52 protein-coding genes and 3 pseudogenes (2 of these 55 cut by a window edge) are annotated in these 57,527 nt (G+C 66.7%); 33 read left to right on the top strand and 22 right to left on the bottom strand.

Going from position 1 to position 57,527, the window contains the following annotated elements; genetic code table 11:
• Positions 1-422, bottom strand: the beginning of a protein-coding gene (gene dnaN, locus BIV04_RS15640) for a DNA polymerase III subunit beta (RefSeq protein WP_071257479.1). It extends 727 nt beyond the left edge of the window; only the first 422 of its 1,149 coding nucleotides appear in the window; it begins with the start codon at positions 420-422; its stop codon lies beyond the left edge, outside the window.
• A gap of 497 nt (positions 423-919) precedes the next feature.
• On the bottom strand, positions 920-2,335 hold the full coding sequence (gene dnaA, locus BIV04_RS15645) for a chromosomal replication initiator protein DnaA (RefSeq protein ID WP_043595301.1): 1,416 nt from the start codon (positions 2,333-2,335) through the stop codon (positions 920-922).
• A gap of 389 nt (positions 2,336-2,724) precedes the next feature.
• On the opposite strand from dnaA, the gene rpmH reads away from it, so the two are divergent.
• The 8 genes from rpmH to BIV04_RS15685 all read left to right on the top strand — a co-directional run bounded on the left by rpmH (position 2,725) and on the right by BIV04_RS15685 (position 7,833).
• On the top strand, positions 2,725-2,862 hold the full coding sequence (rpmH, locus tag BIV04_RS15650; protein ID WP_043595303.1) for a 50S ribosomal protein L34: 138 nt from the start codon (positions 2,725-2,727) through the stop codon (positions 2,860-2,862).
• Between the two features lie 8 nt (positions 2,863-2,870).
• Positions 2,871-3,206 (top strand): ribonuclease P protein component, encoded by a 336-nt coding sequence (rnpA, locus tag BIV04_RS15655; RefSeq protein ID WP_043595305.1) that lies wholly within the window; start codon positions 2,871-2,873, stop codon positions 3,204-3,206.
• Positions 3,203-3,565: a membrane protein insertion efficiency factor YidD gene (gene yidD / locus BIV04_RS15660; protein ID WP_071257481.1), complete on the top strand. Its 363-nt coding sequence runs from the start codon at positions 3,203-3,205 to the stop codon at positions 3,563-3,565. The genes rnpA and yidD overlap by 4 nt, the downstream gene beginning before the upstream one ends.
• Positions 3,566-3,575: 10 nt before the next feature.
• Complete coding sequence (yidC, locus tag BIV04_RS15665) at positions 3,576-4,532, top strand: membrane protein insertase YidC (RefSeq protein ID WP_043595308.1); 957 nt, start codon at positions 3,576-3,578, stop codon at positions 4,530-4,532.
• Positions 4,529-5,092 carry a R3H domain-containing nucleic acid-binding protein gene (locus BIV04_RS15670; RefSeq protein ID WP_083396529.1) on the top strand — a complete coding sequence of 188 codons (564 nt, stop codon included), beginning with the start codon at positions 4,529-4,531 and terminating at the stop codon, positions 5,090-5,092. The genes yidC and BIV04_RS15670 overlap by 4 nt, the downstream gene beginning before the upstream one ends.
• A gap of 10 nt (positions 5,093-5,102) precedes the next feature.
• Positions 5,103-5,738, top strand: coding sequence for a 16S rRNA (guanine(527)-N(7))-methyltransferase RsmG (gene rsmG, locus BIV04_RS15675; protein ID WP_071257484.1), 636 nt, complete (start codon positions 5,103-5,105; stop codon positions 5,736-5,738).
• A gap of 215 nt (positions 5,739-5,953) precedes the next feature.
• Positions 5,954-6,886, top strand: a complete 933-nt coding sequence (locus tag BIV04_RS15680) for a ParA family protein (protein ID WP_054145722.1) — start codon at positions 5,954-5,956, stop codon at positions 6,884-6,886.
• Positions 6,886-7,833 carry a ParB/RepB/Spo0J family partition protein gene (locus BIV04_RS15685; protein ID WP_071257486.1) on the top strand — a complete coding sequence of 316 codons (948 nt, stop codon included), beginning with the start codon at positions 6,886-6,888 and terminating at the stop codon, positions 7,831-7,833. Before BIV04_RS15680 ends, BIV04_RS15685 begins: the two co-directional genes overlap by 1 nt.
• Before the next feature lie 737 nt (positions 7,834-8,570).
• Here BIV04_RS15685 and BIV04_RS15690 read toward each other — a convergent pair.
• From BIV04_RS15690 to BIV04_RS17235, 6 genes are all read right to left on the bottom strand, one after another.
• Positions 8,571-9,533 (bottom strand): D-alanine--D-alanine ligase, encoded by a 963-nt coding sequence (locus BIV04_RS15690; protein WP_071257488.1) that lies wholly within the window; start codon positions 9,531-9,533, stop codon positions 8,571-8,573.
• Positions 9,534-9,606: 73 nt separating this feature from the next.
• On the bottom strand, positions 9,607-10,911 hold the full coding sequence (locus tag BIV04_RS15695) for a PLP-dependent aminotransferase family protein (RefSeq protein ID WP_071257490.1): 1,305 nt from the start codon (positions 10,909-10,911) through the stop codon (positions 9,607-9,609).
• Between the two features lie 117 nt (positions 10,912-11,028).
• Complete coding sequence (gene trxA, locus BIV04_RS15700; protein WP_043595317.1) at positions 11,029-11,355, bottom strand: thioredoxin; 327 nt, start codon at positions 11,353-11,355, stop codon at positions 11,029-11,031.
• Between the two features lie 48 nt (positions 11,356-11,403).
• A complete protein-coding gene (gene trxB, locus BIV04_RS15705) occupies positions 11,404-12,396 on the bottom strand; it encodes a thioredoxin-disulfide reductase (protein ID WP_071257492.1) in 993 nt (330 codons plus the stop codon).
• Between the two features lie 222 nt (positions 12,397-12,618).
• Positions 12,619-14,283, bottom strand: a complete 1,665-nt coding sequence (murJ, locus tag BIV04_RS15710; protein WP_071257494.1) for a murein biosynthesis integral membrane protein MurJ — start codon at positions 14,281-14,283, stop codon at positions 12,619-12,621.
• A complete protein-coding gene (locus BIV04_RS17235; RefSeq protein WP_071257495.1) occupies positions 14,280-16,538 on the bottom strand; it encodes a DUF6049 family protein in 2,259 nt (752 codons plus the stop codon). The genes murJ and BIV04_RS17235 overlap by 4 nt, the downstream gene beginning before the upstream one ends.
• 164 nt (positions 16,539-16,702) lie before the next feature.
• On the opposite strand from BIV04_RS17235, the gene BIV04_RS15720 reads away from it, so the two are divergent.
• From BIV04_RS15720 to dnaB, 12 genes are all read left to right on the top strand, one after another.
• Complete coding sequence (locus BIV04_RS15720) at positions 16,703-18,142, top strand: CCA tRNA nucleotidyltransferase (RefSeq protein WP_071257497.1); 1,440 nt, start codon at positions 16,703-16,705, stop codon at positions 18,140-18,142.
• Between the two features lie 192 nt (positions 18,143-18,334).
• A complete protein-coding gene (rpsF, locus tag BIV04_RS15725; RefSeq protein ID WP_071257498.1) occupies positions 18,335-18,766 on the top strand; it encodes a 30S ribosomal protein S6 in 432 nt (143 codons plus the stop codon).
• 4 nt (positions 18,767-18,770) lie between these two features.
• Positions 18,771-19,346 (top strand): single-stranded DNA-binding protein, encoded by a 576-nt coding sequence (locus BIV04_RS15730; RefSeq protein ID WP_043595325.1) that lies wholly within the window; start codon positions 18,771-18,773, stop codon positions 19,344-19,346.
• A 50-nt stretch (positions 19,347-19,396) separates the two neighbouring features.
• Entirely contained in the window at positions 19,397-19,657 is a 261-nt protein-coding gene (gene rpsR, locus BIV04_RS15735) for a 30S ribosomal protein S18 (RefSeq protein WP_043595327.1), read from the top strand.
• A 14-nt stretch (positions 19,658-19,671) separates the two neighbouring features.
• Positions 19,672-20,124, top strand: coding sequence for a 50S ribosomal protein L9 (gene rplI, locus BIV04_RS15740; RefSeq protein WP_056058172.1), 453 nt, complete (start codon positions 19,672-19,674; stop codon positions 20,122-20,124).
• 704 nt (positions 20,125-20,828) lie between these two features.
• On the top strand, positions 20,829-21,986 hold the full coding sequence (locus tag BIV04_RS15745; RefSeq protein ID WP_071257500.1) for a LacI family DNA-binding transcriptional regulator: 1,158 nt from the start codon (positions 20,829-20,831) through the stop codon (positions 21,984-21,986).
• A gap of 3 nt (positions 21,987-21,989) precedes the next feature.
• Positions 21,990-23,507 carry a sugar ABC transporter ATP-binding protein gene (locus tag BIV04_RS15750; protein ID WP_071257502.1) on the top strand — a complete coding sequence of 506 codons (1,518 nt, stop codon included), beginning with the start codon at positions 21,990-21,992 and terminating at the stop codon, positions 23,505-23,507.
• A gap of 31 nt (positions 23,508-23,538) precedes the next feature.
• Positions 23,539-24,510 (top strand): ABC transporter permease, encoded by a 972-nt coding sequence (locus BIV04_RS15755; protein ID WP_043595333.1) that lies wholly within the window; start codon positions 23,539-23,541, stop codon positions 24,508-24,510.
• Positions 24,511-24,544: 34 nt separating this feature from the next.
• Positions 24,545-25,495 carry a substrate-binding domain-containing protein gene (locus BIV04_RS15760; protein ID WP_071257505.1) on the top strand — a complete coding sequence of 317 codons (951 nt, stop codon included), beginning with the start codon at positions 24,545-24,547 and terminating at the stop codon, positions 25,493-25,495.
• On the top strand, positions 25,492-26,526 hold the full coding sequence (locus BIV04_RS15765; RefSeq protein ID WP_071257508.1) for a ribokinase: 1,035 nt from the start codon (positions 25,492-25,494) through the stop codon (positions 26,524-26,526). Before BIV04_RS15760 ends, BIV04_RS15765 begins: the two co-directional genes overlap by 4 nt.
• On the top strand, positions 26,523-26,906 hold the full coding sequence (gene rbsD / locus BIV04_RS15770; protein ID WP_071257511.1) for a D-ribose pyranase: 384 nt from the start codon (positions 26,523-26,525) through the stop codon (positions 26,904-26,906). The genes BIV04_RS15765 and rbsD overlap by 4 nt, the downstream gene beginning before the upstream one ends.
• A gap of 694 nt (positions 26,907-27,600) precedes the next feature.
• Positions 27,601-28,989: a replicative DNA helicase gene (gene dnaB / locus BIV04_RS15775; protein ID WP_054145742.1), complete on the top strand. Its 1,389-nt coding sequence runs from the start codon at positions 27,601-27,603 to the stop codon at positions 28,987-28,989.
• A gap of 251 nt (positions 28,990-29,240) precedes the next feature.
• Here dnaB and BIV04_RS15780 read toward each other — a convergent pair.
• The 5 genes and pseudogenes from BIV04_RS15780 to BIV04_RS15795 all read right to left on the bottom strand — a co-directional run.
• Positions 29,241-29,543 (bottom strand): annotated as a pseudogene (locus tag BIV04_RS15780) (Lsr2 family protein); the annotation flags it as partial.
• 1,464 nt (positions 29,544-31,007) lie between these two features.
• The gene (locus BIV04_RS15785) at positions 31,008-32,327 is read right to left on the bottom strand and encodes a hypothetical protein (RefSeq protein ID WP_143048745.1); all 1,320 of its coding nucleotides are present in this window, start codon (positions 32,325-32,327) and stop codon (positions 31,008-31,010) included.
• Entirely contained in the window at positions 32,324-33,484 is a 1,161-nt protein-coding gene (locus BIV04_RS16600; RefSeq protein ID WP_083396530.1) for a DUF262 domain-containing protein, read from the bottom strand. The genes BIV04_RS15785 and BIV04_RS16600 overlap by 4 nt, the downstream gene beginning before the upstream one ends.
• A 123-nt stretch (positions 33,485-33,607) precedes the next feature.
• Entirely contained in the window at positions 33,608-34,621 is a 1,014-nt protein-coding gene (locus BIV04_RS15790) for a hypothetical protein (protein WP_071257517.1), read from the bottom strand.
• A complete protein-coding gene (locus BIV04_RS15795; protein WP_143048746.1) occupies positions 34,611-36,269 on the bottom strand; it encodes an N-6 DNA methylase in 1,659 nt (552 codons plus the stop codon). The genes BIV04_RS15790 and BIV04_RS15795 overlap by 11 nt, the downstream gene beginning before the upstream one ends.
• 109 nt (positions 36,270-36,378) lie before the next feature.
• Between BIV04_RS15795 and BIV04_RS15800 the strand changes: the two genes are divergently transcribed.
• Entirely contained in the window at positions 36,379-37,293 is a 915-nt protein-coding gene (locus tag BIV04_RS15800) for a GIY-YIG nuclease family protein (RefSeq protein ID WP_218141862.1), read from the top strand.
• Between the two features lie 905 nt (positions 37,294-38,198).
• Complete coding sequence (locus BIV04_RS15805; protein ID WP_071257525.1) at positions 38,199-38,807, top strand: RNA-binding domain-containing protein; 609 nt, start codon at positions 38,199-38,201, stop codon at positions 38,805-38,807.
• Between the two features lie 54 nt (positions 38,808-38,861).
• Here BIV04_RS15805 and BIV04_RS17465 read toward each other — a convergent pair whose 3' ends face one another.
• Positions 38,862-38,984, bottom strand: coding sequence for a hypothetical protein (locus BIV04_RS17465; protein ID WP_255364327.1), 123 nt, complete (start codon positions 38,982-38,984; stop codon positions 38,862-38,864).
• A 24-nt stretch (positions 38,985-39,008) separates the two neighbouring features.
• Between BIV04_RS17465 and BIV04_RS15810 the strand changes: the two genes are divergently transcribed.
• From BIV04_RS15810 to BIV04_RS16915, 3 genes are all read left to right on the top strand, one after another.
• Complete coding sequence (locus BIV04_RS15810; RefSeq protein WP_143048747.1) at positions 39,009-39,539, top strand: hypothetical protein; 531 nt, start codon at positions 39,009-39,011, stop codon at positions 39,537-39,539.
• Between the two features lie 145 nt (positions 39,540-39,684).
• Complete coding sequence (locus BIV04_RS15815; RefSeq protein WP_071257530.1) at positions 39,685-41,448, top strand: hypothetical protein; 1,764 nt, start codon at positions 39,685-39,687, stop codon at positions 41,446-41,448.
• Between the two features lie 733 nt (positions 41,449-42,181).
• Entirely contained in the window at positions 42,182-43,030 is an 849-nt protein-coding gene (locus BIV04_RS16915; protein ID WP_143048748.1) for a hypothetical protein, read from the top strand.
• On the opposite strand, the gene BIV04_RS17550 is transcribed toward BIV04_RS16915, so the two are convergent.
• Both BIV04_RS17550 and BIV04_RS15830 read right to left on the bottom strand, forming a co-directional pair.
• Positions 42,986-43,456 carry a hypothetical protein gene (locus BIV04_RS17550; RefSeq protein ID WP_071257532.1) on the bottom strand — a complete coding sequence of 157 codons (471 nt, stop codon included), beginning with the start codon at positions 43,454-43,456 and terminating at the stop codon, positions 42,986-42,988. The two genes, BIV04_RS16915 and BIV04_RS17550, sit on opposite strands and share 45 nt — an antisense overlap.
• Positions 43,457-43,483: 27 nt before the next feature.
• Positions 43,484-44,194, bottom strand: coding sequence for a hypothetical protein (locus BIV04_RS15830; RefSeq protein ID WP_083396531.1), 711 nt, complete (start codon positions 44,192-44,194; stop codon positions 43,484-43,486).
• Positions 44,195-44,589: 395 nt separating this feature from the next.
• On the opposite strand from BIV04_RS15830, the gene BIV04_RS15840 reads away from it, so the two are divergent.
• Entirely contained in the window at positions 44,590-45,645 is a 1,056-nt protein-coding gene (locus tag BIV04_RS15840) for a zinc-binding dehydrogenase (protein ID WP_071257540.1), read from the top strand.
• A gap of 62 nt (positions 45,646-45,707) precedes the next feature.
• Here BIV04_RS15840 and BIV04_RS15845 read toward each other — a convergent pair whose 3' ends face one another.
• Positions 45,708-46,139, bottom strand: coding sequence for a hypothetical protein (locus BIV04_RS15845; protein WP_071257542.1), 432 nt, complete (start codon positions 46,137-46,139; stop codon positions 45,708-45,710).
• A 294-nt stretch (positions 46,140-46,433) separates the two neighbouring features.
• On the opposite strand from BIV04_RS15845, the pseudogene BIV04_RS17555 reads away from it, so the two are divergent.
• Both BIV04_RS17555 and BIV04_RS15850 read left to right on the top strand, forming a co-directional pair.
• Positions 46,434-46,514 (top strand): annotated as a pseudogene (locus tag BIV04_RS17555) (DUF2510 domain-containing protein); the annotation flags it as partial.
• Positions 46,515-46,529: 15 nt separating this feature from the next.
• Positions 46,530-47,444 carry a hypothetical protein gene (locus BIV04_RS15850; protein ID WP_071257544.1) on the top strand — a complete coding sequence of 305 codons (915 nt, stop codon included), beginning with the start codon at positions 46,530-46,532 and terminating at the stop codon, positions 47,442-47,444.
• A 60-nt stretch (positions 47,445-47,504) separates the two neighbouring features.
• On the opposite strand, the gene BIV04_RS15855 is transcribed toward BIV04_RS15850, so the two are convergent.
• Positions 47,505-47,816 carry a Dabb family protein gene (locus BIV04_RS15855; protein WP_071257546.1) on the bottom strand — a complete coding sequence of 104 codons (312 nt, stop codon included), beginning with the start codon at positions 47,814-47,816 and terminating at the stop codon, positions 47,505-47,507.
• 298 nt (positions 47,817-48,114) lie between these two features.
• Between BIV04_RS15855 and BIV04_RS15860 the strand changes: the two genes are divergently transcribed.
• Positions 48,115-49,146, top strand: coding sequence for an HPP family protein (locus BIV04_RS15860; protein WP_218141863.1), 1,032 nt, complete (start codon positions 48,115-48,117; stop codon positions 49,144-49,146).
• A 136-nt stretch (positions 49,147-49,282) separates the two neighbouring features.
• On the opposite strand, the gene aqpZ is transcribed toward BIV04_RS15860, so the two are convergent.
• The 4 genes and pseudogenes from aqpZ to BIV04_RS17240 all read right to left on the bottom strand — a co-directional run bounded on the left by aqpZ (position 49,283) and on the right by BIV04_RS17240 (position 53,427).
• The gene (gene aqpZ, locus BIV04_RS15865) at positions 49,283-50,065 is read right to left on the bottom strand and encodes an aquaporin Z (protein ID WP_083396533.1); all 783 of its coding nucleotides are present in this window, start codon (positions 50,063-50,065) and stop codon (positions 49,283-49,285) included.
• A gap of 79 nt (positions 50,066-50,144) precedes the next feature.
• A complete protein-coding gene (locus BIV04_RS15870; RefSeq protein ID WP_177174840.1) occupies positions 50,145-50,543 on the bottom strand; it encodes a phage holin family protein in 399 nt (132 codons plus the stop codon).
• 332 nt (positions 50,544-50,875) lie between these two features.
• Positions 50,876-52,738 (bottom strand): annotated as a pseudogene (locus BIV04_RS15875) (cation:proton antiporter).
• 5 nt (positions 52,739-52,743) lie between these two features.
• Entirely contained in the window at positions 52,744-53,427 is a 684-nt protein-coding gene (locus BIV04_RS17240; protein ID WP_071257550.1) for a hypothetical protein, read from the bottom strand.
• 194 nt (positions 53,428-53,621) lie between these two features.
• Between BIV04_RS17240 and BIV04_RS15885 the strand changes: the two genes are divergently transcribed.
• The 4 genes in view from BIV04_RS15885 to BIV04_RS15900 are tightly spaced (at most 40 nt apart) and all read left to right on the top strand, a layout consistent with a single transcriptional unit that may run on beyond the window.
• Entirely contained in the window at positions 53,622-55,070 is a 1,449-nt protein-coding gene (locus BIV04_RS15885) for a sugar porter family MFS transporter (RefSeq protein WP_255351268.1), read from the top strand.
• 40 nt (positions 55,071-55,110) lie between these two features.
• Positions 55,111-56,079: a 5-dehydro-2-deoxygluconokinase gene (gene iolC / locus BIV04_RS15890; protein WP_071257552.1), complete on the top strand. Its 969-nt coding sequence runs from the start codon at positions 55,111-55,113 to the stop codon at positions 56,077-56,079.
• Positions 56,072-56,995: a deoxyribose-phosphate aldolase gene (locus BIV04_RS15895; protein WP_071257554.1), complete on the top strand. Its 924-nt coding sequence runs from the start codon at positions 56,072-56,074 to the stop codon at positions 56,993-56,995. Before iolC ends, BIV04_RS15895 begins: the two co-directional genes overlap by 8 nt.
• Positions 56,992-57,527, top strand: the 5' end (the start) of a protein-coding gene (locus BIV04_RS15900; RefSeq protein WP_071257556.1) for a CoA-acylating methylmalonate-semialdehyde dehydrogenase. It continues 997 nt past the right edge of the window; 536 of the gene's 1,533 nt are visible here — the first part of the coding sequence; its start codon is at positions 56,992-56,994; the stop codon falls past the right edge of the window. Before BIV04_RS15895 ends, BIV04_RS15900 begins: the two co-directional genes overlap by 4 nt.

Raw genomic sequence — 57,527 nt, forward strand, 5'->3', positions numbered from 1 at the left:
ACCGCGACCTGGGAGACCGCGAGGGCGAAGGAGTCGCCGGGGACGACACCCGAGCGGTCACCGACGGTGGGCAGGGTCGGGTACTCCTCGACCGGCATGCTCAGCAGGGAGAAGTTCGCGGATCCGCAGCTGACGGCGATGCGGTTCTCTTCTGTGGAGAAGGTGACCGGTGCGTTCGGCAGACGGCTGGCGATGTCGGCGAGGAGTCGGCCCGAGACCAGGATCGTCCCCGGTTCGTCGATCTCGGCGGGGATGCTCGTCTGGGCCGAGACCTCGTAGTCGAAGGAGGACAGGGTCAGTCCGTCGGCGTCGGCCTCGATCAGCACACCGCTGAGGATCGGCAAGGTGGTGCGCTGGGGCAGCAGCTTGACGGCGAAGGAGACCGCATCGCTGAAGACGTCACGGTTGACCTGGAACTTCACGCGGGGACCCCTATCGACTTCGCTCTCGTGGATGGCCGGTTAATAGTGGCACAGCATCGGGGTCCGCCCTTCCGGTGGGCGAAAGCCGAGGGCCAGGGCCCGGATCGATCCACAAGGTTGTCTCTCCATCAATTTCTTGTAACCAGGATTAACAGTCTTAACCGTTGTGCACAGTGTGGATAACCTGTTTAAAACCCCGTGGCTCCACGGAACTACACGCGTGTGACTTGTGGACGGGGTGTGGAACGGAATGACAAGAATCCTGGTGGTCGGTCGTGGGCGTCGAGTGGGATCCCACAGGTCCCCCGGATCCGTGAACAACGTCGTCGAGGTTATCCACGAGTTTCCACAAGTTATCCACACTGTGTGGAACGTGCCTCCACAGTGCCCGTCGAGACGCGTCCGGTGCCCCCTGGAACGACGAACGGGCGCCGACACGTGGTCGGCGCCCGGACGGGACGGTCGTGGCGGACGAGCCGGCCTGGCCCGTCGACCCGTCACTTGTAGCGGGTGTCCTGTTTGATGCGGCTGGTCAGCTCGGTCACCTGGTTGTAGATCGACCGGCGTTCCTTCATCAGCTCGCTGATCTTCTTGTTGGCGTACATGACCGTCGTGTGGTCGCGGTTGCCGAACAGCTGACCGATCTTGGGCAGCGACAGGCTCGTGAGTTCGCGGCACAGGTACATGGCGATCTGTCGGGCGGTGGCGATCGCCTGCGAGCGGGACGACCCGTACAGGTCGTCGACCGTGAGCTTGAAGTAGTCCGCCGTGTGGTTGATGATGTCGACCGGCGCGATGATGTTGTCCTCGTCGAGCGTGATGAGGTCCTTCAGGACGGTCTGCACGAGGGCGAGGTCGACGGCGGTCCGGTTGAGGCTGGCGAAGGCCGTGACCCTGATGAGGGTGCCTTCGAGTTCGCGGATGTTGCTCGACACCTTGGTCGCGATGAACTCGAGGACCTCGTCGCGGATCTGCAGCTTCTCGCTCTGGGCCTTCTTGCGCAGGATGGCGATGCGGGTCTCGAGGTCGGGAGCCTGCACGTCGGTGATCAGGCCCCACTCGAAGCGTGACCGCATGCGGTCCTCGAAGCCGGTGAGGTGCTTGGGCGGCAGGTCGCTGGTGATCACCAGCTGCTTGTCGTGGTCGTGCAGGGTGTTGAAGGTGTGGAAGAACGCCTCTTGGGTGCTGTCCTTGCCCTGCAGGAACTGGATGTCGTCGATCAGCAGGATGTCGATCTCGCGGTACCTCTGCTGGAAGAGGCTCGACCGGTTGTTGGCGATCGAGTTGATGAAGTCGTTCGTGAACTCTTCGCTGCTGACGTACCGGACGCGGATCCCCGGGTACATCGTCTCGGCGTAGTGGCCGATGGCGTGCAGCAGGTGGGTCTTGCCCAGCCCCGACTCGCCGTAGACGAAGAGCGGGTTGTAGGCCTTCGCCGGAGCCTCGGCGACGGCGACGGCCGCGGCGTGGGCGAACCGGTTCGACGCGCCGATGACGAAGTTGTCGAAGCTGTACTTCGGGTTCAGTCGGGAGTCGTTGCGCTTGCCGCTCGCGCTCGTCTCGACCGGCGCCGGCACGAAGGGCGCCTCGATGTAGTGGACCGGCTCCGACTGCTCGACCTGCTGGGTGAGGGTGTCGGGGGTGATGTCGGGGTTGACGGTGATGGCGAAGCTCGAGACCGTGGTGTCGCCCAGCCCCGCGATGGACTCGAGCAGCGGCTCACGGATCCGTTGTTCGAGCATGCCCCGGGTCAGGTCGTTGGGCACTTCGAGGTAGAGGGTGCCGCCCAGCACGCCCTTGGGCTCCACGAGGCTGATGAAGCCGTGCAGCTGCGGCGTGATGCGGTCGTCGGTCGTCAGCGTCGCGAGGACGGAACGCCACAGGTCCTGGACCGGGTCGACGGTGTGCGCCACTGGGAGTCTCTTTCTCGCGGTTCGGCAGCGGACGGATCCGGCCGCCTCCGCGTGCGGGTCGCGTTCACCCGCCGGTGTTCGAAGGGTACGAGTGCGGGACAAGTTATGCACAGCTTTCTCCACCGATCGGTTGGCGCCGTTCGGGCCGGGATCGCTGCGTGTTCCCCGTCGTCACGCGGAAGTACCGCGAGAAGTACCCACCTTAGTTCGACCGGGTGTGGAGTCCGCAACCGGAGTTTTCAACACTGTGGACAAGCGCCTCCAGAAGACGCCGTTTGACCACGGCTCCGATCACGCGTACTTTTAATCAGTTGATTTCAGCCGCGTTGGCTGTACAAGACTTCTCGGATCGTGGCAACAGGCCTGGTCCGCTTTCCTGGAGGACCACCATGAGCAAGAGAACGTTCCAGCCGAACAACCGTCGTCGCGCCAAGAAGCACGGTTTCCGTGCCCGCATGCGCACCCGCGCCGGTCGCGCCATCCTCGCCGCCCGTCGTGGCAAGGGCCGCACCGAGCTCTCGGCGTAGCCACCTCCGTGTTGGCCCGGGCCAACCGGATCGTCCGCGCAGACGACTACCGAACCACCGTGCGCCGTGGCCGCAAGTCGGGCACGGCGCATTCGGTCGTCTACGTCCGTCGTCGTGACGACGACCTGGTCCGGTTCGGCTTCATCGTGGCCAAGACCGTGGGCAACGCGGTCGTCCGCAACACGGTCCGTCGCCGGCTCAAGGGTGTCTGTCACGAGATGCTGCCGACACTCCCCCGGGGGCTCGACGTCGTGATCAGAGCCTTGCCAGGCAGCCCCGACGTTGCGTGGTCTACCCTGCTGTCGGACATCTCCGAGGTCGTCGACAGGGGCGTGAAAGCGTGACAAGAGCGGTGCAGTTCGTCGCGTTGCTTCCCCGCAACGCATGCGTCCTCGTGCTCCGCGTTTACCGTGCCGTCGTCTCCCCGCTCTACGGCGACGTCTGCCGCTACTACCCGTCGTGTTCCAGATACGCCCTCGAGGCCATCCAGCTGCACGGCGTGGTGCGGGGCGTGGCCATGGGCAGCTGGCGCATCGCCCGGTGTCACCCCTGGGCAGCCGGAGGCGTCGACGACGTCCCCGAGCCCCGTACACAGAAGTACCGCGTCACGAAGTCCGGCTTCGTGACACCGCGATCCGGCACCACCACCCCCGACCTCGTCGGGGCGGGCCGCATCGTCGCACAGAGCCACGGAAAGGGCTGACCCGAACACCATGGACTTCATCGGCACCATCCTCTGGCCCCTGAGATGGGTCGTCGAGGCGATCCTCGTCGGCTTCCACAACGTCCTCACGGCGTTCGGCATGGACACCGCGGCCGGCAGCACGTGGGTGCTCTCGATCGTCGGTCTGGTCCTCGTGGTGCGGGCCTGCCTCATCCCGATCTTCGTCCGGCAGATCAAGAGCCAGCGACGCATGATGGAGATCGCGCCCCGGCTCAAGAAGATCCAGGACAAGTACAAGGGCAAGCGCGACCAGTTCAGCCGCGAGGCGATGTCGCGCGAGACCATGGCGCTCTACAAGGACACCGGTACCAACCCGCTCAGCTCGTGCCTGCCGCTGCTGATCCAGATGCCGATCTTCTTCAGCCTCTACACCGTGCTGCACAACGCCCAGCAAGAGAAGGTGGGCATCGGCCTGCTGAACTCGGCGCTGTCGAACTCGTTCGGTGAGTCGGCGCTCTTCGGTGCTCCCCTGAAAGAGACCTTCCTCGGCGCCACCACCTGGGAGGTCCGCCTGATGGCCGGCGCCATGGTGGTCATCATGACGGCGTCCCAGTTCATCACCCAGCTGCAGATCGTCTCGAAGAACATGTCGCCCGAGACCAAGGCGAGCCCCATGTTCAAGCAGCAGCGCATGCTCTTGTACTTCCTCCCCCTCGTGTTCGTCTTCTCGGGTCTGTCGTTCCCCTTGGGCGTGATGTTCTACTGGCTCACCTCCAACGTCTGGACCATGGCCCAGCAGTTCCTGGTGATCCGCAACATGCCCACCCCCGGCAGCGAGGCGGCACTGGCGCGTGAAGAGCGCCTCGCACGCAAGCAGCAGCGCAAGGGCCTGCCCAGCATCACCGTGACCGAGATCGAGTCGGCACCCGCCGTGCCGAAGACGACCCAGCGCACCCAGCCCGTCGGCAAGAACCGCTCCAAGAAGCAGAACGGCCCCAAGAAATGACCTCTGACGACTCCACGACCGACATCGTCGAGCCCGCCGCCGAGAACGACGGTGTCGTCGCCTCGAGCGACGACCAGGAGGCGCGGGTCGCCTCGGACGACACGGCCGACGTCCTCGACGAGGGCGACATCGCAGCCGACTACATCGAAGAACTGCTCGACATCTGCGACTTCGACGGCGACATCGACATCGAGGTCCGCGGCGGTCGCTCCTACATCTCGGTCGACTCGAGTGGCGAGCAGAAGCTGCGCGTCCTGTCGAAGCCCGACACGGTCAACGCCCTCCAAGAGCTGACGCGCATCGCGGTGCAGACCAAGACCGGTGAGTTCTCCCGTCTCATCCTCGACATCGGAGGCTCGCGCGCCACCCGTGAGACCGAGCTCGGCCGTCTGGTGGACGTCGCCGTCGCGAAGCTCGAGGACGGCGCCTCGTCGGCCGCTCTCCCGCCCATGTCGTCCTACGAACGCAAGCTCGTCCACGACATCGTGGCCGCGCGGGGTTTCACCTCGGAGTCCGAGGGCGAAGGCCGCGACCGTCACACCGTCATCACACGTCCCTGAGCCCACGGACATGACCGATACGTCGACCCTCGAGGTCGAACCCGCCGTGGCGGAGACCATCTTCGGCGACCGTCTCGACGTCGTGCGTCGCTACGTCGCCGACCTCGCCCAGCACGGAGAAGAACTCGGCCTGATCGGACCGCTCGAGCTGCCGCGTCTCTGGACCCGCCACGTCATCAACTGCGGGCTGCTGGCGCCCCTGCTGGTCTCGGGTCGCGTCGGCGACATCGGGTCGGGTGCCGGCCTGCCGGGCCTCGTGCTCGCGGCTGCTCGTCCGGACGCGACGCTCGTCCTGATCGAGCCGATGGAGCGACGAGTCGACTGGCTGACGGCCGAAGCCGAGCGCATGGGTCTCGACAACGTCGAGGTCGTGCGTGCCCGCGCCGAAGACGTGCAGCTGGATGGCTGGCTCGATCAGGCGACGGCTCGTGCCGTGTCGGCCCTGTCGAAGTTGATCCCGCTGACCGCCCCGCTGGTGAAGACCGGCGGGCAACTGCTGTTGATGAAGGGCGCGCGGGTCGACGACGAGATCGCCGCTGCGCGGAAGGTCATCGCCCGCCACCACCTGATCGACGTCGAGGCTCGGGAGCTGGGCGTCGGACTCGTCGACGAGACGACTCGAGTCTTCATCGCTACACTGGACTGACCATCTAGTCGATCCGGCTCACAGGACCGTCTGATCAGGCATTATTCTCTCCCAGTTGAACCGGGACGACGGTCTGGTGCAGGGTCGCATCAGGGCACACGGACGCCGGGTCCCTGTCTTTGTCGGGGCCTGACGATAGACTCGGCCTTCGATCCCCGATGATCACCGAGCCGTTTCCGAGCGGTGTGGTCACACCTCCGGGCAGGTCGTTTCACGTGAAACATGGCGATACGGAGACCCCCTCAGTGAGTTCCTCGGCTGACGACGACAGAAGCACTCCCCTGGCACGGGAGCTCGCCGATCTGAATCGACGCAAGCAGGCCCTGTCGCGCGAGCCCCTCCCGTCGCCCGCCGCGACACGGGTGATCACCGTCTCCAACCAGAAGGGTGGCGTCGGCAAGACCACGACCACCGTCAACCTCTCGGCCGCTCTGGCACGGAGTGGGGCGAAGGTGTTGGTCATCGATCTCGATCCCCAGGGCAACGCCTCGACGGCCCTCGGCGTGGAACACCGGGCCGAGACGCCGAGCGTCTACGACGTCGTGGTGAACGACGGCGAGGTCGCCGACGTCGTCCAGAAGAGTCCCGAGTTCGACACGCTCTTCTGCATCCCTGCCACGATCCACCTCGCCGGCGCCGAGATCGAACTCGTCTCGCTCGTCGCTCGCGAGCAGCGGCTGAGCCGAGCGCTGTCCGAGTACCTCAGTGCCACCGAGAAGGCCGGCGAGCGGTACGACTACGTCTTCATCGACTGCCCCCCGTCTCTCGGACTGCTCACGATCAATGCCTTCGTCGCCGCCAGTGAGGTACTCATCCCCATCCAGTGCGAGTACTACGCACTCGAAGGGCTGAGCCAGCTGCTGCGCAACATCCAGCTCATCGAGAAGCACCTGAATCCCAAGCTCAAGGTGTCGAGCATCCTGCTCACGATGTACGACGGTCGCACGAACCTGGCTCAGCAGGTCGTCGCCGACGTTCGCGAGCATTTCCCTGATGAGGCACTGAACACGCTGATTCCTCGGTCGGTCAGGATCAGCGAGGCCCCCGGTTACGGGCAGACGGTCATCAGCTACGACACCAACTCCCCCGGGTCGATCTCGTACCTCGAGGCGGCCGCCGAACTAGCACGTCGAGGAGCACCCCAGTAATGGCAACCAAGCGAACCGGACTCGGGCGCGGCATCGGAGCCCTCATCCCCGTCTCCGACGAGAGCCAGGACCGCCCGGTCGACGTCTTCTTCCCGACGGCACAGCAGACGGCCGACGAGCTCATCGCCGTGCCGGGTGCTCGCCTGGCGAACCTCAATCCGTTGGACATCACCCCGAACGCACAGCAGCCGCGGGCCGAGTTCCGCGCCGAAGAGCTCGCCGAGCTGGTGACGTCCATCCGAGAAGTGGGTGTGCTGCAGCCCATCGTCGTCCGTCCCGTCAAGAAGAGCGGCAAGGGGGCGGCACAGTACGAGCTCGTGATGGGCGAGCGACGCCTCCGAGCGACCAAAGAACTGGGTCTCGCGACGATCCCCGCCATCGTCAAAGACACGGCAGACGACGCGATGCTGCGCGACGCGCTGCTCGAGAACCTCCACCGAGCCGAGCTGAACCCACTCGAAGAAGCGTCCGCTTATCAGCAACTTCTCGCCGATTTCGGAATCACCCAGGACGAGTTGGCCACCCGCATCGGCCGCAGCCGTCCGCAGATCACCAACACCTTGAGACTGTTGAGGCTGCCGGCGGCTGTGCAGCGTCGGGTCGCCTCGGGCGTCCTGACGGCCGGCCACGCCCGGGCCATCCTGAGCACAGGTGACCCGGTCCTAATGGCTCGACTCGCGGATCGCATCGTCAACGAAGACCTCAGCGTCCGCGCAGCCGAGGCCATCGCCGCGGGCGGAAGCGCCAAGCCGAAGTCGACGCGTACGGCGACCCCGGGTAAGCACCAGGCGCACTTGGACGAAGTGGCCGAGAGCCTCGGTGACCGGTTCGAGACCCGGGTGAAGGTGTCCTTGGGTGCTCGCAAGGGGTCGATCACGATCGACTTCGCCTCCATGCAGGATCTCAATCGCATCCTCGGCCAGTTGGGACACGAGCAAGAGGACTGACTCCTCGTTCGCTCGGCCTGTGGTCCACGGTTTTACGTGAAACATCAACCGCCCCTGCTCTTCAGAGCAGGGGCGGTTGTTTCTGTGGCTGGCTCTCATCGTCGTCAACCGCGCGGGGTCGGTGTTTCACGTGAAACAATCCCCCTTTTCGGTGTGGACTGCCATGCCCGGTCGGTGGTCGGCGCGATCCGGGACAACAGATGGGTAGGCATGCGCGCTGAAGGCCAAGCCCTCGGCATGACGTGGGGTCGGCGCATTGATTCCCCCGCTTGGTGAAGGCTGAACGCGCACACTTCTCCCTCGCTACTCAAAGGCTCCAGTAGAGAGGGGGACGATGTCGATCGGTGCTAAAGACTGCTCTCCTCACCGAGTCGCGTGGCGCACACAGGGTTGGTCGACCGACCGTGAACTTGCACGACCATCGTGGGATGTCAGGGCCAGAGGATCAAGGCCCTCATTCAGCTTGTGCCGCTGTCCCCAGTAGTCGACAATCGACCTGATCATGACCGGTTCGACGAGGACGAGGTCGATGACCGCCTGGCGTCCCCGACGATCACGCCATACACTGTTGACCCCCACGAGATCGTCGCCAAGATCGCTGAGACTGACCGACCCCGCGCGCCACGAATGGTTGGACGGGGTTGTGGCCCAGCGGTGTCCGACACGTGGCAGGCTCGTGGTCAGGGCTGCGAGGTGGCCGACGTTTCACGTGAAACGTCGTGCGGCACGGACGTCGGTCAGCGACGGTGGTCGGAGACGGCCTTCTCGGCGAGGGCGGCGTAGAACATGCCCAGTTCGTAACCGGCCGACTCCAGAGCCATCGGGACGAGTGACGTCTCGGTCAGTCCGGGCAGCACGTTCACCTCGAGGAACCACGGGGTCCCGGCTGCGTCGACGATGAGGTCGACCCGCGAGAGGTGGCGGAGTCCGAGGGTTTCGTGGACGGCCACGGCGGCCCGGGCTGCAGCGTCGGAGGCTGCGGCGTCGAGCCGTGCGGGGGTGAAGAACGTGGTCTCCCCCGCATTGTAGCGAGCCTCAAAACCGTAGAAACCCTGACGGGGAACGATCTCGACCGCGGGGAGGGCGAGCGGGCCGTCACCGGTGTCGATGACCCCGACGGCGATCTCGGTACCCGTGATCTTCTGCTCGACGATGACGTCGTCGCAGTACGTGTAGGCGTCGACCATGGCCCTCGGCAGCGCACCGATGTCGTCGACGACCGTGACGCCTTGAGCCGAGCCACCCCGCGCCGGCTTCACGACGACCGGCGCCGGGTGCTCCTCAGCGATGGCCGCCAACACGCTGACGGCACCGAGTTCACGGAAGGCGTCGTGCGACAGGGTGATGCCTCGCGGGGTGGAGACCCCGGCGCGTCGGGCGAGCTCCTTCGCGGTCGGCTTGTCCCAGGCCAGCCGCGCCGCGGCCGCCGTGCTGCCGACGAACGGGACGTCGAGCGCCTCGAGCAGACCGCGCAGCGCTCCGTCCTCGCCGCTCGCTCCGTGCAGGGCCGGCCACACGACGTCAGGACGTGACGCGGTCAGATGTCCGAGCAACGAGGCGTCGGGATCACGGAGCTCGACCTCGATGCCGTGGGTGACGAGGCTGTCGACCACGCGCCTCCCCGATCGGAGGGAGACGTCGCGTTCGTGCGAGATGCCTCCGGCGAGGACGGTGACGGTACGCAGCTCACTCGATGCCATGGGGTCTCTTCCTTGTGTCACGACGGAGGCCGGTCTCGCGGGCAGGACAGCCGCAAGACTGCGAAAATGCTGGTCAGTGGGTGTTCGGTGGCGGGACCACGACGCTCTGCGGGCGAGCGGTCGGGTTCGACAGACTCGCGGGCGAGAACGTGCGCAGCAGGTCGAGTTCGCCGTTGACGACGTTCGCCAGGCGGGCGACGCCGGTGCGGATCGACTCGGGCGTCGGGTAGCAGAACGACAGACGGATGTTCTGCCGGCCGTCGCCGTCGGCGAAGAACGCCGTGCCGGGCGTGTAGGCCACGAGCTCTTTGACGGCCCGGGGCAGCATGGCCTTCGAGTCGAGTTCGGCCGGCAGCCCGACCCAGACGAAGAAGCCCCCGTCGGGCACGTTCCACGTGAGCGACGGCAGGTACTCCCCCAGCGCCGAGATCATCGCGTCGCGCCGCTCGCGGTACAGGTCACGGAAGGTCTCGATCTGACCGCGCCAGTCGGCCTGGTCGAGGTACTCGGTGATGACGAACTGCCCGAACGAGTTCGGCGAGAGCGTGGCGGACTCGTTGGCGAGGATGAGCTTCTCGCGGATGGCGTGCGGGGCCAGTGCCCACCCCACCCGGAAGCCGGGCGCGAGCGTCTTCGAGAACGAGCCGAGGTAGATGACGCCCTCGTCGTCGATCGAGCGCATCGCCTGGGGGGCCGGCTGGTCGAAGTAGAGCAGCCCGTAGGGGTTGTCCTCGAGGACGAGGATGCCGGCCGAGCGGCAGATCTCGAGGATCTCGACGCGGCGGGCCCAGGTGAGGGTCACACCGGCCGGGTTGTGGAAGTTCGGGATCGTGTACAGGAACTTGATCCGCCCCCCGCGGGCCGTGACGGTCGCGATGGCCTCACGCAGCGCCTCGGGTACGAGCCCGTGCTCGTCCATCGGGACGTGCACGACGTCGGCCTGGTACGCCTTGAAGACCCCCAGGGCGCCGACGTAGCTCGGGGACTCGGCGAGCACGACGTCGCCCGGGTTCACGAAGAGGCGGGTGACGAGGTCGAGGGCCTGCTGCGAGCCCGTGGTGACGACCACGTCGTCGGCGCTGCCGCGGATGCCCTCCATCGCCATGATCTGCATGATGTGTTCGCGGATCGCCGGGGTGCCCTGGCCGCTGCCGTACTGCATCGCCATCGCTCCCCCGTCGGCCATGACGCGGTCGATGGCCCCGGTGACGAGCTCGCGGGGCAGGGCGGAGACGTAGGGCATGCCGCCGGCCAGCGAGACGACCTCGGGGCGCGAGGCGACGGCGAACAGGGCTCGGACCTCGGAGGCGCTGAGGCCGGCCGTACGGTCGGCGTACGAGTCGTACCACGGGTCGAGGTTGGTGCCCTTGTCGCTCATCGATGTCCCTGTTCTGTCAGAGGGTGATTCGGTCAAGACTATGCCCGTGCGGTCGGGGGACGACGAGAGCCCGCCCAGCGTGTGCTGGGCGGGCTCTCGTCGTGGTGTCGGCGTCGACTACGCGATGAACTCCGCCAGGTCGGCCTCGAGGGCCGGCTTGGGCTTGGCGCCGATGACGGTCTTGACGACCTCGCCGCCGCGGTAGACCTTCATGGCCGGGATCGAGGTGATCTGGTACTTCATGGCGGTCTGCGGGTTGTCGTCGACGTTGAGCTTGACGATCTCGATCTTGTCGCCGTGCTCGGCGGCGATCTGGTCGAGGATCGGCGAGACGGCGCGGCACGGGCCGCACCACTCGGCCCAGAAGTCGACGAGGATCGTCTTGTCGGAGTTGAGGACGTCGGCCTCGAAGGACGCGTCGGTCACTGCTTTGGCGCTGCTCATGGTGTTCCTTTCGTCAGGGTGATCTGGGTTGTCTTCGGGAGGCGCGGGTCAGGCGATCACGGACTCGGACGTCTCGACGCCCTCGGCCGACCCCACGGTCTGCTCGGCCAGGAAGGTCTGGTCGAGCGAGGCCAGGTAGTGCTCGACGTCGAGCGCCGCGACGGTGCCCGAGGCCGCGGCCGTGGCGGCCTGCCGGTACGTGGCGTCGATGACGTCGCCGGCCGCGAAGACGCCGGTCAAGTTGGTCTTCGAGCTGCGCCCCTGCACGGCGATCGTGCCGTCGGAGGTCAGGTCGACCTGACCGTGCACCAGGTGCACGCGGGGGTCGTTGCCGATGGCGATGAAGAGGCCGTCGAGGTCGAGGTCGGTCGTGCTGCCGTCGACCGTGTCGGTCAGGGTGACGCCGGTGGCCTTCTCGCCGCCGAGGATCGCCGTGACCTGCTTGTCGAACAGGAACTCGATCTTCTCGTTGGCGTGGGCCCGGTCCTGCATGATCTTCGACGCGCGCAGGCTGCTCGAGCGGTGGATCACGTAGACCTTCGAGGCGAAGCGGGTGAGGAACGTCGCTTCTTCCATGGCCGAGTCGCCGCCGCCGACGACGGCGATCGCCTTCTCCTTGAAGAAGAAGCCGTCGCAGGTCGCGCACCAGCTGACGCCGCGGCCGCTCAGGCGCTCCTCGTCGGCGAGGCCGAGCTTGCGGTACGCGCTGCCCGTCGCGAAGATCACCGTGAGGCTCTCTTCCACGGTGCCGTTGCCCAGCGTGACCTTCTTGACGTCGCCGGTCAGGTCGACGGCGGTGACGTCGTCGAGCAGCACCTCGGCGCCGAACTTCTCGGCCTGCTCTTGCATCTTGAACATGAGCTCGGGGCCCTGGATGCCGTCGGGGAACCCAGGGAAGTTCTCGACCTCGGTGGTCTTCATGAGCTCGCCGCCGGCCTCGACCGAGCTCGCGACGATGAGGGGGCGCAGACCGGCCCGGGCGGCGTAGATGCCGGCCGTGTAGCCGGCGGGGCCGGAACCGATGATGATGACCTGGCGCATGGGCACCTTCCTGGGGGAGAACTTCACGAGCGGGAAGACGACCTGCGAGCGGTTGCTCGGGCGGTCGGATCCCTCGATCGTCTGGTGGAACGCATCCTACCGACGGGGCATTCCCGCGGGCCTGGCAGTGCGACGCCTGGCCGCGCCTGGCCGTGGCTGGCCGTGCCTGGCCGGGCCGCGCCGGGCCGTGTCGGCAGTGCCCTGCTCGCCCGGCGGCGGCGGTCAGCGACGCAGGAGGCGCGAGACGGTCGGTGCGAGACGTGCGGTCACCGGCGTGGTCAGCACCCGCAGCTCGGGGATGCGCGCGAACCAGAGCAGTGCGCCGTAGACCAGGCCCATGACGGCCACGGCCACGACGACCGTCAGCACGCCCGGCACACGGCCGGATTGTGCGAAGCCGTCGGCGGAGAAACCACCCAGGACGGTCACGACGACGACGCCCACCGCCCCGGCGACGAGCGAGAAGACGAAGAACTGGACGTAGCGGCGCAGCACCCAGCGGCCGTCGATTCCGCCCAGCCGCTTCTTGACGACGACGAGCGCGACCACGGCCTGGCTGGAGCCCGCGATCGAGGTCGTGACGGCGATGGCCATCGCGATGTGCTCGGGCGACACCACGGCGGCCGAGACGGCGACGCCCGCGACGAAGATGCCCGACTGGACGAGCTGCAGGAAGAACGGCGTGCGCTGGTCGTGCATCGAGTAGAACACCCGCTGCACGATGAACAGCACGCTGAACAGGACGAGGCCGGGCATGTAGCCCAGGATCACCTCGGCCGTGCGGGTCGACCCGGCGAAGTCGACCTCGAAGAACCGGGCGAACGGATAGGCCACGACGCACATGGCGACCGCGGCGAACACCATGAACATGCCGATGGCCCGGAGCGACTGCGACATGTCGGTGCGGACGGCCCGCAGGTCGCCGCGCGAGGCGTGGCCGCTCATGCGCGTGAAGTAGGCGGTGCCGATCGACACGGCGATGATGCCGTGCGGCAGCATGAAGAGCAGCCAGGCGTTCGCGAGCACCGCGTTCGAGGCACCCACCTCGCTGCCCAGGGTGGCGACGCGGCTCTGCACCAGCCCGGCCAGCTGGGTGACGAGCACCATGCCGAACAGCCAGCCGGCGGCCTTGCCGGTGGCCCCGAGGCCGACGCCGCGCCAGCGGAAGTCGGGGCGGAAGGTCAGACCCGCGCGGCGCCAGAACAGCAGGAGGAACGCCGCCTGTGCCAGGACGCCCAGGGTGGCCGTGGCCGCGATGACGAAGATGCGGTCGCCGGTCCAGACGTCGACCGTCGAGTTCTCGACGGCTCCGCCGAACATGACCATGAAGACGACCAGGCCGGCGATGGACACGACGTTGTTGAGCACCGGCGCCCAGGTGAAGGGCCCGAACACCTGTCGGGCGTTGAGCACCTCGCTCAGCAGCGAGTACATGGCGTAGAAGAAGATCTGCGGCAGGCACCAGTACGCGAAGGCGGTTGCGAGGGCGAGTTGGTCCGAGGTGAACCCCGCCCCGCCGTCCGAGCTCTGTTGCGCGTAGAGCCGCACGAGCACGGGGGCGAGCAACGTGCCGGCCAGGCCCACGGCCGCGAAGACGATGGTGCCGAGGGTCACGATCTTGTTGATGAACCGCTGCCCGCCGTCGTCGGAGGTCGCCGCCCGCACAATCTGGGGCACGAGCACGGCGCTGAGCAGGCCACCCGCGATCAGCGCGTAGATGTTGTTCGGCAGCTGGTTCGCGAGGGCGAACGAGTCGGCCGCCCGGCTGGCCGACTGGCCGATCGCCGCGGCCAGCACGGCCGCCTTCACGAAGCCGAGGACGCGCGAGACCATCGTCCCGGACGCGAGGAGGATGCTGGCGCGACCGAGACCGCCCTGGTTGCTCACATGGACTCCTGGACGGGCGGCGTGGCGGCCGCATCGGGTGACGGTGCCGCACCGGCTGACGGGCCGTCGCCGGACGACCGGGCCTCGTCGCGCGCCCTGCGGCGCTTGCGGAAGGTGCGGTAGAGACCGCCGACGAACAGCGCGGCGAAGGCGACGCCGAAGATCCATGTGATGGCGGTCTCCCACCCGGCCTGCACCGAGAGCGGGACGTCGACCGGGGTGGCGATCGCCACGCCCGAGAGGCTGACCAGCTGGAGCTGCACCGAGACCGTCCCGTTGGCGACGGACTGCACGGGCACGCTGACCCGGGTCTGGGACTGCGGCTGGATCGTCACCTCGATGGGGCTGCGCTCGATCGAGAGGATGGAGTTCGACGGCGTCAGGTTCAACATCACCGTCGCGACCGAATCGGTCTTGTTCTCGAGGTAGAGAGGCAGGGCCGAGCGGTCGCCGAGGATGGAGATCGGCGAGCCCTGGACGACGGCCACGAGACCTGACGTCGCGGTCGCGTCGGCCACGGCCGAGGCGACCTCGGCGGGGAAGCCGTCGACGTTGTCGCGCCAGGCGTGCGAGGCCAGGGCCATCGTGCGTAGTCGGGCCGACTCGGTGACGAGCTGCGGCTCGGCGAGGGCGGTCGAGAAGTCGACGACCCTCTCGTCGGCGGACACCAGGTCGCGCAGCTGGTCGAGACGGGCGTCGCTCTCAGGACTGTCGACGACGGTCGCCGTCGACGGGGTGCTCGCCAGGGCGTCGGTCAGGGTGGCACCGCTGACCCACGGCAGGCCGTCGACGCTCTGGAGCGTGCGGGTGAGGAACTGACCGGTGGACGGCCACTCGCGCTCGAGCGTGGTCAGCAGGGTGCGGGCGTCGCTGGGCCGCTCGTAGGCGATGGTCGCGACGGTGGCGGAGAGCCGCGCCATCGTGGCCTGCCACTCGGCGAGGCTCGTCGCCTCGGCCGCCTGGGTGACCAGGTCGGACAGTGGGTCGTCCGAGACGACGGCCGGGACGTCACCGATCGTGACCGCGGCGTTCTCGGTCGAGTCGCCGTCGACGTCCACGTTGCTGCTCGAGACGATGGTGGACGTGTACGAGCCGCCGGCGAACGCGGTCAGGTCGGCGGACACGACGGACGACTCGCGCGGCCAGACGACGTCGCGCTGCGTCCAGGGGAAGTCGAGCAGTTGGGCGGTGGTGGGCAGGACCACGCCGTCGCCGGGCGTCTCGGCGGGCGACGGCTCGCCGGTCGGCTGGTCGGTGGCCCCGTCGCTCGGCAGGGCGGAGGGGTCGGATCCGGCGACGCCGGTGCCCGACCCCTCGTCCGTGCCCTGCTCCGGGGTCTCGGTGGGCGTGTCGGTCGGCGCGGGCATGTCCTCGAAGCGGTCGGGTTCGACCAGGGTGTCGAGCGAGGTCACGGCCGGGACGGTCGTCGCGCCGGCCTGTCGCAGCCCGGCGACGTCGGCGTCCGCGTATGCCAACGGGAACATGTCGTTCGGCAGGGCCTGCAGCTCGGCGAGCCAGTCGACGGCCGACTGCGGGGCCTCGGTGCCGAGCAGGCGGATCGACGCGATGATCATCGGATCGACGCCCAGGGTCGCGCCCGTGCCGGCCACGGCGTCGAGCTCGCGTCGCAGCACCCCGCCGTCCGAGGTATAGGCGGCGAGGGCGGAGGCGTCGAGGACGCCGGTCTCGCTCTCGGGTGTCGTGATCGGCACGGCGACCGCCACGCGGGTCGGCTGGAAGCTGTCGGCGGGGTACCAGACCACGCTGCTGCGGGTCTGCGCCACCTGGCTGCCCGACGAGTCGAGCACGCGGGCCCCGAGCGCACGCGCCCCGAAGGCGCGGCCGGTCAGGCCGAGGCGGTCGGCGGGCACGACGACGGTGTCGAGGGCGACGGACGACCCGGCGGCGACCGCCGGCACGTCGACCTCGACGAGCTGTCGCCCGAGGTAGTCGTCGCCCGAGACGTCGTCGGGGTCGAGCCACGAGGCGAGCTTGGACCGCGTGGTGAACGGTTCGCGGTCGAGGTAGACCCGGGCCGTGGTCGCCGCCAGGTCGGCGTCGCCGTCGTTCGTCACGGTGACCCCGAGGGTGAGGTCGTCGTCGGGTCGCAGCACACCGTCGGAGGCCGGCTCGACGGTCATCGTGATGCCGTCGCCGGTGGGGGCGGACGCCGCCCGGGCCGTGGTCGCCGGCAGCCCCGCCGACACGACGAACACCGCCAACAGGGCGGCGATCACGGCGAAGAAGAGTCTCATAGGCGTCAGGTGTCGACGGCGACAGGGGCCGTTCGAGCATGCCGAGTCTAGGCAACGCCGACCAAGAAGCAGCGGCGAAGCGCCTGCGAGGTGGGACGACGGGGTCGTGAGGCGCCGTCGGGGACTCAGCCCGCGCCTCCTCGGCTGTGGCAAGCTGTTTCGTCATGGACAGCGTCGCACGGGCCCTGCAGCGACTGGACGATCTGGCCGCCACCCCCCGCATCGAGAAGCTCGCCGCCGCGTTCGCCGCGGCCGGTCACGAGCTCGCCCTCGTCGGCGGTCCGGTGCGCGACGCCTTCATCGGCCGGCCGGTCAACGACCTCGACTTCACGACCGACGCCGACCCCGACCAGATCCTGGCGATCGTCGTCCCCCTGGCCGAGGCGCACTGGGACGTCGGCCGCGCGTTCGGCACGATCGCCGCCCGCGTCGACGGCGAGACCGTCGAGATCACCACGTACCGCAGCGACGTCTACGACGGCGAGACCCGCAAGCCCGTCGTCGAGTTCGGCGACACCCTCGAGGGCGACCTGGTCCGTCGCGACTTCACGGTCAACTCGATGGCGCTGCGTCTGCCCCAGCGCGTGCTCGTCGACCCGTCCGGCGGCGTCGACGACCTGCTGGAGGCGCGGCTCGCCACCCCGGGGACCGCGGTCGACTCGTTCCGTGACGACCCCCTGCGCATGATGCGGGCCGCCCGGTTCACGGCGCAGCTCGGCTTCACCGTGTCCGACGAGGTGCGCGAGGCGATGACCGCCCGGGCCGAGACCCTGTCGATCGTCTCGGTCGAGCGGGTCGCTGACGAGCTGTCGAAGCTGCTGAAGACCGAAACCCCCCGAGACGGTGTCCGGCTCTTGGTCGACACGGGGCTGGCCGACCACGTCATGCCCGAGCTCGCCGCCATGCGCCTCGAGATCGACGAACACCACCACCACAAGGACGTGTACGAGCACAGCCTCACCGTGCTCGACCAGGCCATCGGCTACGAGCGCGAACGGCACCCGGGCGAGGCGCCCGACCTCACCCTGCGCCTCGCGGCCCTGCTGCACGACTGCGGCAAGCCCGCCACGCGCCGCCTCGAGCCGGGCGGGGTCGTCACCTTCCACCACCACGACGTCGTCGGCGCCAAGCTCGCCAAGAAGCGGTTGAAGGCGCTGCGCTTCGACAACGACACGATCGCCGCCGTCTCCCGCCTGATCGAGTTGCACCTCCGGTTCTTCGGCTACACCGAGGGTGGCTGGACCGACTCGGCCGTGCGCCGGTACGTCCGCGACGCCGGTGACCAGCTCGAGCGGTTGCACATGCTGACCCGCGCCGACGTGACCACGCGCAACCGCCGCAAGGCCGACCGGCTCGGCTTCGCCTACGACGACCTCGAGGCCCGCATCGCCGAGCTGCGCGAACGCGAAGAGATCGACTCGCTGCGGCCCGACCTCGACGGCGACGAGATCCAACGCGTCCTCGGCATCGGCCCGAGCCGCGAGGTCGGCGAGGCCTACCGCTTCCTGCTCGAGCTGCGCACCGAAGAGGGGCCGCTGGGGGCCGAGGTCGCCACCGAGCGCCTGCTCGCCTGGTGGAACGCGCGCGAGGGTGCTGGGGCGTAACTCGTCCTGCGGGTGTCGGCCCGCGCCTCCTCGGCTCTCCAGGGCCGGTGGGCGCTGGGGCGGCATTGATTCAGGAGGCGCGCTCGGCTACGCTGGGAAGGTTGCGTCTGCCTCACGGCCGACGCCGCGACATGAATACCCTCCTGTCACAGACCGTCTGTGACCGTTAAGTCCGAAGGAGGTGGGTTAGTCATGCACCAGTACGAACTGATGGTCATCCTGGACCCCGAGATCGATGAGCGCACCGTCGCCCCGAGCTTGGACAAGTTCCTCAACGTCATCCGCAACGATGGCGGAACGATCGACAACGTGGACATCTGGGGACGTCGTCGCCTGGCCTACGAGATCAACAAGAAGACCGAGGGCATCTACGCCGTCGTCAACCTGACCTCGAACTCGGCCGCCACGGTCGAGCTCGACCGCCAGCTGGGTCTCTCCGAGGCCGTGCTGCGCACCAAGGTCCTGCGTGCCGAAGAGGCGATCGCCATGGTCGCCGCCGCCAAGAAGGTCAGCGACGAGAAGGCCGCCCGCAAGGCTGCCAACGCCGCTGCCGCTCCGGCTGCTGCGCCCGCCGCTTCGCCCGCTGCCCCGGCTGCTCCCGCCGCCGAGAAGGCTGCCGAGTAGTCCTATGGCTGGCGAGACCGTCATCACAGTGGTGGGAAACCTCACCAGTGACCCCGAGCTGCGCTACACGCAGAACGGGCTCGCGGTCGCGAACTTCACCATCGCATCGACCCCCCGCACGTTCGACCGCGCGTCGAACGAGTGGAAGGACGGTGAGGCGCTCTTCCTCCGTGCCAGCGTGTGGCGCGAGTTCGGCGAGCACGTGGCCAGCAGCCTCACCAAGGGCAGCCGGGTCATCGCTCAGGGCCGACTCAAGCAGCGCTCGTACGAGACCAAAGAGGGCGAGAAGCGCACCAGCATGGAGCTCGAGATCGACGAGATCGGCCCCTCGCTGCGTTACGCGACCGCTCAGGTGACGCGCGCCGCGTCCTCCCGCGACGGTGCTGCCGGTGGCGGCTCCTTCGGGGGCGGCAACGGCGGTGGCAACCGTGGTGGCCAGCCGGCTCAGGTCGGCGGCGGTCAGGCGCAAGAGCCGTGGGGTCAGCCCGCTGGCGGCCAGCAGGGTGGCAACACCTCTGGCGGCGACGTGTGGAACACCCCCGGTGGCAACGGCACCTACAACGACGAGACGCCCTTCTAGGCATCGCCGTTCCCTTTTAGTACTTCTTCATTCATCGAAAGTAGAAACCAATGGCTGGAAAGAGCAGCGGCGACCGCCGCAAGCCCCTCCGCGGCAAGGGCGGCAAGAACGCCGCTCCCGCGAAGTCGATCCGCGTCGGTGTCATCGACTACAAAGACGTCGCGACCCTGCGCAAGTTCATCTCGGAGCGTGGAAAGATCCGCGCCCGTCGCATCACCGGCGTCTCCGTCCAGGAGCAGCGCCTCATCGCCCGTGCCGTGAAGAACGCCCGTGAGATGGCGCTCCTCCCCTACGCCGGCTCCGGCCGCTGATCGGAAGGACCACCATGTCGAAGGTAATCCTGACCCACGAGGTCTCCGGCCTCGGTTCCGCCGGTGACGTCGTCGACGTCAAGAACGGCTACGCCCGCAACTACCTGGTGCCCCAGGGCTTCGCCGTGGCGTGGAGCCGCGGTGGCGAGAAGCAGGTCGCTCAGATCCGTACGGCCCGCGAGACCCGCGAGCTCAAGACGATCGAAGAGGCCCACGACCTCAAGCAGCGCCTCGAGGCCCAGAAGATCCGTCTCACGGTGAAGACCGGTGCCGACGGCCGTCTGTTCGGCTCGGTCCGTCCGGGCGACGTCGCCGACGCCGTGACCGCCCAGGGCGTCGCGACGATCGACAAGCGCAAGGTCGAGATCCCCTCGGCCATCAAGGTGACGGGTGAGCACGAAGCCACCCTCCGCCTGCGCGAGGACGTCATCGCGACGATCACGCTGACGGTCGTCTCGGCCAAGTAGCACCCCGGGTGCTCCGGCACCCCGGCGCCTCGGCGCCTGCTGTACGCGAGAGCGGCGGTCCCCTTCGGGGGGCCGCCGCTCTTCTGCGTGCCGGGGGCGGGACGCTCTCGAACCCTGTTCCGTGCGATGAACCACGAAGCTGCGTGGTTCATCGCACGGAACGGGGTTCATGGGCTGGCTTGCTGGCTGGCCTGGCAGGGCGGGCTGGCAGGGCTGGCAGGGCTGGCAGGGCGGGGACGAGGAGGCGCGGGGCGGCTGGGGCGGGCACCGCGCCTCCTCGTCGGCTCATCGGGGCGTCCCGTGTCGCGATGAACCCGGTTTCGACCGATGCACCCAGTTGGTAACGGGTGTTCGGTTCGAAACCGGGTTCTTCGGTGGGGGTAGGGAGCGGAGGGCCGGTGAGGGGACGAGGACGCGGGGCGGGGCGGGGGGACCAAACGGGGCGGGGACGAGGAGGCGCGGGGCGGCTGGGGCGGGCACCGCGCCTCCTCGTCGGGGCGTCCCGTGTCGGGATGAACCCGGTTTCGATCGATGCATCCAGTTGCAACCGGGTGTTCGGTTCGAAACCGGGTTCATGGGCGCAGGCGGGCTGGCGTTGACAGGAGGGGGCGGCTCGTCTACTGTCGTGGAATCGGTTCCATGGAATCGATTCCACGCAGAGGACGCACCCTGCGACCCGCACCACTACGACGAGGTAGAGCCCGATGAACACCGTGACGATCAGGGACGTGGCGCAGCGCGCCGGCGTCTCGGCCGCGACGGCATCGCGCGTCCTGTCGGGCAACCCGGCCACCTCCGCCGAGTCGAGGGCCCAGGTCGAGCAGGCCGTGCGCGAGCTCGACTTCCGCCCCAACGCCCAGGCCCGGGCCCTGCGCTCGACCCGCTCCGACACCGTCGGCCTGCTCGTGTCGGACGTCCGCAACCCGTTCTTCGCCGACCTCGCCCACACCATCGAGCAGTCGCTGCTCGAGCTCGGCTATGTCACCCTCCTCGGCAACGCCAACGAGAACCGCGAGCAGCAGGACCGCTACCTCGACACCCTCATCTCGCGCCGCGTCGACGGCGTCATCGTCGCGCCTCAGGGCACCGACTCGGCCAGCATCGACTCGCTGCTCGCCCGCGAGGTGCCGACGGTGTTCGTCGACCGCACGATCCCCGGCGTCGACGTGCCGAGCGTGACGACCGACAGCGTCCCCGGCATCCGCGCCGCCGTGCAGCACCTGGTCGACCTCGGCCACGAGCGCGTCGGGTACGTCGCGGGCCCGCAGAGCGTGTCCACCGGGCGCGAGCGACTCGAGGCGTGGACCGCCGCGGCCGCCGAGCTGGGCCTCAGCACCGACCCCGACCTGGTCTACGTCGGTGACTTCCAGTCCGCCAGCGGGTCGGCGGCCGTTCACGCCCTGTTCGAGCTCGACGAGCCGCCGACGGCGCTGCTCGCCGCCGACAGCCTCATGGCCGTCGGTGCGATCGCCATGCTCAACCGACTCGGCATGCGCATGGGCACCGACGTCTCGGTCATCGCGTTCGACGACATCGAGTGGTTCTCGCTGCTCGACCCGGCCCTCACCGTCATCGCGCACAGCGTCGAGGAGATGGGCCGCATCGCCGTCCAGCTGCTGCACGAGGTCATCGACGGGCGCACGCCCGACTCCGTCGTGCTGCCCAGCGAACTGATCGTGCGCGAGTCGACGACCCGCGCCTCCGGCGGGACGTCAGGAGGCGCGGGTCGCGGATCCGCGGCCGTCACCTCGGCGACGCGCGAGACCGACGCGACCCGCGCCTCCTCGTCCCCCGGCTCGGCGGCGCGTGTGCCGGCCGAGCGCCCCGACCCGACCCACCCCCGAACCCCCGGCAGGAACTGACCCATGCCCCACTCGATCGACGACGATCGCCCCCTGCTCACGCTCGAGAACGTCAGCAAGTCGTTCGGCCCCGTGCGGGTCATCGACGACGTCACCGTGCACGTCCGGCCCGGCCGCGTGCAGGTGCTGCTCGGTGAGAACGGCGCCGGCAAGTCCACCCTGATCAAGATGATGTCGGGCGTGTACCAGCCCGACGCCGGCCGCGTGCTGGTCGACGGCGAGGCCGTCCACCTGCCGAACACGCACGCCGCCGAGAAGCTCGGCATCGCGACGATCCACCAAGAGCTGAACCTCGTCGCGTCGCTCAGCGTCGCCGAGAACGTGATGATGGGGCGATTCCCGACCCGGTTCGGCCTGGTCGACCGCCGCGAACTGAAGAAACGCGCCCGCGCCGCCCTCGACCTGATCGGGCTCGACGTCGACGTCGACCAGAAGGTCGGCGAGCTCGGCATCGCTCGCCAGCAGCTGGTCGAGATCGCGAAGGCGCTGAGCATCGACGCGCGCATCCTGATCCTCGACGAGCCGACCGCGGCGCTGACCCGGCACGAGACCGAGATCCTCTTCCGTGTCGTCGAGCAGCTCCGCGCCCGCGGCGTCGGCATGCTGTTCATCAGCCACCACCTCGACGAGATCGCCGAGATCGGTGACACCGTGGCCGTCCTTCGCGACGGTGCGTTCGTCGCCGAGGTGCCCGCGTCGACCGAGGAGGACGAGCTCGTCCGCCTGATGGTCGGCCGCGACATCGCGCACCAGTACCCGCGCACCCCCGGCAGCGAGAGCGACTCCCCCGTCGTCCTGCAGGTCGAGGGCCTGACGTCGAAGACCTTCCGCGACGTGTCGTTCGAGGTGCGGGCGGGCGAGGTGCTCGGCATCGCCGGGCTCGTCGGCGCCGGTCGCACCGAGGTCGTCCGCGCGATCGCCGGGGTCGACAAGTACGACTCGGGCTCCGTGACCGTGCGCGGCAAGCGCCTCAAGAAGGGCGACGTCGCCGGGGCCATCGCCGCGGGCGTCGGCCACGTGCCGGAAGACCGGAAGGCGCAGGGGCTCGTGCTGGGCGCCTCCGTCAACGACAACCTCGGCTACGCGACGCTCGCCAGCAGCGCGAAGGCCGGCCTGGTCGACTTCGCCGGTCAGCGCGCGAAGGCCGACGAGGTCGCCTCGACCCTGCGAATCCGCATGCGCGACATCGATCAAGAGATCGGCTCGCTGTCCGGCGGCAACCAGCAGAAGGCCGTGTTCGGTCGCTGGATCATCGCCGGCTCGACGGTGCTGCTGCTCGACGAGCCGACCCGCGGCGTCGACGTCGGCGCGAAGGTCGAGATCTACGAGCTGGTGAACCGGATCACCGACGCAGGAGGCGCGGTCGTGATGGTCAGCAGCGAACTGCCCGAGGTGATGGGCATGAGCGACCGCATCCTCGTGATGCGCGACGGAGTCGTCGCCGGCGAGGTCGCCGCGGCCGACGCCACCCAAGACACCCTGATGACGCTCGCGGCACGCGACGTCCCCCTGACGAACTGACCCGAGAAGCACGGACCCGAGGACGACACCCATGACCACCACCACCGTGAAGGCGCAGCGACGCTCCTTCGACATCAAGACCTTCCTGGCCGCGAACGGAGCCCTCGTCGGGCTCGTCGTGCTCTGCCTGGCCCTGTTCATCGCGACGCCGGACTTCCTGACCGGCCGCAACCTGCTGAACATCGGCATCCAGGTGTCCACCGTCGCCGTGCTGGCGTTCGGCATGACCTTCGTCATCGTCGCGGGCGGCATCGACCTCTCGGTCGGTTCGGTCGCCGCGCTGTCGGCGATGGTCTCGGGCTGGTTCTTCGCCACGGCGGGGCTGCCGGGCGGCCTGGCGCTCGCCCTCGGGCTCGGCACGGGCCTCGTGGCCGGCCTGGTCAACGGGTTCGCCAGCGCGTACGGCAAGCTGCCGTCGTTCATCGCGACGCTCGCCATGCTCAGCGTGGCGCGCGGCCTGACCCTGGTGGTCTCGGACGGTCGCCCGATCGCGACTCCCCCGGCGGTGTCGTTCCTCGGTGGCAACATCGGGCCGGTGCCCGTGCCGATCATCGTGCTCGTGCTGGCGGCGATCGTCGCGTCGTTCATCCTCAACCGCACCGTCATCGGCCGCTCGATGTACGCCGTCGGCGGCAACGCCGAGGCCGCGCGCCTCTCGGGCCTGCCGGTCAAGCGCATCGTCGTCACCGTCTTCGGCCTGGCCGGGCTGTTCGCGGCCCTCGCCGGCCTGCTGCTCGCCGGTCGGCTCGACTCGGCCCAGCCGCAGGCGGCCTCGGGCTACGAGCTCGACGCCATCGCCGCGGTCGTCATCGGCGGCGCGAGCCTGGCCGGCGGCGTCGGCCGCATCTCGGGCACCATCATCGGCGCCCTGGTGCTCGTCGTCATCCGTAACGGCCTCAACCTGCTGAACGTCACGTCGTTCTGGCAGCAGGTCGTCATCGGCCTCGTCATCGCCCTCGCCGTGGGCGTCGACGTGCTGCGGCGCAAGACGCGCAGCAGCTGACCTTTTCCACCCAACCCAACCCGAAGGACACACGATGAAGTTGACCTCGTTCCGCAAGGCCGCCACCGTCACGGCGATCGCCGCCCTGGTCGCGACCGGCACCGCCGGCTGCAACCGCACCCCCGCCGGAGAGGCGGACCGCCCCACGGTGGTCCTGTCGCTCAGCACCCTGAACAACCCGTTCTTCGTCGAGCTGCGTGACGGCGCGACCGCCGAGGCGAAGAAGCAGAACGTCGACCTCGAGATCGTCGACGCGCAGAACGACTCGGCCACCCAGGCCAACCAGCTGGCGACCGCGGCCTCGACCGCCGACGCCGTGATCCTCAACGCGGTCGACAGCGACGCGGCCGGCCCCGCCGCCAAGGCGCTCAACGAAGCCGACGTGCCGATCGTCGCGGTCGACCGCGCGGTCAACGGTGCCGACGTGGCCTCGTTCGTCGCGAGCGACAACGTCGCCGGTGGCGAGCAGGCCGCCAAGGCCCTCGCCGAGGCGATCGGCGAGAAGGGCGAGGTCATCGTGCTGCAGGGCGTCGCGGGCACCTCGGCCAGCCGCGACCGCGGTGAGGGCTTCACCAAGGGCATCGCCGCGTACCCGGACATCACCGTCGTCGCGCAGCAGACCGCGAACTTCGACCGCGCCACCGCGCTCGACGTGACCACCAACCTGCTGCAGGCGCACCCGAACGCGGTCGGCGTCTTCGCCGAGAACGACGAGATGGGCCTCGGAGCGATCCAGGCGCTCGGCTCGCGCGCCGGCACCGACGTCAAGGTGGCAGCGTTCGACGGCACCGAGGACGGCCTCAAGGCCATCGAGGCCGGTACGCTCTCGAGCACGATCGCGCAGCAGCCCGCCGAACTCGGCGCCCTCGCTGTCGACCAGGCCGTCAAGGCCGTCAACAGTGGCAGCGGCGACGAGGGCCCCTCGGACCAGGCCGTCGAGGTCATCACCGTCACGAAGGAGAACGTGGGTGACTTCACCGAATGACCGGTTCTGAATCGCAGGGCGCCGGCGGGGTCGGCATGGCCGGCACGGTCGTCGTGGTCGGGTCGATCAACGTCGACCAGGTCGTGACCGTCGACCGCCTGCCCGTGCCCGGAGAGACGCTGATCGGCTCGTCGATGACCCTCTCCCCCGGCGGCAAGGGAGCGAACCAGGCCGTCGCCGCCGCCCGTCGCGGCGCCCGCACCGTGATGATCGGTGCGGTCGGCGACGACGGACGTGCCGACGACGCCCTGCCCTACCTCCGCTCGAGCGGTGTCGACGTCAGCGGCGTCGACACCGTCCCCGGGCCCACCGGCCTGGCGATCGTCAGCGTCGGAGGCGACAGCGAGAACACGATCGTCGTCGTCCCCGGCGCGAACGCGGCGGTCGGGGCGTCGGCGGTCGGGTCGCATTCTGCTGTTCTGTCCGTGGCTGCGGTGGTCGTCCTGCAAGGGGAAATCCCCGTGGACGGCATCGCCGCCGCGGTGCAGCACGCCGGAGGGCGCGTGGTGTTCAACCTCGCCCCGGTGATCGACGTGCCGGCGGATGTGGTGAAGGCCGCGGATCCGCTGGTCGTCAACGAGCACGAGGGTCGGCTGCTGCTGGCCGCGTGGGGCGCTTCGGCTTCCGGTTCGCAGGCAACGGACGAGGAGGCGCGGGTCGACGACGAGTCGGTCGTCGCCTCCCTGCGCGCCCAGGGAGTCACCTCGGTCGTCATGACCCGCGGTGCCGCCGGTGCAATCGTCTCCGATGCGTCGGGCACCGTGCTGGTGGCCTCGCCGAAGGTGGCGGCCGTGGACTCGTCCGGAGCCGGGGACGCCTTCGTCGGCGCCCTCGCCGCCGGGCTGGCCGCGGGTGCGTCGCTGCTCGAGGCCGCTCAGGACGCCGTGCGCGTCGGGGCCTTCTCGGTGACGGGTGTGGGCACGCAGGCGTCGTACCCGACGCTCGAGGACGAGCTGCCTGCTGCTGCCGCGACTGCCGATTCGACGGAGGGGGCGGCGAACGCCGACTCGACTGCCGGGGTGACCCAGTGAAGCGGGGTGGCCTGCTCAACGCGCAGCTGAACCACGCGGTGAGCGGCCTCGGCCACGGTGACCTCGTCGTCGTCGCCGACTGCGGGCTGCCCCTGCCCCCCGGAGTCCCCGTGGTCGACCTCGCCGTCGTCCACGGCCTGCCCGCCTTCGCCGACGTGCTGGATGCCCTGACCGCCGACGTGGTGTTCGAGGCCTGCACGGCCGCGGACGAGAGCCAGGGCCGCGAGGCCGGCGAGTGGATCACGTCCCGCTTCGACGACGTCGCCTACGTCTCGCACGAGGAACTCAAGCGGCTCTCGGGCAGCGCGCGCCTCCTCGTCCGGACCGGCGAGGCGACCCCGTACGCCAACGTCGTCCTCCGCTGCGGCGTCCCCTTCTGAGGCACCGGCTCCCCTGAACCACGACGGGGACGATGAACCACCCTCCGGCGTGGTGCATCGTCCCCGTCGTGGTTCTTTGTCGTCCGGCCCCTCTTCACTCCCCCGAACCGGCCGCCCTCCGCCCACCCATGAACCCGCTTTCGAACCATGCACCCAGAAGCAACCAGGTGCACCGTTCGAAACCGGGTTCTTCGTCGTCCGGGGGCCGACAGAAGGCGCGGTGCCGGACCCCGATACCGCCCTGACCAGGCCCTTCGCGGGGCCCGCCTTCGGGGGTTACCAGAACCTGAACACTGGCTGCGTCGGTATCGGTTCTCGTGCCCCGAAGTCAAATCCCTTGTGCACAGGCGGATGTCAAATCGGATGTCTCAACCCCCGGTTTAGACAATTTTCTCCACACAGGTGTGGAATCACGAAAGTCCAGGTCAGAGGCAGGTAATCGAACTGAAGTATCTCGTTGTCCACAGCGTGATCCACAGTTCTCCCCAGGGTTGTCCGGCGTTGCTCACCGGTTCTCCCCAGAGTTATCCACAGGTGCATTTGCTGTGGAGAACTCGGTGTCCATAAGGTGTACCCGCGCTCGTCAGAGGTGGATCACGGCGGTTCGGCAGGGGGATGTCGGGGGTCTGTCGTACAACTGCCTTGAGCGTCTTCGGTGCTGCCCCGCACCCACTCGATTCTCGCTGGAGGACCCATGTCGATCGCCCATCTCGGTCTCGCTCCCGATGCGTCGAACAACCGCGATCGCGACCGTGGTGGCCCCGTCAACATGGACCGCGTCCCGCCGCACGACCTGCTCGCCGAGCAGAGCGCGCTGGGCGGCATGCTGCTCAGCAAAGACGCCGTGGCCGACGTCATCGAGACGGTCCGCGGCATGGACTTCTACGTGCCCAAGCACGAGGTCATCTACGACGCGATCCTGGGTCTGTACTCGCACGGCGAGCCCACCGACGTCATCACGGTCAGCGACGAGCTGATGAAGTCCGCCGACCTGTCTCGTGCAGGAGGCGCGGAGTACCTCCACACCCTCACCGGCGTCGTGCCCACTGCGGCGAACGCGGGGTACTACGCGTCGATCGTCGCCGAGAAGGCGGTGTTGCGCCGTCTGGTCGAGGCCGGCACGCGCATCGTGCAGATGGGTTACGCGAGCGAGGGCGAGGTCGTCGACCTGGTCAACAACGCGCAGGCCGAGGTCTACAACGTGGCCGGTGGGGTGCAGACCGAGGACTACGTGCCGCTGAACGAGGCGGTGACGGTCGCGATCGACGAGATCGAGGCGGCCAAGGGTCGTGATGGTCAGATGACGGGTGTGCCGACGGGGTTCGCTCAGCTCGACGCGCTGACGAACGGGTTCCACCCGGGTCAGCTGATCATCGTGGCGGCGCGACCGGCGCTTGGTAAGTCGACGTTGGCGCTCGACCTGGCGCGGGCGGCGTCGATCAAGCACGGGCAGGCGTCGGTGTTCTTCTCGCTCGAGATGGGGCGAAGCGAGATCGCGATGCGTCTGATGTCGGCGGAGTCGAGTGTGCCGCTGCAGAACATGCGCAAGGGAACGGTCGACGCGCGTGACTGGACGAACATCGCGCAGGTGCGTGGGCGGATCAACGATGCGCCGTTGTTCATCGACGACTCCCCCAACATGACGTTGGTCGAGATCCGGGCGAAGTGCCGCCGGCTGAAGCAGCAGCACAACCTGAAGCTCGTGGTGATCGACTACCTGCAGCTGATGACGTCGGGTAAGCGGGTCGAGAGTCGTCAGCAAGAGGTGTCGGAGTTCTCGCGTGCGTTGAAGCTGATGGCCAAAGAGCTGCAGGTGCCGGTGATCGCGCTGTCGCAGCTGAACCGTGGCCCCGAGCAGCGTGCCGACAAGAAGCCCGCGATCAGCGACCTGCGAGAGTCCGGTTCGCTCGAGCAGGACGCCGACATGGTCATCCTGCTGCACCGTGAGTCCGCCTACGAGAAGGACAACCCCCGCCAGGGCGAGGCCGACTTCATCGTCGCCAAGCACCGCAACGGCCCCACCGACACCATCACGGTCGCCTTCCACGGCATGTTCTCCCGCTTCGTCGACATGCCTAGCTAGCGAAAAGCCTGTCGTCCGCGAATTAGTTTGTCGAAATGCCGCCTAGTTTGTCGCTTTAGGCTCGAAGCGACAAAGCAATTCGGACTTGAGACTTGGGGATGCTGCGTCAATCCGTTGGTGGCTTCAGCGCAGCGGGGCCCAAAACAGGCGACTCGTCAACGTAAGCATCCTGAGGCGCGACTTCGCACGCCAAACGGCATACTCCATGCGGAATGGTGGGCGCAGTCCCTCGAGCTGCATTGTGCACCGGGTTAGTGGGCAGCGTTGTACGCGTCGCGCACCGCAGCGGAGATCCGGCCGCGACTTGAGACGATGCGACCGTTCTTGCCGGCCCAGTCGCGGATCTTTTGCAGCTCCGCTGGGTCCGACTTCGCCCGCGGGGTGGGGGCCGCGCTCTTTCGACCGCTCACCTTTCGGCCAGCCGCGACGTATGGGGCAAGAGCCTCGGTCAGCTCGTCAATGTGGGCTCGGCTCAGGTCGATCTCGTACGAAACCCCCTCGAGAGCGAAGGTCACAGTCTTGCCCTCGTCGTTATTGAGCGGCGTGTCATCAAGGTCATCAACAAGCTAAATAAGGGTCTTCTGAGCCAATTCCTTCTCCTTCATCTCTGGTAACCACAGCCTAATTGCCTAGCCCGAACAAGCTAGCTCCCGAGAATGGTGGCCGGGGGCAGGAGATACGCCAGTAGGTACATTTAGGACATGGATTCACCGCGATTGTCGCTCTTAGAAATTCAACCCAGGAAGATGCGAATTTACTACCACGTCTTTAACCGCTCGGAAGAGTTTGATAAGCCGTGGTGGGGCCGAGTCTCGTCACCTTCCGAACACGAGCACTGGCTGTCGATTAGGAGCAATGAAGCCGAGGTGGCTCGGTGCAAGTTCGACCTCTATGGGGCTGCTCGCAGCCATCCGCTCCTAGGAGACATGCCATACGGTCAGCTAGATATCCTTGCCCTGGAAGTAGCCAAGACAAGGCGGGGGCAAGGATTCGGCCGTGACATTCTCCGAGCCATGCGTGTGAAGTATCCGCTAGTAAGGCTGACGGCATTGAACGATGACGACCAGTCACGTGGATTCTGGGATCGCGTTGGCTGGACTAGATACGAGTCACCCCACGTATTTCTTCGGTCTGAAAGAGCAACCTACTCGGAGATCTAGAGGCAGGTACTTAGGGCCATGACGGATGGTGCGCCGGAACGGTCGGTGTCATTACTCTGCGGAGGCTCACGCCGCCAGGGGCCTATGGGGCGTTTGCTGGGTGCCGCGTAGGCGTTGCGGCGGACGTGACGGCTGTTGCGGCCGCGTTGCATCCTTCCTACGTCAGCGGACTCACCGCCTCCTGGCGCCCCGAGCAAAAAGAGGGGGGTTCATGAGCGCGCGGCCCCTTGCGCTCATCGCCTGGCCGTACTGAGGGCGGTAACTAATCACGTGAACTACGAACATGCCCATTAGTCGATCCCCCTCCGAAGGCTGCCGCACCCCGGCCACTCCCCCGGAGTTGCGCTGACCTGGCCGTCTTGATAGGTCAGTCCGAAACGCATCTCGATACAGGAGCCCCTATCGGAACGCTGTTATCGTCTAGAAGATCGAGCCCTAAGCGTCAGTCCTCCACGGCTAGCAAAAGGACCTGATGGGCCTACCGGGGCGTATTGCTTCGCAGCACGAAGAGCGCGCCAGCCTGGGGCTCTCACAACACATCAGGGTGCTGTGACAGGCGCCCCCCATGTCGGGGAACCACGCTCGACATGGCGACATTAGGCGTTGAATGTCAACGCTCCCAATAATCGATTGCATTGGTTCTGGCGGACGAAGACCGTGCTGCCAGCAGTGATTGCCCTCGTATGGCCTGCTACCCCCGAAGGCCTGCCCGGTGGCGGCGATACCGACGCGCAAGGCGCGCGTCGACGACATCGCGACGGGACTCTTCTGGGAATGCTTTGGGCACGGTGAGCATCCTTCCGTGGCAACCGAAAGCCGCACAGCGCAGGAGTCAACCGCACCGAAAGCAGTTCCTACCTAGAGGGCATTGGTGAGATCCGCATACCAAGATTCAGCTTCTGCGCTGTGGTTTGCCACCCACATCTCGGCAAGAACGCGAAGAACCTTCTGCCGTCCATATTTGACGCCAAGGTCATTCACCCAGTCATGAGGATCGAGGCCCTGCTTCCCGTCGAGGAAGAGCGAAAGTTCGTGTTCGGGCACGTTAAGGCGGCGGGCAAGCTCAGGCACGTTTTGAGCATTTGTTACGAAGAGTTCATCAGGGTCCTGGCTTGTAGGAAGGAAAAGTGCCGGCCATCTAGCCGTTTTCGATTTCTTCACGTGCTGCCGCTGGTCCCCGTCGAAGACGTATGAATACGAGAACATCGACGCGGGGCTGCGGGGGAAATGTTCCTGGAGGGTAACCATGTAACCAGCGCCTTTCCCCCAGATAACAGAACTCACCGGTGGGAGCCTGCGGTCGCCTGCTTCCATCAGGACCGTGCAAAGCATCCAAGCGGATTCGTCTTCGACAAACAGGATGTTGCGAATTGGAGCAGGCGACATCAAGGTGTCAGCAGCACCGGGGTCATCTTTTGAGCGCGTTGCCTCTATCGCTCCTGATTCGTCGACCCGCAAGAGAACAAACGCCTCTCGCTCCAACGCACGCTCGATCATCTCGGTGGAGTGGGTGGAGAGTACGAGGGACCAGTCGCGAGAGAGGCAAAGCTGGAGAAGTCGAACCAGGAGCCCAGATGAACCAAGCGGCGGTAGATAGGCGTCTGGTTCGTCGAGGAGCAGCGTCAGTCCCTTGACGTCGCGATACTGCTCAAGAACCCAGAAGAGGAAGTGTATCGAGAACTCGCCCAAGCCCATGTCTCGGGAAGAGAAGGTTGTCCCCTTGTGCTCGACTTCGAAGTAGGGGATCAGTGACGTGGAGCCGCCCCACCGGAACCGTTCGGCGACCTTGCCATCGTTCGGTTCAACCTCGAAGGAGAACCATCTAATTGCATCATAGTTCCGCGCGACGACGCGTTCCGTGTCCTCTTTCCGTTGCTCGTTCGGACCGACGGGATCGACTTCGTTGATCATGTCGGAGAAGTCTTCTCGGGAGCGGAGGACTATAAGGGCCTGCTCGCAGAGGTGGTGGAGATCGAGATAGAGCGCTTCCTCGCCCATTGTCGAGGCCAGAGAGCGAAGAACCCGGGACTTTCCGGCACCGTTGCGGCCGCCAAGGACAGTACAAGGCTGAGCCAGATCGACCTCAACACCTTCGACGATGGTTGGTCTCGGGCCACTGCCTTTTACCTTTTCGAGGAGGTCTTTCCAGACTTGATCCTCCTCGGCCCGTCGGGTCATGAGGCTGGCCACTCGTTAATAAGTGAACCCCACTCAGACTTTTCAAGATAGCTCGCAACAATTTGGTTCCCATCCTCAGGGTCTGCCTCGAGAGCGGACACCAACTGATCAGACCCTCGGTACGACTCGCTTCCGAGGAACGTCGCCTGGGAATACACGTGAATAGCGAGATCTCGGACTAGGACCGATGACACGTCTGTCACTCTGTATGAGGCGCGATCGTCGTATAGACGGAGCATCTCGACGACGGCTCGGGATGCCGAGCGCTCTCCCGTTTTTCCTTCTGCCCTGCTGTTCTCAAAGCTTGTCAGCAAATCTTGGGGAAGTTGTCCGGTCAGACGTGGAGCCCAGTGGCAGTAGATGAGCCACGTTTGCAGGGTTCCTTTGTTGAACCGAACTTTGCTCGTCGGCGTGCTTCGAATTTGCTGAAGGAGCAGGGATGCGGACTCGCGAAGGTGGTCGATCGTGAGGTCAGAAAATGGCTCGGACGATCGGTAGTAAGACTCGACAACTGTGTTGTTGATGTGCTGCCGCAGGTTACCAATCTCAATCGCCACGCAAGTGCGGGCCACAATGTCATCGTAGGCAAGCCGCCCGTTGCTGAACCCTACCGTTGCAGGCTCCAGCAAACCCTGGATAGTCAGGTCCTCGACGAGCCTTTTCACCTGGTCGCGAGCACGCCCGTGCAGTGCATTTCGTTTCTCCGGAGGTGTGAGGTTGTAGGACTGATTGAGCCGGAAAAAGAGCTCGTTGGGTTCTTGCGGGTCGTGATCGCTAAGGGTCACAACGGTGATGACGAAGCGATTGACTGCCCGTCGCGCGGCGACCGGTAGCTGTGAGTATTTGAGGCCATGTAGTTGCTCGATCTCAGCATCGATGGGCTCGATGAGACCATTGACTTTGACCTTATCGTCAAAAAAATCTCTGACTGCAGCGAGCCTTTGTTGGCCGTCTAGAACGACCTCTTCGCCGTCGGTGTCGAGGACAATGTGGATTGCTGGTACATACCATTCGCGTAGAATGGTGTCGACGAGGCGCTGCCGACGTGGGTTGTCCCAGATTTCACCTCGCTGAAAGTCTGGTTGCAGGTCGAGTTCGTTCCCTCGAATTCGACTCACAATCGTTTCGAGCTGAAGATCTGATTTCTCGAGCTTCACTGCTGTCTCCAGGGGTCGGCGTATAAAGGCACCCGAAGATTAAGGTGCGGCGGTGAGTTCAAGTTATCGCACAAGGTCTGCTGGTCTGGGCATCTCAGTTGCGGAGGCCGCAGCCGACCGACATCATCCGGGTATGCGGCGGCGAGCTTCTCGATGCCTATTTACGGGTGTTGCGTCGATGACTTGGTTCACCATTTGCGCCAGAAAGCGTCCGGGCTGCAGCGCCGGGGGGACTGAATCGTGCCGCAGAATTACTCGGGGAAGGTTGGCTACGGCATCGTCCACGGCCGAACGGGGCACGTCTTCAAGCTCATCGTCCCCGTTGGATTCGTCCAGACCGGCCGCCGCTAGAGCGTCGTCGGTAGGTGCACTGTCGGCGTCTTCGTTCGGAGCCGTTCCCTGTCCGTACTCGATCATGATGAGGGCGACGGCATCGTAGGCGTCGTCCTCCCGACCAAGCTTTTGGAGTAGGTCGATCAACCACTCCGCCTTTTCTGCTTCCTGAGTCAAAATCGTGGACCGTAGTCCGTATACGAAGCCGAGGGCGGCGAGGGGGTGCCGCAGACGCAAGTTTTTGGCGTCGCCGTAACTCTCCTCGACGCGGTTGGCAGCGTTCTTTCCGAAGCTGGAGTCCATACGCTTCGTGCTGACGAGCAGCTCGGGCCCGGTATCCCAGTCAGACATGACGACGTCGACTTGCTTCAGATAGTTCTTGCCGAGGATGTTGGCGGACGCCGCGACAACACCCTTCAGAGCAGTGGCCTTCACGAGGCGGGCCTCGACGAGCTCTCGTTCCTTTTTCGGCAGGCCGGCGAGGAGGTTGACGATGGGTGCCGGCATAATCCGCGGGTGCTTTCCCCGCGGCCAGGTCGCGTCCTGATCGAAGCCAGCGCGGCGGAGCTCGTAAGAAATCCACACATCGAGGGCCAGTGCAGGTACCCCTGAAGTTGTTGGTGCGTTGAGGTACAGCGGGACTCCGAGTAGGGTCTCGAGGACATTGAAATCCGGCTCGTACTTGAGAACCCCGTCATTGTCACGGACCCATGGGTTGCTATGTACGTTATCGGGCGCGGCGTCGTCGCAGATGCGATCGAAGATGGCCCAGGCTTTGGACTTCGTAGACGGTTCAGCGGCCACTTTCTGCCCTTGCTACTCGCCGTGCGGTCATAGCCTGGTGTGCCTGACGGACCAGGTCGATCCCCTCCTCGCTGAGAGTGCCAGCATCTAGAAGAAGGGCGCGGTCGACAAGTTCAACAGCATCCATCAGGCCGCCGCTCCTCAGCGCGCGCGCGACCTTGGCCCTGACCGCACGTAGGGCATTGGCTCGCTTTTCTACAAAAGCGGGGGAGGGCATAGCCCACACATCCGCTTCGCGAGGTTCGATCTTCAGAATCCCCCCGCCGTATGACCGGCCCACCATTTCGGCATTCAGCAGCGTTACCGAGTTCAGGGATGCGAGCGGCAGCAATTCCCTGCCAAGTTCCTTGTGCGCGGCAGCGAGATAAACGCCGTGGACGGAATTCAGGTGATGCGTGTGCGCCGCGTTGGTCGTAAGGCGCGGCGTGTCGGCGTTCATGCACGTCAGCAGCAGATCAGCTGGCGGAAGAAGAGGAACCTGATGCCAGGTCTTCCGAACACGGCACTTGTAGGCCTGGTCAACGCCGGCTTTGTGTCCTGCGTCGATGTAGGCCGCTGCTGCCGCGGACGGCTTATCCCCTGGGCGGAACAACCATGTCGACTTACCTGCCTTACCCAGGTCGCTCATGTTGTGGCGGGTCAATGCGAGGCCGCGCAGGTGTGAACTGCCCGGTGGCGAGAGGCGAAGGAGGTCGGTCCGACTGAGGCCAAGCTCTCTGACGCGAGCAGGGGAGAGGGCGAAGAAAGAGTTGTTGCCGGTGACCATCCCGAGGGTGGTGTCGCCCCATGTCTCCAGGTTTGTGAACGCCCCGGATTCACGGAGGTTGCGAAGGGGGCGCAGCGCACTCACTCCGACGAGCAAGCCTGTCCATTTGTCGGAAGCGCTGTTCGGCGACCATCGCAGCGGAACGCCGAGAGTCTCGAGCGCTTCTCCGTCGTGTGCTTGGTGGATGACGGCGTGATCGGTGGGACCTTGGTCGTAGCCTTCCGCGAGGAGGAGAACCACGTCGGCCTCGGCCTCGGGGAACACCTGCTCGTTGAACAGGACCAGCTCCACGTTCTTAAACCGGTCGAAGAGGAACTGGCGAACGGGTGCGGCGTAGTTGACGCTGAGGAGTTCGGCAGGAAGAACGAGCCCCATTCGGCCGCCAGTCTTTAGGAACAGGGCAGATTGGATTGTGAACGCTGCCCAACTCGAGGCCAGGCCGTTAAGGACGACGCCAGCCTTGAGGGCAGCGGCCCGTGAGCGTGTTCGAGACTCACCCGTGAAGTCTTGGTAGCGGATGTAAGGCGGGTTTCCGATCACGGCGTCGTACGTCGGGACGGGGTCGACCAGGAAAAAGTCGTTGTGTGTGATATCGGCGATGCCGCCGGCCTCCGTTATCCGGTCCGCCGCGACTGTCGCGCTGTGGGCGTGGATCTCGACCCCGGCAACCTTCGGGCGATCCGCCCCGAGATCGCTAAGGCGACGAACGGCTTCGACGAGGAAGGCCGCATCGCCGGCGGAGGGTTCCATTACAAGGTCGCCTTCCGCACGGATAGCCCAGTTGGCGATGAAGCGCGTGAGGGGTTCTGGCGTAAAGAACGCGCCTCGCGCTTTCCGGAGATCCGCCGTGTCGGTGACCGGGGGGAGGGGCGCGATACTCACACACCCATTCTTAGGCAAACCGCCGACGTTCGATGCCAACCCGCCCTGGGGCGGACTATTAACGGTGGACAACCACTGTCATAAGCTGCGACCGAGGCGATGAGGGGGAGTGGTGGCCAATTCAGGTAAGTCCGTTCGGCTGTTTCTAGTTGATGGAACACCCGGCGGGCTCGTGACGGCAGAGATCATGAATTGGACTGGTCATTTGCTCGCAGGGCCAAGATCCGATCTGCCGGCGTTGCTCCGCCGCGAAGAAGCGCGCCGCACAGGCGTCTACCTGCTTTTGGGAGATGCCCCCGACAGCGTTGGTGGCCTCCAGGTGTACATCGGCGAAGGCGACGACATCAGCACCCGCTTGACAAGTCACGCGCGGGAAAAAGACTTCTGGGAGAGAGCAGTACTCCTCACCAGTAAGGATGCAAACCTCACAAAAGCGCACGCCCGATACTTGGAATCTCGTTTTCTCCAAATCGCCCGTACCGCGCAACGCTCCGAACTCCAGAACGGGACGGCACCACCCCTTATCGCCCTACCCGAGGGCGACATCTCGGACATGGAGTACTTCATCAGCCAAGCGCTCATTGCCCTCCCTGTCCTCGGGGTGAACGTCCTTCGAGGTCCGGCAGTCACGACCGCGATCGCAGAAGCGGTGATCGATACCTCGTCTCCGAAGGAGGCCGAGGTTCGCTTCGTCCTCGCAAATCGCAACGACAATCGAATCGCATACGCGACCGAGGTGGACGGCGAATTTACGGTCCTTGCGGGGTCACAGGTGAGGCAGAAACAGAACGGCAATGGGTCCTACGTGACCCTCAGGGAACGACTCGAACGAGACGGCACCATCGACGCGTCCACCGACCCAGCCGTTTTTACGAAGAACCAGGTGTTCGCCAGCCCGTCGGCGGCCGCAGCCATTGTGGCTGGCCGGTCGGCGAATGGACGAACCGCTTGGACGGAAGAAATATCCGGGCTCTCTTACGGAGCCTGGCAGAACCGCGACCTCGAGGACTTTTCGCATGAATGACACCGCACCTTTCCCCAAGCGTCGTACGACCTAGCGTCTTAGTGCGCTGGCGAACTGGTCGCGCAGTGTCAATGCGCTGGCATCAATGATGGTTGTCCCTCGGAGCGAAACTGAGTTCGATGCCTAGTACCTGGTCACACGACCGCGGCAGTCCGCATCGGCACATTATGCGTCTGGGACAACGAATATCGATCCGCTCGTCTCCGCCAAAGCCCTCCGAGACGTCGTCGTCGGGATCGAGAGAGCCAGCCCTAAGAGAATGGGCGCAAATCTCTTCGAGGGGAACCCTTCGATATGCTCGCGGTCATTGAGGCATTTCGCCTCGCTGAATTCGTAGAGCCCGTCAACGACGCGTTTAGGCAACTCGTCGAGGGCAGACCTGCTATGTCGGACACGCTCAGACGGACGATCTGGCCAGTCTTTGCTCGCAGTCCTGTGGGCAACGCAATGCAGGAGCTCTCTTCGGCAGATGACTCCTACTAGGGCGCGGTGCATCTAGAGGACTTATGCGCGAAGGCGACAATCAAGGCTGCTGTTGCGTGCCTGAAAGGGCGTCAATAACTCTCCAATTTTCGCTTCAAAGCGTCATTTTTCTTTACAGACGACAAAGCCTCGTGTCGACGCGATGAGCAGGCTGTCTCTCCGGCATCCAAATTGTCCGTAGCGATCGCTTGGACAAGCTAGCTGGCGCTCACGAACACGGCGATAGGGCGGACCCAGGCCTTCTAACCAAACCGCCACTCCCAGCACCGCTGTACTCTCCAGTTATGCCAATGAGCGTCGATCTAGATCGCTTGCGCGGGCTGCTCGCGCACGGCGCAGAGTCGGATGTTCTCGATTTCAAAGCGACGTGGGAACTGCGGTAAAAGTCCAACCTCATCGAGCTGTGCAAAGACACCGCCGCGTTGGAATTCGTCCCCGACGGCGGTTACATCGTCGTGGGCGCTGACGATCACGGGTCACCGAGCGGCATGTTTACTCCTCAAGCCGCCCGCGACGTCGATGAGCAGAAAATCCGATCCAAGGTCGCCGCTGTTCTCGGCGAGCCCATCGACCTCAGCGCAGCGCTCCAATGCATCGGGTCCAACAATTTTCTTTTGATCGGCATCGGCCCGAACCGGGACGGGATGCGGGTCATGTCGAAAGACGGCGAGTACGAGAACAAAACAGTCTGGCGCGCCGGGGATGTGTTTGTCCGTCGCGGCACCTCCAGTGTTCGCTGGCATCAGCATGAAGCACGCGGCATCATTGAGCGAGTAGTCGCCGCCCGCAAGGAGGAATGGCGCCGAGACATCCTCGAGACGATCCGCGTTGCAACCCCACCCTTCGAGCCGGGCGGGTTCGTGAACGTGAACGTCGAGATGCCAGCTGAGTCGTTCGGCGCAGCAGTCACCGAGCTGATTCGCCTGGGCGACGAAGTCGGCCTCGATCTCCTCCTTCGGAAGAGGATCAGCAATGCCGTCGCTCTTGTCGATGCCGCCACGGGCAAGGACGCTAGGGCAGTCGCGTCTTAACTAGGTGATCAGCTCGGCCGGCTTGACATCCTCGCTGCGCTCTCCGCGCGCTTTTCAGTAGGCGGGACCTTCTCCCGAGCAATCGAGGGTTACCGAACTGTCTATGAAGCGGTCGATGAAGACTTCGTCAGCCAGCCGCGCCGATTCCCGCTCGGCCACAAGGAAGTGCTCAGGCATCTCTATGCCCTCGGCGCTGTTCTCGTGCAGAAGAAGCAGTGGAAGAGCCTGGCAGCCCTGGTCCGCCTAGCACCCATCAGTACGCACGGTGGCTACTGGAAGTCGCTGCTCCGAAAGGCCGAAGTCATGGTCGCCCGAGCTGAGCTTCTGAAGGACGAGGAAGGCAAGCGAAGCGGCGTCATCAAGGCCGTGAAACCCGTAGCCGCTCACCTTTTCGACTCGCTCGGGGACGCCCAACCGCGAGATGTCACAAATCTGCTGGTTGAGTTCGACATCTACCGGGGCGTCGCGAACGCCGGTAAAGATAAAAACGTCAAGCTCGGCGCATACAACAACTTCGCCCTCTACAACTCGGCAAGGGCGGAGCCTGCGTTCCTCACCCTGCTCGACGATCCCGTCGCCCGCGCCGCACTCTTTGACGGCACCGATGCGGAGCTGGCGGCCGCGTACCGGCGCATGAACAGGGCGGCAGTACGTGAAGCCCTCACCTATAACGGCTGGGACGGCTTCGAGAATTTCCGTCTTGTATCCTTCTCGGGGATAGTTGACGACTAGTGCGTCGCCCGACCTCAGTGGCCAGTGAAGCTGAGCGGAGCAACCCGAAGCGCCACCGACGTCGCGACAGACTGCTCACCTCCTATCGCCTCCGATGCGAGGATGGCATCCAGGTGATGCCAAGAAGACGGAAGGAGGCACCCCGATGACCGCGATCCCGTGGACTGTCGTGGACCCTGAAACCATCGAGCGGATGATCGCGGTTGGGTTGTGTCGCCGACACCAGCATGCACGGCGCATTAGACCCTCCCAGGGTGACGGTGGATTAGACGTCTTGGTACCCGCAGGGCAGTCGCAGTTCCACGTCGAGAACTACCAGGTCAAGAAGTTTGCGGACGGACTCGACGACTCGCGGAAGAGCCAGATCAAGAAGTCTCTGAAAACTGCGATCTCGACCCATCAGGACACGACCTCTGTCTACACCATCTCCAGGTGGTATTTGGCGCTGCCCATGGACCTCACCCGCGAGCAGGAGACATGGCTCGCAAACGTTGCTACAGAGCTCAGTGCACCGTTCCCCGTTGAAGTTTTCGGGCTCACCCAGATCGAGGATCTGCTGCTCGAATCGCCGAACATCCGCGAGTACTACCTCGGCGACGGCATGGACAGGGTTCGCGAGATCCTGAACCAGATGAGCAGCCTCACCGGGCTCCACAACCTCGCGACGGATCCGACGAAGATCGAACCTGGTAACGCGTCAAGTTCTCTGGCGGACCTTCACCAGCAAATCAACGCGGCGGACCCGCACTTCGACTACGACTACCAGGTAACGACGGACCTGCCCGTCATCAAGCCCAGGGTCGGACTCGTCGCCAGCGTGATCGCACAAACGAGTCCCGAGGCGCCGCACGTTACCTGGCATGTCTCCACCAAGTACGACAGCGCCCTGGAAGACCGTCCTATCCCGGGTAGCTACACCCTGTATCCCGAGCGGATGACCCCCGAGCAGCGCGAGGCATGGGAGCAATGGCAGGATTACGGTACGCCCGTCACCCTCCACGGTGATGTTGTCGACGATCTCACTATTGACCTCCCCGGAGGGCTGGGCGGCGAGCTGCCCGCCAGTGACAACGTGCTGCGAATCGGCCCGGCTGTAGGTGAGTTCGATGACGAACCAACCGGCCGATCCCTTTGGGTAATCGAGGACATCGAAGGCAAACACCTGGCAGAGCGGCTCTTCTCGCTGCGTCGCACAGGACGCGGCATTGCTGGAGGCGAACATCTTCACGGCACCGACGCAGAGGACTACATCGGCGTCGATCTTTTCGTGAAGATGAACACCCCGAAGGGGAACTCCATGAAGGTGAAGCTCGATGTGCGCGGGAACCGTTGGGTGGGCGAACCCGTGCAACGAGTCCTGCCAGCGCTGCGCTTCTGCGGTTCGTGGGGTAACGACAACAGGCTGCGCCCACAAGACGAGTTCGGTCTCCGTGTTGCCGAGCATGCCTTCACGCTCAGTGGTGAGGCGCCCATCTCACCTGCCCTGGTAGCAGCCGTCGAGGACCTGGCGCGAATCAGCACGGCGACGAAACGACCCATCGCGCTGCCCGAAAGCATCCATGCCCTGGCGGACCAGAAGGGCGTAGGTCTGCGTATCATCGCCGACACGGTCGCCGGATTGGAGCCTGAGGTTGACATCGGCGAACTCGTCCTCTGGTACGAAGATGACCCTGCAGCGCTCGACGACTTGATGGCACGCGCCGAAACCGGGAAGCTCACTGTTCCCTGGGCGATGCCCTTTCCTCTGCTCGGCGACGATTTCGAGTTCGCGTTCAACCTCGAGATCACCGGCGAAATCGTTCTCGTACCTGACGTCGAGAGCGGCCCCGACGCGCAAAGCCGGAAGGCTGTTCGTCTCGTTCCCGCGGCAACGACCCGCGGTTGTCTGCGCCAGAATCTCCCTTCGTAGGTGTGCCACGTCCTTTCTCTCAGATCCGTGTGCCCCCCTTAGCTGTAATTTCCCGTGGGGTTGTGGGCACGAGCTCGTGGGATTGATCGCCGAGGCCGATACGTGGTCGGGGCCCGGGCTTGAGTGCTGAAGGACGACGGCAAGTGCTTCCGTCGCCACGCATGCGCACTCGGACGATCTAGCTGGCGGAGAACGCAGACGAGTTGTTGGTGACGAGGACGACGATCTGTTCGTTCCGGACCATCTACCGCAGGCGTCGACACCTCGCTTGCGTACACTTCAGCCTTGTGCTCGTATTCACAGCGGGATCGAGGACGTGAAATAGTTCGACAAATATCGGGAAGTGAAACGATAAATTAGCAACGGTCAAGATAGGGGCACCGGCCTCAGGGGTGTATTGGGACCGGAAGCGCCGTCCGCTCGCTTCTGAATGACAGATGCCCTCACCCCATACAGGCACCGAGGGCCGCAGGTACGTAGCTGCCTTCTGGATGCTGTGCATCATCGCGAGGCCAACGCGCGCGCGTTCTGCCTCCCCAAAAAGTCCAGGGGACAGGCCCGTTAGGGGTAGCACGGCAACGTTGGCCACGTCTACGTGAGGTAAGCCTCCAACCGCGATCGTGACGCATCCGTCACGGCCCGCGGAAGGAAGGAACCACAAGCCCGGAATTGGGCTGGCGAAACAACTGCAGATAGGGCGACGTGACCGTAACTTTGTCGGCATAATCTAATAATGGAAGATGATGTCGAATCAGGCCGTCACGAAGAAGAGCTGATTATGCTCCTGGCGCAGCAATGCGATCAGCTAGTTTATATCTCACGCGCTATCGGTTATGACTCATTGCACTCTCATCAAACATGCTTCCTCAACCCCCGCTTCTCTAAGTACCTGAAGAGTTTTGAGTCGGAATCAGGCCACTTCACAGGGTTGGATGGATGGCCTGTCGATTTGGCTGGGCGTGCAAAGGAGCTACTTCTCGAGATCTTCGCCGATTGGGAAAGCGACAACATGCCAGTCACGTGGCTGCGCGAGGTGCTCCCCGACTGGACTGGACGACTCCTAGTAACTACTCGAGTTGTTCATATCGAGCCAGTGGTCGATGAAGCAGGATTGGTATCCGGCGTTGCCCTCATCGAGAATCGCCCGTTATTCCAGGCACGCGAACTGCGCGCCGACTCGCTTCTTCTCGCACTTCAGCAGATGGATCTCGACGATCATGGTGGCCAAAGCAAATTGCACCTCCACCCCCTCGACCGAAAGGGCGGAAAGCACCTCGGCTACAAGCTGGTCTTTGACGCGGCGCAGGGTCAAGACTGGCTCGCCTGGGAGGATCATGGCGACAAAGCCTGGAAGCGCCCCTGGGGCGACCCTGCGGTGAAGCCGCTCCCGAAATCAACGAGCACTGCCTTGCACATGGGGTCCCTCGCCGCCGTACAAGCAGACCGCAAGACAGTTAAGGCCCGGATGAAGTTCACGGAGTGGGCGGCGCTTTTTGAGAAGGCGTCCTTCAGTTCTTATGTCGCCCACCCTGAGGTGCTAAGACCGACCCGGTTCCCTCACGCGGCGCCTGGGGAACACTAGGTGAAGGTGAAGACGGCGGCGGCAGAAACAAGTCAACCCCGGATTTAGCCAAAATCTGGGCAGACCCGGGTGCCAGTTAGGGGATCGTCTATCGCGGCCGGTCGCGGCGGTGCCGTCGGTGCGTTCCGCGACGAAGGTGAGGGGAGCCGGGTCGCCGATGAGGGTGGGGGAGGGCGTGAAGGTGATCTGGCCGGTGGTGGGCTGCACCTGCCCCTTGCCGTCGTCGGTCGTGACCACGGTGGTGGGCGTCTCGTTCGGCTGGATCAACACGACCGACTCGGGCACGAGGGCGGGCACGGCCGCGGGCAGGTCGAAGACTGCCGGGGCGCCCGCGGGGGCCGTCACAACGACGTCCGGCACCGTCACGACCGGCGCCGGCGGCACCACGGGCGCCGCAGTCACCGTCGGCGTCGCCGTCGACTGCACCGAGTCACCGGCGACCGTGTCGACCCGCTACGACACCGGCGTCGCCGTGCCAACGAAAGCGGGCTCGGGCGTGAAGACCAGCACCTCACCGTCGACCGTCCAGGTGCCCTCACCGGGCACCACTACGGTGGCGGCGTCGACGCCGGAGGGGTTTACGAGACGGAGGGTGGCGGGGGAGACCGGCACCGCGCCTCCGTCGTTTTCGGTCACCGGGAGACGCTGGGGGATGCCCTGCTCGCCGGTCGAGGTGTCCGGCCTCGCGACCTGGGTCACCGAGGGCATCAGGGTGGAGGCGGCGGTCGCTCCGGCCGCGTCGGTCACGACGTAGGGCACCGGCGTCGTCGTTCCCGTGAAGGCGGGCTCGGGCGTGAAGAGCACGGTGCCGGCGGTGCGGTCGAGCTCGTAGCGTCCCTCACCGGGGACCACGACGACCGTGCCGTCGGCGTCCACCGTCGCCCCGGCCGGAGCCTCGAGACGGGTGGCCGCGGGGTCTAGTGGCACGAGCGGGTCACCCGCGGTGGCCACGACGGGCAGGGTCTGCGCGGCTCTCTGCGTGCTGGTGACGGCGGTGGGGGAGGCGACCGGCTGCACAGTCGTCGCCGGCCTCGGTGTCCGCCTGCGCGACGTGGGGGTGACCGGGCTGAGGGAGAGGGGGCGGGCATGCCGGCACCGCGCCTCCTCGGGGTGAGGTGTTTGGGATGAGCCGAGACGGTATGAACGCCATGCGATGCGTGACATTTCGGTTTGTTCTACGGTGGGTGTAGCTCGTGCCGGGCGGGCTCTGATCGGAGGAGAGACGTCGATGTTCGAGAACGAATTCCACGGGGTCGGGTGACGCAGGCCGTGTCCCGCTACGAGTTGCAATGGGTGGTCGTCATTAACTCCGTCGTCATTGCACTTTTCGCTGGCGTCTACGCCCTGGACGTCGACGGATCGGTCTTCTTGGGACTCCTAGTCATTGCCGCCATGCTCGGGCAGATCAGCTCGGCGACACGACCCGAGCGTCCCGAGAAGGTGGCCCAGCGCGAGGCGGACGAGGCGCCGAGGGGTAGCTAATGAGCCCCACCCGCGCTCAGGCCGTGCTCGCTCCCTAGGCTGAGCAACACCTGTCGTCCACGTCTACCCTGGTGGGCATGACCGATCTGCCTGCCCGCACCCGTTTCGCCACCGTCGACGCCGAGCGCTCGGTCGCCTTCGCCGAGGCCGACCTCGAGGCTCCGGGGGAGTGGCAGGTCGTGGTGCGCATCCGGTACACGGGCGTGTGCGCGACGGACACACACGGGTGGGCGTCCGGCGGGCTCATCCCCGCCGCGGTGTTCGGCCACGAGTGGACCGGCACCGTCCTCGCGGCCGGCAGCCGGGTCACGACCGTCGCCGTGGGGGACCGCGTCGTCGCCAGCGTCGGCCCGCCCTGCGGCACGTGCGCCATGTGCCGCGCGGGACACCCCGACCACTGCGACACCGCCTTCGCCGAGGCCAACGGCATCTCGCCCGACGCCCCCACCCACGGAGCCTTCGCCCAACACGTCACCGTCCACGAACGCCGCGTTCAGCGCGCCCTCGACGGCCTCACCGACGAACAGCTCGGCCTCGTCGAACCCACCGCCGTCACCTTCCACGCCGTCCGTCGGGCCGGCCAGCGCCTCGGCTCGGTCGTCGTGGTCCAAGGCGCCGGCCCCATCGGCCTGCTCACCGCCCAGCACGCCCGCCACGACGGTGCCGGAGCCGTCGTCATCGTCGAACCGATGGAGGCGCGGCGCGAGACCGCCCGCCGCCTCGGCTTCACCGACGTCCACGCTCCTGGGGAGGGTTTCACGGCTCGTGTGCTCGAGCTGACCGACGGACTCGGGGCGGACGTCCTCTATGAGTGCACCGGCGCCTCCTCGCTGTTCCAGTCGAGCGCCGAGCTGGTCCGCCGTGGCGGGACGCTCGCCCTGCTCGGCTACCCGATGACCACCTCGGAGGTGTCGTACGGCGACTGGCAGAGCCGCGAGCTGACGGTCATCGGCAGCCTGGCCTACACGCACTCCGACTTCGTCGGCGCGATGCGTGCGCTCGCCGACGGCTCGGTGGAGGCGGGGCCGCTCATCACGGGGACGGTCGGGCTCGACGAGCTGCCGGGGTTGCTGGTGGAGCTGGACAGCGGAAAGACCGAGCACGCGAAAGTGCTGGTGGCGCCGAACGGGTGAGGGGTGGCGGCTGAAGCGTCAAACCGATCGTGTCTCGAGGAGCCGACCCGCGCCTCCTCGGGTCATTGCTGGTCGGGCACGCAGGCGTAGTCGTCGCCGAAGGCGTCGGTGACGCGACGGATGGCCTCGGGGGTGCCCCACTGTTCGATGTGCTCGCAGGCGTGGTCGGCCCGCGACGCGTACATGCCGAAGGCCCCGACGTCGACGTAGCCGTAGTCGTAGCGTTCCGAGGGGCGTCCGCCGGCGCCGGGCTCGTCGGGCAGGTCGATGACGAAGCCGTCGGGGAAGCGCATCTCGACCCCGTGCGGTGCACAGGTCGGGAGGGCCTCCGTCGTCAGGTCGGCCACGATCACCGGGTCGTAGGTGGTGCAGTACGGGAGGCGCGCGTCTGAGCCGGACAGCACGAGCGGCACGTCCGGATCGGCCCGCACCGCGAGCACCAGCAGCACCGACACCACGAGCAGCGCGGTGAGGATGCCGGCCAGGACCTTCATGAGGTGAACCTACCGCCGAGCGACCCCGCTGCGATCCCGGGGGAGGAGGCGCCTGCAGGACGCGCTGGTCATCCAGCCCCGAAAGTCGCACACCGGGGCTGCGAGGATAATTCGCTTTCCGCTATGGTGTCGCGAGCAGGCAGTGGTGAAGCGGTCGAGGAACTCCCGATCGCCGACTCCTGACCTTCTGGTGCAGTCACTCCCGCTCGGACTCCACCAGGCTTCGCGACGATCCCCCGACGGACGTCCGGCGTAGCTGCACACCTCTGTCGACCCGACCCGAAAGATAGACACTTGCCTCACGAGACGCCCGCCGGCTGGTACCCAGCACCGCACGCCAACAACGAACCGCGTTACTGGGATGGACAACGGTGGCACGACGCCGCCCCGATGGTCACCGAGGTGCCGACGATGCCCGCACCAGTTCCCGACGCCATGCAGGTTCCGCCCGCCCAGCCGGGTCCTGACGGGCAGCAGGCTTCGCCCGTCCAGCCGAACGGCATTGCGCCGGGGGCTCGGTCCAGGAAGCTGGCTCTGGGAGCTCTTTTCGTGGGAATCGCCGCGTTCCTCACGGGCCTCGTCCCTGTGCTCGGCCTTTTGCTGGCACTCGGAGGCGTCACTCTGGGCATCTTTGCTCTCGTGAAGAAGCAGCAGAAGAACGCTGCCGTCACGGGCCTTGCCCTCGGTAGCGTCGCCCTGCTCACCGGCATCATCGCGACGTCTGCCGCGCTGGCCGGCCCCGGCACGACGGCGACCGAAGCAAGCGTGATCGAGACGGCCGAGGCCACGACCGAGGTCAGCGAACCTGCCGAGCCGACGGAGGAAGCGCCCGCGCCCGAGGCCTCTGAGCCCGCGCCGGCGGCGAGTGCGGCACCAGCCGCCACCGGCACGATCGAGAGTCCCGCACCACAGCCCTACGTCGCCAAGGGATTCCTCGGCGGGGAGAAGTACAGCCTGACCGCGCGAATCGTTGACGCGAACGCCAACGCGCTCGTCGCGCAGTGGAACATGTTCAACGAAGAAGCCCCTGCGGGCTTCAAGTACGTCGTCGCAGAACTCGCCATGACGGGAATCGACCCGGACGGGGTCAAGCCGTCGCTGGCGTCCTACGATCTCTCTCTGGCGACTCCTGAGGGCAACCGGTACGACAGTGAATACATCATCTTCGGCGACGGGATGCCTTCGATGAGTGATGGCCCGAAGCTCTACCCCGGCTCGGCCTTCACGGGTTACACGGCCTACATCGTGCCCGAGGCGGCTCAGTCGTTCGTCCTTTACGACAACGGTCAGTACATCGCGTTCTAGCCGCGAACGCGGCAAGCGCAGGAGGCGCGGGTCACGTGACCCGCGCCTCCTGCGCCTGCCCTACGCCCGGACGTCGAAGACGACGACGCGGGCGGACGCGTCGCCGAGGTAGCTCGCGACCGGCTGGTGCGAGGGGTGGGGCAGGTAGCCGTCCCGCGCCGCGGGGTCACGGAAGCGCACCACGAGCATCCAGTCGAAGCCGGCCTCGAGCTGCTCGGGACTGACGCTCTCGCCGCTCGACACCGACAGCACGCCGTCGATGCCGGTCAGGTGCTCGGTCGACAGGCGCGACGCCTGCTCGGCCACGTCGGCCGGGGCTCCCTCGGCCCACTCGACCAACACCACGTGCACGATCTCGTTCGTGTCGGCCATCCGCGCATCCCCTCGTCGGCGTCGCCGCCACCGGAGGCGGCACGCCACCCGATCCTCACACGGGCGATCGATGCGCGGTTGAGGGGGCAGCGGATGCGACTTTTTGCGACTGAAGTTTGGCGACCTGCACTGCGGGGTGAGGTCGACGCCGCCGGGTCGGCGCACGCCTCGTCGTCGTCAGCCTATGGAGGCGCAGCAGGATGGCGGGCCGCGGACCAATCCGGCTTACGGGCGCGTGTTGTTGTCCGAGAGAACAGGAGAGGACGGCATCAGGCCGACCCATGGGGGGAAACATACGATGCAAGAACCGACGGTCGACACCAATTTCAACGACACCAAGATCTACCTCGAAGTGCTCAAATCCAGCGCACAGCCCATTTCGATCCGACGGTTGATCGGTTACTGGGGTTACGAGAGTCGCGGTAAGAACAGGGTCCAGACCATCTACAGCGATTTGGCCAAGATGGGGTTGCGAACCAACCCGCCATTCGACGGGGGGCATCTTGATCTCGAAGTCCTCATTGAGCGCGACAGCCCGGAACAAGTGGTGCTGGCCGTTTCCGAGCAGCCGGCGGATCACCTTCTGACCTTGTCTCGAATCGACTCGGCCATGTACGCCTTGCGCCTCCGGGATCAGGGCGCTGTCCGCGGATTCGTCACGAGGGAAACCCTCGTCGCGGATGCCCTCACCTTGATGATGCGTCATGACTTCTCGCAGCTGCCCGTCGTGGAGTCGCTCGACCGCCCCGCCGTGGTCGGCATCTTCACTTGGGAGTCGTTCGGGCAGTCGACGTTGCGGGGCGAGAGCCCCACAACTGTCGGAGAAGTGACGATGCCGACACCACCGGTAGATCTCCACTCGGACCTTTTCGCGAGTGTCGCCCCCGTGACCGATCGAGGGTACGTGGTGGTTACCTACCGTGGATTGCTGTCAGGGATCGTCACCTCCTCTGACCTCGCTCTTGAATTCGAGGAGCTGGCGTTGCCTTTCTTGGCGGTCGGGCGATGCGAACGAGAGCTGAAGAGGGTGGCGAGGTCACTTCTAAACGAGGCTATTGCCTCGTCTGCCAAGCCTCTCGACGAATACTCGTTTGGCAATCTCCAGCACCTATACGCGAACAACTGGCCGCAACTGGGTTGGTCTCTCTCGCGGGACGAGTTCGTCTCATGGCTCGACTCCACCCGGCGGCTGCGAAACCTGATCGCTCATTTTGACGACCCGGACGAGAACCTCTTGTCGGGAATCGAAGCCGTCCATCGTCTCACGACCTGGCTGTCAGCCATCAAGACCCCGGAAGTCGATGTGATCGCCGAGTCAAGCGGGGCATAACTGTCAGCTGCGGAGGTCATTCTCGGGCCCGATCGTCGGCTGTGGCACGGGTTCCATCCTTGAAGCGGGGAACCGCAGGAGGCGCGGGTCACGCGACCCGCGCCTCCTGCGGTTCCCTGCCGCTCGGGTCATCAGGTCAGGCGCGGCGACGCAGGATGCGGTGCGCGAGGCCGGCGACGGCGGCGCCGACGAGGGGCGCCACGAAGAAGACCCAGACCTGGGCCAGCGCGTCGGGGCCGCCGTAGAGGGCCGCCGCCAGCGAGCGGGCGGGGTTCACCGACGTGTTGCTCACTGGGATGCTGATCAGGTGGATCAGCGTCAGGGTCAGGCCGATCGCCAAGGGTGCCAGGGCCTTGTACTCGTTCTTGGCGGTCACCGAGAGGATGACGCCGACGAACACGGCGGTGAGCACGATCTCGGTCACGAGCACGGCTCCGAGCCCGAAGCCGCCGGGCGACGCCGCCCCGAAGCCGTTCGACGCGAAGCCCGACTCACGGGCCGCGGTGAAGTAGCCGGCCGGGCCGTCGGCGGCGACGAGAGCCACGACGCTCGCTCCGGCGGCCGCACCGACGAGTTGCGCCACGACGTAGCCGGGCACGCTCGCCCACGTGGTCCGACCGGCCAGGGCGAAGCCGACCGTCACGGCCGGGTTGAAGTGGCCACCCGAGATGTGGCCGACGGCGTAGATGCCGGCCATCACGCTGAGCCCGAACGCCAGGGCCACGCCGAGGAAGCCGACACCGAGGGCGTTGCCGTCGTCCGGGAACGACGACGCGAACACGGCCGTGCCGACGCCTCCGACGACGAGGAGGAACGCTCCGAACGCCTCGGAGGCGTACCGCGCGAGCGGCGTGTAGGTCTCGGCGTGTTGGGTGCGCTGTTCTTTCGTGGACCGGCTGGCGGGTGCGTTGCGAGGCATGGGGGACTCTCTGGTGTCGGGGTCGGACGGGTCGGGAGGGGAGGGGGTCGGGTTCGGAGGGGTGTCGGTGGAGCTGCAGCTACTCGGCCGACGAGGTGAGGTTCTTCACCGTGTCGGAGGGCACCGGCGGGATGCCTCGCTTGACGCCCTTCAGTCCGACGGCGACGAGCACCGCGGTCACGACGGCGAAGACCGCGAACGTGATCAGGGCGGCGGCCCAGAGGGGGACGGCCAGGGCCAGCAGGGCGACGGCGGTCCCGGCCAGGAGGATCACGGTCACGATCGCGAGGACCGCGCCGACGGCGAGCAGCACGGCGCCGGAGCGCGCATCCCGCGCCCGGCCGGCGATCTCGTCGCGCGCCGACCGCAGTTCCGTGCGGACGGCCTTGATGATGGGCTCGATCGCCCGGCTGCCGAGCTGGTCGCGGAACCTGCCGGCGAAGCCTGCGTCGGCCTGCTTCTCGTCGTCTGCGCTCATGGAGGTGGTCCTTCTCTCGGCGAGGCCACTCGAGTCGGTGGCCGGGGATCGCTGTGCCGCGGTGCGGACACACCATTCGGACGCGTGCGGCGCCCCACCCGTCATCGACCTCCAGCGAGCTTCCAGCCTCGGGTCGCCGAGCACTCGCGAAGCGGCCAGGCGGGGGACAGACCCGGCGTCAGGGGCAGGGCGTCCGGCGTCGGTGGGACGACCAGGAGGCGCGCGCGGCCGACCGGCGCGAGTCCCGGTCACCGAGGCGTCCGGGGGTACCCGACCCGCGCCTCCTGCGGTCGTTCAGGGGGAGGCGCGGGGAACCGCGACGGCGGCCGGGGTCAGTCGGCGAGGCGGCCGCGGAGCTCGATCGCGATCTCGGAGGCGTCGAGGTTCGTGAGGGCGTCCGCGAGGACATCGGCGTCGAACAGGCCGTTGTCGCGGGCGTCGAGCAGGGCCTCACGCTGCGCGGCCAACATCGCCAGGGTGTGGGCCACCGACGCGTCGAAACCCTCCTTCGAGCGGTCGACCGTGCGGGGGTCGGGGCCGGGGACGGTGTCGGCGCTCGTCCGCATCAGCTCGACGATCTTGGTGCGCTCGGACTCGTTCTGGGCGTGCTCCGCGGCCTCGTCGACCGGCGGCGACAGACGCCTCAAGAGGGGCCCGATCGTCCCGCCCTGCAGCAGCAGCGACAGCGCCGCGACCGCGAACGCGATCAACACCAGCACCGGGCGCTGCGGGGTGTCCTCGGGCAGCGTCTGCGCCGCCGCGACCGTCACCGCGCCGCGCATCCCCGCCCAGACGACCGCCGTGCCGTCGCGCCAACCCAGCGGCTGACGCAGGAAGTACTCGATGTCGGCCAGGCCCTGCGTGACCCGCCTCGTGAACTGGTCGAGCGTCCGCTGCGAAGGGGTGCGCGGCGATCGGTCGCGGCCCGTTCGGGTGCGCGGCTCGACGCGCCTCGGGCTGCGCGGCGTGCGGGCACGGGGTGACCGGCCGGTCGACGCGACGTCCGCGGGGTCGCCCACCGCGCCTCCTGCGGTGTCGCCGGGAGCCGAGCGGGCACCGGCACCGGTACCGGCGGCGGCCTCGAGCTGCCGCGGGTCGCTGCGCGCCCGCCGGTTCAGCTCGGCGAACGAGCCGCCGGCACCCTCGGACTCGATGCGGTCCTGCATGCTCTGCACCCGCGGCTGCATCGCCTCGGCGTGACGCGCCCTGGCCGACAGGAAGCGCAGTAGCGGCGCGACGTACGCCGCCCGCACGACGATCGTCAGCGCCAACGCACCCAGCGCGATCAGCAGCGCCGGCGCGACACCGGAGTGGTCCTCTTGCACGTCCGTGACGATCGACTTGATCTGAAGGCCCATGGTGAGGAAGACGGCACCCTCGAGCACGAGCTCGACCGTGCGCCAGTTCTGCGTGTCCGACAGGCGGTTCTGCGGCGACAGCACCCGCGGCGCCCGGACCCCCGTGACGAGGCCCGCGACCACCGCCGCGACGAGCCCGGACGCCCCGACGGCGCTCGCCGGGAGCGACGCGACGAACGGCACCGCGAACGAGATCACCGTGTTGACGGTCGAGTCGGTGACGCGCCTCCGCACGGCGAGGTTGACCCAGCCGACGACCAGACCGATCACCAGCGCGACGACGACCGAGTACGCGAACGTGCCCAGCGCACCCCAGAACGAGAAGGAGGCGGCGGTCGCCACGATCGCGGTACGCAACAGCACCAGCGCGGTCGCGTCGTTGAGCAGGCTCTAGCCGTCGAGCATGGCGACGACCCGTTTCGACACCGACGTCTGCTTGACGATCGACGTCGCGACCGCGTCCGTCGGGCTGATCACGGCGCCGAGCGCGACACCCCAGGCGAAGCCGAGGTCGGGCAGGACGAGCTGGAAGAACACGCCGAGCAGCAGGGCGGTCGCCACGACCAGCACGACCGACAGGCCGCTGATGGCCCCGAATTCGCGACGGAAGTTCATCGCCGGCATCGACACGGCCGACGAGTAGAGCAGCGGCGGCAGGACGCCGGCGAGGATCAGCTCGGGGTCGATCTCGATCGACGCGAACACCGGCAGGAAGCTCGCGGCGACCCCGACCGCCACCAGCAGCAGCGGGGCGGCGACTCCGAGGCGGGGGCCGACGAGGGTCGCAGCGGCGATCACCACGAAACCGGTGACCAGCACGACCAGCAGGTCGGCCATCTCCATCAGTCGTCGACCAGGACGCGGAGGGCCTCGACGAGCGCCCGGTTGCCGGCGCGGAGGGCCGCGACCTCGGCCTCGAGGGCGGTGAGGCGGGTGCCGGCGGGTGCGGGTGTGGGAGCTGATGCGGGTGCGGGTTCGGATGCAGGCTCGGGCACGGGTTCGGGCCGTGGCTCGGGTTCAGCCTCGGGTGTCGGCTCGGGCTCGGGCTCGGGCTCGGGCTCGGGCTCGGGGGCAGGATCGGACACTGCCCAGGGGTCCTGCTCGGGCTCGGGTTCGGTCTGCGGTTCGGGCGCGGTCTCGGTCTGCGGAACGGCCTCGGTCTGCTGCACGGCCTCGGTCTGCTGCACGGCCTCGGCCTCGGCGTCGGGCTCGGATCCGCTCGCGGGCTCCGGGGGTGCGGCGGACCGCGATGACTCGGCTGGCCCGTCGTCCGTGGGGGACTCGACCCGCGCCTCCTTGGTGGTCTTGACGACCTGCGAGAACTTGGGGCGGGGCTTGCGCTTCGGCTTGGCGGACTCGGGCGAGGCCTCGTCGACCCAGTCGCTGAGGGTCTGTCGCGGGACGTTGAACTCTTCCGCGACGACGGTGAGGACGTTGCGGTCGGTGGGGTTCGTCATCCGCCGCTGCAGCACGCGGGCCGTCGCGGCCTCTCGCGTCTCATCGTCGTACCACTCGTCGAAAGGCATGCTCCGATTCTAGGGAGCCGCTCACCGCAGGAGGCGCGGGTCACCCGAGCCGCGCCTCCTCGCCTCAGTCAAGTCTCCGACTCCATGACCGATTGACAGGACATACAGACATGGCTAGCCTCATCCTGTCGCCGATGCAGGGGCGACGACCCGCACCGACGCGGGAAGCTGTAACCACAACCAATGGAGGAATCGTGGTCACCGACACATCGGGCAGTTCGCCCCGAGTAGCTCTTCCCGCCCTGGTCTCGGGCCCGCACACCAAGCGCCTCGGCACCGTCGCGGTCATCGCCACCTTCGGTGGGCTGCTCTTCGGCTACGACACGGGCGTGATCAACGGCGCGCTCGACTCGATGGAGGAGAGCCTCGGTCTCACGCCGGCCAGCGAGGGCATCATGGTCTCGGCCATCCTCATCGGGGCTGCGGTCGGGGCGTTCTTCATCGGGCGCATCTCGGACGCCTTCGGGCGGAAGCCCACCATCAACACCCTCGCCATCCTGTTCTTCTTCGCGGCCCTCGCCTGCGTGCTCGCCCCCACCTGGGAGTTCCTCACCGGGGCACGGTTCTTCCTCGGCATCGCGGTCGGCGGTGCCTCGGTCACCGTTCCGGTGTTCCTCGCCGAGCTCGCCCCCACCGAGCAGCGCGGCGGGCTCGTCAGCCGCAACGAGCTCATGATCGTCTCGGGGCAGCTCGCCGCCTTCACGATCAACGCCGTCATCGGCAGCGTCTGGGGCGAGCACGACAACGTGTGGCGCTACATGCTGTCGGTCGCGGTGCTGCCCGCGATCGCCCTCTTCATCGGCATGTTCCGCGTCCCCGAGAGCCCTCGCTGGCTGATCGCCAAGGGCCGCGACGACGACGCGCTCGCCGTGCTCAAGCAGATCCGCGCCGACGACCGGGCGGTGGCCGAGATGGCCGAGGTGCGCCTTCTCGCCGACGAAGAGAAAGAGGCCAAGAGTGCCCGCCTCGCCGACCTCATCGCCGAGCCCTGGCTCCGCAAGATCTTGTTCATCGGCATCGGCCTGGCCGTCGCGCAGCAGCTGACGGGCATCAACTCGATCATGTACTACGGCACCCAGGTGCTGCAGCAGTCCGGCTTCTCGCAGAGCGGGGCCCTGATCGCCAACGTCGGGGCCGGCGTGATCGCCGTCGTCGCCATGCTCGTCGCCCTGCGCATCATCAACAAGGTTGGACGACGCACCATGCTCATGGTCGGCTTCGCCGGCGTCACGATCTTCCACCTGCTGATCGGCCTGTCGTCGCTGCTGATCCCCGAAGGGCTCGGCCGCGCCATCGTCGTCCTGATCTTCGTCATCGGCTTCGTCGGCACCATGCAGGGCACCATCGGCCCCCTCGTCTGGCTGATGCTCAGCGAGATCTTCCCCCTCAAGCTGCGCGGCGTCGGCATGGGGCTCACGGTGCTGATCCTCTGGCTGACCAACTTCGCCGTCAGCCTGCTCTTCCCGATCCTCGTCGCCGGCATCGGCATCTCGACGACGTTCTTCATCTTCGCCGTGCTCAACGCCGGGTCGTTCCTCTTCGCCGTGAAGAAGGTGCCCGAGACGAACGGGCGTTCGCTCGAGCAACTCGAAGAGGACTTCAGCACCGGAGCCATCTACGTCGTGAAGAACGGCAAGAAGTGACCACGACCGCACGCCCGGCTCTCGAAAGGACGACCACGTCATGACCGACCACAACGACACCGCCCCCTACGAGGTCCTGACCATGGGCCGCGTCGGCGTCGACATCTACCCGCAGCAGTCCGGTGTTCCCCTCGAAGAGGTCGAGACCTTCAGCAAATCCGTCGGGGGCAGCGCGACCAACGTCGCCATCGCCGCCGCCCGTCACGGCCGCCGGTCCGCGGTGGTCACCCGCACCGGCGACGATCCCTTCGGCCGCTACATCGTCCGAGAGCTCGAGCGGCTCGGCGTCTCGACCCGGCTCGTCTCGACCGTCGACGGGCTGAACACCCCGGTCACGTTCTGCGAGATCTTCCCGCCCGACGACTTCCCGCTCTACTTCTACCGGCAGCCGAAGGCACCCGACCTCATGATCACCGCGGGCTCGCTCGACCTCGCCGCCGTCGAGCAGGCCACGGTCTTCTGGGCCACGGTCACCGGCCTCAGCGAAGAACCGAGCAGGCAGGCGCACCACGTGGCCTGGCAGGCCCGGGGTCGTCGTCCCCTGACGATCCTCGACCTCGACTACCGCCCCATGTTCTGGAAAAGCCCCGAGGTCGCCACCCGCGAGGTCGGGCGCGCCCTCGAGCACGTCACCGTCGCCGTCGGCAACCGAGAAGAGTGCGAGATCGCCGTCGGCGAGACCGAGCCCGAGCGGGCCGCCGACGCCCTCCTCGAACGAGGCGTCGAACTCGCCGTCGTCAAGCAGGGTCCCAAGGGCGTCCTCGCCAAGACGCGAGACGAACGGATCGAGGTGCCCGCGCACCTCGTCCAGGTCATCAACGGCCTGGGGTCGGGCGACGGGTTCGGCGGAGCCCTCTGCCACGGCCTGATCCAGGGATGGTCGCTCGACCGCACCCTGCGCTTCGCCAACGCGGCCGGCGGCATCGTCGCCACCCGGTTCGAGTGCTCCACCGCCATGCCCACCACCGACGAGGTCGAGGCCGTCCTCGAGGAGGCACACCATGTCTGACCGCACCACCCCGGCTCTCGACTTCGAGCGCCTCCGCACCCTCCGGGCCGCCGAACCGCACCGGGTGGCCGAGGCCCTCGCCGCCCGCACCCGGCCCGCCCCCCTGGCCGCCGACGGACGCCTCTTCATCATCGCGGCGGACCACCCCGCCCGTGGTGCTCTCGGTGTCCGAGGCGACGCGATCGCCATGGCCGACCGGTACGACCTCCTCCGTCGACTCGTCGTCGCCCTCGACCGACCCGGCGTCGACGGGGTGCTCGGCACTCCCGACATCCTCGAGGACCTCGCCCTGCTCGGCGCCCTCGACGGCAAGGTCGTCGTCGGAAGCATGAACCGGGGCGGGCTCCAGGGCGCCACGTTCGAGCTGGACGACCGCTTCACCGCGTACTCGGCCGCGTCGATCGCCGACTCCCGCTTCGACTTCGCGAAACTGCTCGTCCGCGTGGCACTCGACGACCCCGGCACGGCCTCGACCCTGGCCGCGACGGCACGCGCGGTGACCGAGTCGGCCAGGCTGCGCCTCCCGATCATGCTCGAGCCCTTCATGAGCTCGTGGGTCGACGGGCGCGTGACGAACGACCTCACGGCCGATGCCGTCATCAAGTCGGTCGCCATCGCGTCGGGCCTCGGCGAATCCTCCGCCTACAGCTGGCTCAAGCTGCCCGTCGTCGACGACATGGAACGCGTGATGGCGGCGACGACCCTGCCCACGCTGCTGCTGGGGGGCGACCCCGCCGTCGACCCGGCCGACACCTACGCCCGCTGGGCCGCGGCCCTGGCCCTCCCCGGCGTCCGCGGGCTCGTCGTCGGGCGCACCCTGCTCTACCCGAGCGACGACGACGTCGCCGCAGCCGTGGACCACGCCGCCGGGCTCGTCCACTCTCCCTCGACCACGAACGGATCGGCAGAACGATGACCAGCACCACCAGCACGCACACCGGCAACGCCGCCACCGATCGCCCTCTGGTCGCGCACTGGATCGACAACGCCGAGGTGCCCGGCACGAGCGGCCGCACCGCCCCCGTCTACGACCCGGCCCTCGGGGTCGCGACGAAGGACGTCTCGCTCGCCGACGCCTCCGAGATCGAGACCGCCGTCGCCTCGGCGCGACGGGCGTTCCCCGCCTGGCGCGACCTCTCGATCACGAAGCGTCAGCAGATCATGTTCCGCTTCCGTGAGCTCCTCAACGAGCGCAAGGGCGAACTGGCCGAGATCCTCACGAGCGAACACGGCAAGGTGCTGAGCGACGCCCTCGGCGAGATCACCCGCGGCCTCGAGGTCGTCGAACTGGCGACCGGGTTCCCCCACCTGATCAAGGGCGAGTTCTCGCAGCAGGTATCCACCGGGGTGGACGTGTACTCGACCAAGGCGCCCCTCGGCGTGGTCGGAGTCATCAGCCCCTTCAATTTCCCGGCCATGGTGCCGATGTGGTTCTTCCCGATCGCGAT

This window comes from Frigoribacterium sp. MCBA15_019, assembly GCF_001864945.1.
Lineage (GTDB): Bacteria > Actinomycetota > Actinomycetes > Actinomycetales > Microbacteriaceae > Frigoribacterium.

Excerpts from the sequence above, each read along its gene's own strand:
- trxB (WP_071257492.1), bottom strand. The coding sequence starts at position 12,396 with ATGCGCCAGGTCATCATCATCGGTTCCGGCCCCGCCGGCTACACGGCC.
- BIV04_RS15855 (WP_071257546.1), bottom strand. The coding sequence starts at position 47,816 with ATGGCCGACACGAACGAGATCGTGCACGTGGTGTTGGTCGAGTGGGCC.
- rpsR (WP_043595327.1), top strand. The coding sequence starts at position 19,397 with ATGGCTGGAAAGAGCAGCGGCGACCGCCGCAAGCCCCTCCGCGGCAAG.
- BIV04_RS15895 (WP_071257554.1), top strand. The coding sequence starts at position 56,072 with ATGTCTGACCGCACCACCCCGGCTCTCGACTTCGAGCGCCTCCGCACC.
- trxA (WP_043595317.1), bottom strand. The coding sequence starts at position 11,355 with ATGAGCAGCGCCAAAGCAGTGACCGACGCGTCCTTCGAGGCCGACGTC.
- yidC (WP_043595308.1), top strand. The coding sequence starts at position 3,576 with ATGGACTTCATCGGCACCATCCTCTGGCCCCTGAGATGGGTCGTCGAG.
- BIV04_RS17240 (WP_071257550.1), bottom strand. The coding sequence starts at position 53,427 with ATGCCTTTCGACGAGTGGTACGACGATGAGACGCGAGAGGCCGCGACG.
- rpsF (WP_071257498.1), top strand. The coding sequence starts at position 18,335 with ATGCACCAGTACGAACTGATGGTCATCCTGGACCCCGAGATCGATGAG.
- BIV04_RS16915 (WP_143048748.1), top strand. The coding sequence starts at position 42,182 with ATGGAAGATGATGTCGAATCAGGCCGTCACGAAGAAGAGCTGATTATG.
- BIV04_RS15690 (WP_071257488.1), bottom strand. The coding sequence starts at position 9,533 with ATGGCATCGAGTGAGCTGCGTACCGTCACCGTCCTCGCCGGAGGCATC.
- BIV04_RS17235 (WP_071257495.1), bottom strand. The coding sequence starts at position 16,538 with ATGAGACTCTTCTTCGCCGTGATCGCCGCCCTGTTGGCGGTGTTCGTC.
- BIV04_RS15845 (WP_071257542.1), bottom strand. The coding sequence starts at position 46,139 with ATGAAGGTCCTGGCCGGCATCCTCACCGCGCTGCTCGTGGTGTCGGTG.
- BIV04_RS15785 (WP_143048745.1), bottom strand. The coding sequence starts at position 32,327 with ATGACCCGACGGGCCGAGGAGGATCAAGTCTGGAAAGACCTCCTCGAA.
- BIV04_RS15850 (WP_071257544.1), top strand. The coding sequence starts at position 46,530 with ATGGTCACCGAGGTGCCGACGATGCCCGCACCAGTTCCCGACGCCATG.
- rsmG (WP_071257484.1), top strand. The coding sequence starts at position 5,103 with ATGACCGATACGTCGACCCTCGAGGTCGAACCCGCCGTGGCGGAGACC.
- BIV04_RS15720 (WP_071257497.1), top strand. The coding sequence starts at position 16,703 with ATGGACAGCGTCGCACGGGCCCTGCAGCGACTGGACGATCTGGCCGCC.
- BIV04_RS15830 (WP_083396531.1), bottom strand. The coding sequence starts at position 44,194 with ATGTCACGCATCGCATGGCGTTCATACCGTCTCGGCTCATCCCAAACA.
- aqpZ (WP_083396533.1), bottom strand. The coding sequence starts at position 50,065 with ATGCCTCGCAACGCACCCGCCAGCCGGTCCACGAAAGAACAGCGCACC.
- BIV04_RS15840 (WP_071257540.1), top strand. The coding sequence starts at position 44,590 with ATGACCGATCTGCCTGCCCGCACCCGTTTCGCCACCGTCGACGCCGAG.
- BIV04_RS15750 (WP_071257502.1), top strand. The coding sequence starts at position 21,990 with ATGCCCCACTCGATCGACGACGATCGCCCCCTGCTCACGCTCGAGAAC.
- BIV04_RS17465 (WP_255364327.1), bottom strand. The coding sequence starts at position 38,984 with ATGCCTGAGCACTTCCTTGTGGCCGAGCGGGAATCGGCGCGGCTGGCT.
- rplI (WP_056058172.1), top strand. The coding sequence starts at position 19,672 with ATGTCGAAGGTAATCCTGACCCACGAGGTCTCCGGCCTCGGTTCCGCC.
- iolC (WP_071257552.1), top strand. The coding sequence starts at position 55,111 with ATGACCGACCACAACGACACCGCCCCCTACGAGGTCCTGACCATGGGC.
- rpmH (WP_043595303.1), top strand. The coding sequence starts at position 2,725 with ATGAGCAAGAGAACGTTCCAGCCGAACAACCGTCGTCGCGCCAAGAAG.
- BIV04_RS15695 (WP_071257490.1), bottom strand. The coding sequence starts at position 10,911 with ATGAGCGACAAGGGCACCAACCTCGACCCGTGGTACGACTCGTACGCC.
- BIV04_RS15765 (WP_071257508.1), top strand. The coding sequence starts at position 25,492 with ATGACCGGTTCTGAATCGCAGGGCGCCGGCGGGGTCGGCATGGCCGGC.
- BIV04_RS15755 (WP_043595333.1), top strand. The coding sequence starts at position 23,539 with ATGACCACCACCACCGTGAAGGCGCAGCGACGCTCCTTCGACATCAAG.
- BIV04_RS15760 (WP_071257505.1), top strand. The coding sequence starts at position 24,545 with ATGAAGTTGACCTCGTTCCGCAAGGCCGCCACCGTCACGGCGATCGCC.
- dnaB (WP_054145742.1), top strand. The coding sequence starts at position 27,601 with ATGTCGATCGCCCATCTCGGTCTCGCTCCCGATGCGTCGAACAACCGC.
- BIV04_RS15745 (WP_071257500.1), top strand. The coding sequence starts at position 20,829 with ATGAACACCGTGACGATCAGGGACGTGGCGCAGCGCGCCGGCGTCTCG.
- BIV04_RS15685 (WP_071257486.1), top strand. The coding sequence starts at position 6,886 with ATGGCAACCAAGCGAACCGGACTCGGGCGCGGCATCGGAGCCCTCATC.
- BIV04_RS15730 (WP_043595325.1), top strand. The coding sequence starts at position 18,771 with ATGGCTGGCGAGACCGTCATCACAGTGGTGGGAAACCTCACCAGTGAC.
- BIV04_RS15815 (WP_071257530.1), top strand. The coding sequence starts at position 39,685 with ATGACCGCGATCCCGTGGACTGTCGTGGACCCTGAAACCATCGAGCGG.
- BIV04_RS15670 (WP_083396529.1), top strand. The coding sequence starts at position 4,529 with ATGACCTCTGACGACTCCACGACCGACATCGTCGAGCCCGCCGCCGAG.
- BIV04_RS15860 (WP_218141863.1), top strand. The coding sequence starts at position 48,115 with ATGCAAGAACCGACGGTCGACACCAATTTCAACGACACCAAGATCTAC.
- BIV04_RS15870 (WP_177174840.1), bottom strand. The coding sequence starts at position 50,543 with ATGAGCGCAGACGACGAGAAGCAGGCCGACGCAGGCTTCGCCGGCAGG.